The sequence below is a fragment of the Janthinobacterium sp. UMAB-56 genome, from assembly GCF_900095265.1.
Taxonomy (GTDB): Bacteria; Pseudomonadota; Gammaproteobacteria; order Burkholderiales; family Burkholderiaceae_D; genus Janthinobacterium.
The window spans coordinates 87734-140032 of record NZ_LT607661.1 but is presented as its reverse complement, the minus strand read 5'-3'; the positions used below and the strand labels follow the sequence as shown (position 1 = coordinate 140032).

The 52299-nt window shown below is 61.2% G+C and carries 43 protein-coding genes, 1 tRNA gene and 1 pseudogene; 5 read left to right on the top strand and 40 right to left on the bottom strand.

Annotation, left to right across the window (positions count from 1 at the left end; translation table 11 throughout):
* The 4 genes from K0F85_RS19265 to gspG form a co-directional block, all read right to left on the bottom strand.
* On the bottom strand, positions 1-760 hold a 760-nt coding region (locus K0F85_RS19265), incomplete at its 3' end, for a hypothetical protein (protein ID WP_219117561.1).
* The gene (locus K0F85_RS19260; protein WP_219117560.1) at positions 753-2459 is read right to left on the bottom strand and encodes a GspE/PulE family protein; all 1707 of its coding nucleotides are present in this window, start codon (positions 2457-2459) and stop codon (positions 753-755) included. The genes K0F85_RS19265 and K0F85_RS19260, both read right to left, overlap by 8 nt.
* Positions 2456-3661, bottom strand: a complete 1206-nt coding sequence (locus K0F85_RS19255) for a type II secretion system F family protein (protein WP_219117559.1) — start codon at positions 3659-3661, stop codon at positions 2456-2458. The genes K0F85_RS19260 and K0F85_RS19255 overlap by 4 nt, the downstream gene beginning before the upstream one ends.
* A gap of 38 nt (positions 3662-3699) precedes the next feature.
* Positions 3700-4143, bottom strand: coding sequence for a type II secretion system major pseudopilin GspG (gene gspG, locus K0F85_RS19250; protein ID WP_219117558.1), 444 nt, complete (start codon positions 4141-4143; stop codon positions 3700-3702).
* Positions 4144-4609: 466 nt separating this feature from the next.
* Between gspG and K0F85_RS19245 the strand changes: the two genes are divergently transcribed.
* The 3 genes from K0F85_RS19245 (at position 4610) to K0F85_RS19235 (ending at position 9132) form a co-directional block, all read left to right on the top strand.
* The gene (locus K0F85_RS19245; RefSeq protein WP_219117557.1) at positions 4610-5368 is read left to right on the top strand and encodes an NF038120 family PEP-CTERM protein; all 759 of its coding nucleotides are present in this window, start codon (positions 4610-4612) and stop codon (positions 5366-5368) included.
* Positions 5369-5404: 36 nt separating this feature from the next.
* Positions 5405-8557: a S8 family serine peptidase gene (locus tag K0F85_RS19240; protein WP_219117556.1), complete on the top strand. Its 3153-nt coding sequence runs from the start codon at positions 5405-5407 to the stop codon at positions 8555-8557.
* 116 nt (positions 8558-8673) lie between these two features.
* Positions 8674-9132: a protease inhibitor I9 family protein gene (locus tag K0F85_RS19235; protein WP_219117555.1), complete on the top strand. Its 459-nt coding sequence runs from the start codon at positions 8674-8676 to the stop codon at positions 9130-9132.
* On the opposite strand, the gene K0F85_RS19230 is transcribed toward K0F85_RS19235, so the two are convergent.
* The 4 genes from K0F85_RS19230 to K0F85_RS19215 all read right to left on the bottom strand — a co-directional run bounded on the left by K0F85_RS19230 (position 9129) and on the right by K0F85_RS19215 (position 14365).
* Positions 9129-9776 carry a LuxR C-terminal-related transcriptional regulator gene (locus tag K0F85_RS19230; RefSeq protein ID WP_257572888.1) on the bottom strand — a complete coding sequence of 216 codons (648 nt, stop codon included), beginning with the start codon at positions 9774-9776 and terminating at the stop codon, positions 9129-9131. The two genes, K0F85_RS19235 and K0F85_RS19230, sit on opposite strands and share 4 nt — an antisense overlap.
* Before the next feature lie 32 nt (positions 9777-9808).
* Positions 9809-10528, bottom strand: a complete 720-nt coding sequence (locus tag K0F85_RS19225; RefSeq protein WP_219117553.1) for a winged helix-turn-helix domain-containing protein — start codon at positions 10526-10528, stop codon at positions 9809-9811.
* Positions 10529-10717: 189 nt separating this feature from the next.
* Positions 10718-11356 carry an NF038129 family PEP-CTERM protein gene (locus K0F85_RS19220; RefSeq protein WP_219117552.1) on the bottom strand — a complete coding sequence of 213 codons (639 nt, stop codon included), beginning with the start codon at positions 11354-11356 and terminating at the stop codon, positions 10718-10720.
* 9 nt (positions 11357-11365) lie between these two features.
* Entirely contained in the window at positions 11366-14365 is a 3000-nt protein-coding gene (locus K0F85_RS19215; protein WP_219117551.1) for an ExeM/NucH family extracellular endonuclease, read from the bottom strand.
* 468 nt (positions 14366-14833) lie between these two features.
* Between K0F85_RS19215 and K0F85_RS19210 the strand changes: the two genes are divergently transcribed.
* Entirely contained in the window at positions 14834-15592 is a 759-nt protein-coding gene (locus K0F85_RS19210; protein ID WP_257572887.1) for a PEP-CTERM sorting domain-containing protein, read from the top strand.
* A gap of 44 nt (positions 15593-15636) precedes the next feature.
* On the opposite strand, the gene K0F85_RS19205 is transcribed toward K0F85_RS19210, so the two are convergent.
* The 12 genes from K0F85_RS19205 to K0F85_RS19150 all read right to left on the bottom strand — a co-directional run bounded on the left by K0F85_RS19205 (position 15637) and on the right by K0F85_RS19150 (position 31647).
* Positions 15637-16659: a TIGR03790 family protein gene (locus K0F85_RS19205; RefSeq protein ID WP_219117550.1), complete on the bottom strand. Its 1023-nt coding sequence runs from the start codon at positions 16657-16659 to the stop codon at positions 15637-15639.
* Positions 16660-16798: 139 nt separating this feature from the next.
* Entirely contained in the window at positions 16799-17377 is a 579-nt protein-coding gene (locus K0F85_RS19200; RefSeq protein ID WP_219117549.1) for an FxDxF family PEP-CTERM protein, read from the bottom strand.
* Positions 17378-17461: 84 nt separating this feature from the next.
* A complete protein-coding gene (locus K0F85_RS19195; protein ID WP_219117548.1) occupies positions 17462-18019 on the bottom strand; it encodes an FxDxF family PEP-CTERM protein in 558 nt (185 codons plus the stop codon).
* Positions 18020-18200: 181 nt separating this feature from the next.
* A complete protein-coding gene (locus K0F85_RS19190) occupies positions 18201-19655 on the bottom strand; it encodes a mannose-1-phosphate guanylyltransferase/mannose-6-phosphate isomerase (RefSeq protein ID WP_219117547.1) in 1455 nt (484 codons plus the stop codon).
* Between the two features lie 216 nt (positions 19656-19871).
* Positions 19872-21140, bottom strand: a complete 1269-nt coding sequence (locus tag K0F85_RS19185) for a glycosyltransferase family 4 protein (protein WP_219117546.1) — start codon at positions 21138-21140, stop codon at positions 19872-19874.
* Complete coding sequence (locus K0F85_RS19180) at positions 21121-22431, bottom strand: nucleotide sugar dehydrogenase (RefSeq protein WP_219117545.1); 1311 nt, start codon at positions 22429-22431, stop codon at positions 21121-21123. The genes K0F85_RS19185 and K0F85_RS19180 overlap by 20 nt, the downstream gene beginning before the upstream one ends.
* Before the next feature lie 11 nt (positions 22432-22442).
* Positions 22443-24452: an alginate lyase family protein gene (locus K0F85_RS19175; RefSeq protein WP_219117544.1), complete on the bottom strand. Its 2010-nt coding sequence runs from the start codon at positions 24450-24452 to the stop codon at positions 22443-22445.
* Positions 24449-25519: a glycosyltransferase family 4 protein gene (locus K0F85_RS19170; protein ID WP_219117543.1), complete on the bottom strand. Its 1071-nt coding sequence runs from the start codon at positions 25517-25519 to the stop codon at positions 24449-24451. The genes K0F85_RS19175 and K0F85_RS19170 overlap by 4 nt, the downstream gene beginning before the upstream one ends.
* A 70-nt stretch (positions 25520-25589) precedes the next feature.
* On the bottom strand, positions 25590-26939 hold the full coding sequence (locus K0F85_RS19165; protein ID WP_219117542.1) for a phenylacetate--CoA ligase family protein: 1350 nt from the start codon (positions 26937-26939) through the stop codon (positions 25590-25592).
* Positions 26940-26985: 46 nt separating this feature from the next.
* The gene (locus K0F85_RS19160; RefSeq protein WP_219117541.1) at positions 26986-27975 is read right to left on the bottom strand and encodes a glycosyltransferase; all 990 of its coding nucleotides are present in this window, start codon (positions 27973-27975) and stop codon (positions 26986-26988) included.
* An 85-nt stretch (positions 27976-28060) separates the two neighbouring features.
* Positions 28061-29248, bottom strand: a complete 1188-nt coding sequence (locus K0F85_RS19155) for a glycosyltransferase (protein WP_219117540.1) — start codon at positions 29246-29248, stop codon at positions 28061-28063.
* 161 nt (positions 29249-29409) lie between these two features.
* Entirely contained in the window at positions 29410-31647 is a 2238-nt protein-coding gene (locus tag K0F85_RS19150) for a heparinase II/III family protein (RefSeq protein WP_219117539.1), read from the bottom strand.
* Between the two features lie 71 nt (positions 31648-31718).
* On the opposite strand from K0F85_RS19150, the gene K0F85_RS19145 reads away from it, so the two are divergent.
* On the top strand, positions 31719-31937 hold the full coding sequence (locus K0F85_RS19145) for a hypothetical protein (RefSeq protein ID WP_219117538.1): 219 nt from the start codon (positions 31719-31721) through the stop codon (positions 31935-31937).
* A gap of 16 nt (positions 31938-31953) precedes the next feature.
* Here K0F85_RS19145 and K0F85_RS19140 read toward each other — a convergent pair whose 3' ends face one another.
* The 20 genes and pseudogenes from K0F85_RS19140 to K0F85_RS28915 all read right to left on the bottom strand — a co-directional run.
* Positions 31954-33507 carry a hypothetical protein gene (locus K0F85_RS19140; RefSeq protein WP_219117537.1) on the bottom strand — a complete coding sequence of 518 codons (1554 nt, stop codon included), beginning with the start codon at positions 33505-33507 and terminating at the stop codon, positions 31954-31956.
* Positions 33497-35143: a hypothetical protein gene (locus tag K0F85_RS19135; protein ID WP_219117536.1), complete on the bottom strand. Its 1647-nt coding sequence runs from the start codon at positions 35141-35143 to the stop codon at positions 33497-33499. The genes K0F85_RS19140 and K0F85_RS19135 overlap by 11 nt, the downstream gene beginning before the upstream one ends.
* 20 nt (positions 35144-35163) lie before the next feature.
* Positions 35164-35850: an exosortase-associated protein EpsI, B-type gene (epsI, locus tag K0F85_RS19130; protein WP_219117535.1), complete on the bottom strand. Its 687-nt coding sequence runs from the start codon at positions 35848-35850 to the stop codon at positions 35164-35166.
* Complete coding sequence (xrtB, locus tag K0F85_RS19125) at positions 35847-36743, bottom strand: exosortase B (RefSeq protein WP_219117534.1); 897 nt, start codon at positions 36741-36743, stop codon at positions 35847-35849. Before xrtB ends, epsI begins: the two co-directional genes overlap by 4 nt.
* Positions 36744-36754: 11 nt before the next feature.
* Positions 36755-37630 (bottom strand): chain length determinant protein tyrosine kinase EpsG, encoded by an 876-nt coding sequence (gene epsG, locus K0F85_RS19120; protein ID WP_219117533.1) that lies wholly within the window; start codon positions 37628-37630, stop codon positions 36755-36757.
* 20 nt (positions 37631-37650) lie between these two features.
* Positions 37651-39066: a chain length determinant protein EpsF gene (gene epsF, locus K0F85_RS19115; RefSeq protein WP_219117532.1), complete on the bottom strand. Its 1416-nt coding sequence runs from the start codon at positions 39064-39066 to the stop codon at positions 37651-37653.
* 65 nt (positions 39067-39131) lie between these two features.
* Positions 39132-39920: a polysaccharide export protein EpsE gene (gene epsE / locus K0F85_RS19110; RefSeq protein ID WP_219117531.1), complete on the bottom strand. Its 789-nt coding sequence runs from the start codon at positions 39918-39920 to the stop codon at positions 39132-39134.
* A 42-nt stretch (positions 39921-39962) separates the two neighbouring features.
* A complete protein-coding gene (locus tag K0F85_RS19105; protein ID WP_257572886.1) occupies positions 39963-40973 on the bottom strand; it encodes an EpsD family peptidyl-prolyl cis-trans isomerase in 1011 nt (336 codons plus the stop codon).
* Between the two features lie 637 nt (positions 40974-41610).
* Positions 41611-42993, bottom strand: coding sequence for an undecaprenyl-phosphate glucose phosphotransferase (locus K0F85_RS19100; protein ID WP_219117530.1), 1383 nt, complete (start codon positions 42991-42993; stop codon positions 41611-41613).
* Positions 42994-43001: 8 nt separating this feature from the next.
* Positions 43002-44198 (bottom strand): XrtB/PEP-CTERM-associated polysaccharide biosynthesis outer membrane protein EpsL, encoded by a 1197-nt coding sequence (epsL, locus tag K0F85_RS19095; protein WP_257572885.1) that lies wholly within the window; start codon positions 44196-44198, stop codon positions 43002-43004.
* A 115-nt stretch (positions 44199-44313) separates the two neighbouring features.
* Positions 44314-44976 (bottom strand): CAAX prenyl protease-related protein, encoded by a 663-nt coding sequence (locus tag K0F85_RS19090; RefSeq protein ID WP_219117529.1) that lies wholly within the window; start codon positions 44974-44976, stop codon positions 44314-44316.
* A 176-nt stretch (positions 44977-45152) separates the two neighbouring features.
* On the bottom strand, positions 45153-47045 hold the full coding sequence (locus K0F85_RS19085) for an ATP-binding cassette domain-containing protein (RefSeq protein WP_219117528.1): 1893 nt from the start codon (positions 47043-47045) through the stop codon (positions 45153-45155).
* A 172-nt stretch (positions 47046-47217) separates the two neighbouring features.
* Positions 47218-47292: transfer RNA gene (locus K0F85_RS19080), tRNA-Arg, on the bottom strand.
* Between the two features lie 65 nt (positions 47293-47357).
* Positions 47358-48092 (bottom strand): PEP_CTERM-anchored TLD domain-containing protein, encoded by a 735-nt coding sequence (locus K0F85_RS19075; protein ID WP_219117527.1) that lies wholly within the window; start codon positions 48090-48092, stop codon positions 47358-47360.
* 122 nt (positions 48093-48214) lie between these two features.
* Positions 48215-48607, bottom strand: coding sequence for a RidA family protein (locus K0F85_RS19070; RefSeq protein ID WP_219117600.1), 393 nt, complete (start codon positions 48605-48607; stop codon positions 48215-48217).
* 26 nt (positions 48608-48633) lie between these two features.
* Entirely contained in the window at positions 48634-49794 is a 1161-nt protein-coding gene (locus K0F85_RS19065; protein WP_219117526.1) for an acyl-CoA dehydrogenase family protein, read from the bottom strand.
* 1 nt (position 49795) lies between these two features.
* Entirely contained in the window at positions 49796-50650 is an 855-nt protein-coding gene (locus K0F85_RS19060; RefSeq protein WP_219117525.1) for an enoyl-CoA hydratase family protein, read from the bottom strand.
* 2 nt (positions 50651-50652) lie between these two features.
* Positions 50653-51165 (bottom strand): MarR family winged helix-turn-helix transcriptional regulator, encoded by a 513-nt coding sequence (locus K0F85_RS19055; protein ID WP_219117524.1) that lies wholly within the window; start codon positions 51163-51165, stop codon positions 50653-50655.
* Positions 51166-51177: 12 nt separating this feature from the next.
* Positions 51178-51978, bottom strand: coding sequence for an SDR family NAD(P)-dependent oxidoreductase (locus tag K0F85_RS19050; RefSeq protein ID WP_219117523.1), 801 nt, complete (start codon positions 51976-51978; stop codon positions 51178-51180).
* A gap of 1 nt (position 51979) precedes the next feature.
* Positions 51980-52299 (bottom strand): annotated as a pseudogene (locus K0F85_RS28915) (bifunctional salicylyl-CoA 5-hydroxylase/oxidoreductase); the annotation flags it as partial.

The window sequence follows — 52299 nt, the reverse complement described above, 5'->3', positions numbered from 1 at the left end:
CCGGCGTGGCAAATATCTGGCAGTGGAACGCTCCCGCCGGTGCCAGCCAGTCCGCTGGCGGCGCGCCGCACAGCTGCAGCAGCGCCGGTGCGGGCACGCCTTGCAGCAGCGCTTCGCGCGCCAGCGCCTGCTCCAGCCAGCCATGGCCGGCGCCAGGGGGAACGGGCAATGCGCGCACGGCGCGCAGCTGTCCATCGTGCCGCACGCCCAGGGTCAAGGCGTTCTCCTGCAGCTGGCCAAACCAGGCGCCCGGTTTCAGCGCGCCGTGCCAGCGGTTCCAGTGGCGCGCAAATTGCGGCGTAATAAAAATCAAGGCCAGCTTGCCTGCGGCCGCCACGCGCGTCAGCTGCGCCAGCAGCGCATGCGGCACGGCGCAGAAAAATGGCGCGCGCGCATCCCAGGCGCTACTGCTGTGCCACAGGCCGGGCGGATCGCCATACAGCGACTGGAAGCGCAGCGCGGCGGCCGCCTCGATATCGGCCAGGCGCGCGGCGCCCTGCGGCAGGTCGACTTGCCACAGGCGCGCCAGCGCATCGTCGAGCACCACGGACAGTGGCCAGCCCGCATATTCGCCGGCTGGCAGCAATTGCGCCAGCGCCTGCCCCAGGGCGGAAAAATCGCCATGCAGCGTGTCGTCCGGCACATACGCCTGCTCGGCCAGCAGTGTCCAGGCGGGCGCGCGCCAGCGACTGCTGCGCCACAGGCTCAACTTGCCCGCCGCCACGCCCAGGCGCAGCCCTAGTCCGTAAGCTCTACGCATGCAGGGTGACCCTCTTGATTTCCGTGATGGTGGTGGCGCCCCGCCTGACCAGTTCCAGCGCCGCCAGGCGCAGGCTGCGCGTGCCGTTCGCATACGCGGCCGCCTTGATCTGGCGGATCGGTTTTTTATCGACGATCAGTTCGCGGATTTCATCGGTCAGCACGAGAATCTCGGCGATCGAGCGGCGCCCCTTGTAGCCCGTGCCGCGGCAGTCGCCGCAACCCTTGCCCTGCTTGAACTGGTAGCCTGCCACGTCGGCGCGCGCCAGGCCCACGCTGGCCAGTTCAGCATCGTCGGGCGTGTAGTCAGTGGCGCAATGCGGGCAGTTGGTGCGGATCAGCCGCTGCGCCCAGATGCCGTTCAGGGCCGAGACGAATGCATACGGATCGATGCCCATGTGCGTAAAACGGCCAAATACGTCGAAGACATTATTCGCGTGCACGGTGGTGAGCACCAGGTGGCCCGTAAGGGCCGACTGCACGGCGATTTCCGCCGTCTCGCGGTCGCGGATCTCGCCCACCATGATTTTATCGGGGTCGTGGCGCAAAATCGAGCGCAAGCCCTTGGCAAAGGTCAGCCCCTTCTTTTCATTCACGGGGATTTGCAAAATGCCGGGCAACTGGTATTCGACGGGGTCTTCGATGGTGATGATCTTTTCACGTCCGTTATGGATTTCCGTCAGCGCCGCATATAGGGTGGTGGTCTTGCCCGAACCCGTAGGGCCGGTGACGAGCAGCATGCCGTAGGCTTCCTGTGCCAGCGCGCGCAGGGCTTGCAGCGACGGCACGTCAAAGCCCAGCGCTTCGAGCGTCAGTGCGCCGTACGCCTCGATCATGGCGCGCTTGTCGAGGATGCGGATGACGGCATCCTCGCCATGGATGCTGGGCATGATGGAGACGCGCAAATCGATTTCGCGCCCGCCCGCCTCGACGCGGAAGCTGCCGTCCTGCGGCACGCGGCGCTCGGCGATATCGAGTTCGGCCAGCACCTTCAGGCGCGAGATGATGTGCTCGGCCACCTCGATGCCGTTGACGGAGGTGGCATGATCGAGCACGCCGTCGACCCGGTACTTGACGGCCAGGCCGCTGGCCGTGCTTTCCAGGTGGATGTCCGAGGCGCCCGCTTTCAGCGCGTCATACAAGGTCGAGTTGACCAGCTTGACGGCGGGGCTGGCCGCTTCCGACACGCTGGCGAACGACAGCACGGCCGCCGTCTTGCCATCGCGCCGCGCGTCAGTAGCGGCGCCAGGCAGCAGGCTGTCGACGGCGCGCGCCGACTCTTCCTGTTTCGACAGGTAGGCGGCGATGTCGGCCTGCAGCGCCAGGCGCACGCTCAAGGTGCCCTGGCCGGCGCGCGCACTGAGCCAGGTTTGCAGGTCGAGGTCGAACGGGTCGGCGATTACGCCCACCAGCTGGCCGTCGGCGGCGCGCAGCAGCACGCAATGGCGCGCCAGCGCCTGCGACAGGGGCAGCACATCGAAGGCGGGCGAGCAGGCCAGCATGTCGGCCGTTTCCAGCACATCCAGGCCGAAGGGGCGCGCCAGCTCGCGCACCACGGCGCGCGCCTCGATGCCGCTCAATTGCTGCAACTCCTCGACCAGGCTGCGCTTCGATTGCCGGCACAGGGCGCGCGCGTGCTGCAGCAACGCAGAATCGATGGCCACGATGGCCACGGCGGGCGCAGAGTCGGTTTGTATCATGAAATATCGCCGGCAAGGTCGAAGATGGGCATATACAGCAAGATCACGATGGCGCCCACGACCAGGCCGATGGCGGCCATCAGCAACGGCTCGAAGGTGCGCGTGAAACGATCGATCCAGCGGCTGATTTCACCGTCATAGAAAGCCGCCGACTGGGTCAGCATGGGGCCCATGTCGCCCGTGCGCTCGCCTACGCGCAGCATGCGCAGCGAAATGGGCGTCGTCAATTGATGCTGCTCGAAGGCCGATGACAGGGGCTGGCCCGCCTCGATGGCGCCGCGCGCCTGCTGCAACGACGCCTGCATGCCCGGCGAAACCATCGCATGCACGGTGGCAATCGCCTGCACGATGGTGATGCCGCCTTCGGCCAGCATGCCCAGCGTCAGGTACAGGCGCGACAGTTCATAGATACGCACGCGCTCGCCGATGCCGGGCAGCTTCGCCAGCAGGCGCGCCACGCCGCCATGGCGCAGCGCGCGCCGCACGGCCGTCAATACGACGCTGCCGGTGATCAGCAGCCCGAGCAACAGCAGCCAGCCGTGCTGCGTAACGAACTGGCCCCAGCTGAGCATGACTTGCGACATCCACGGCAGGTTGCGCCCCGCCCCTTGGTAAACCTCGGCAAAACGCGGCACCACATAGCTGATCAGGAAGGCGCTGACGCCGCCGCCCACGGCCAGCAGGATGGTGGGATAGATGGCGGCGCTGACAATTTTTCCACGCACCGTATCGATGCGCTGCTGGTAGTCGACGTAGCGCGACAGCGCGCGCGGCAAGTCACTGGTGCCTTCGGCCGCCTTGACGATGCCGATGTACAAAGGGGGAAACAGTTCGGCCTGCTCCGCCAGGGTGGCGGAAAAGCGTTTGCCTTCGCGCAAGCCTTCCAGCAGGCGCGTGAGCACGCTGCGCGTGGCCGGCGACGCTTCCTTTTCCAGCAAGGCTTCCAGCGCCTCGACGATGCCCAGGCCCGCTTGCAACAGCGCCAGCAATTCCTGGCTGAACAACAGCAAGGGCAAGGCCCGCGCGCGCTGGCGCCCTGCCGCACTGAACGGCGTTGCCCGCAAGGGACGGATGGCGCTGACAAACAACCCGCGCGCCTCGGCCTGGCGGCGCGCGTCGGCTTCGTCGCGGCCGTCGATCACGCAGGTATGCAAGGTAGCTACCGCCTGGTCCGTGGAAAGCGCACGTACTTCAAACTGCATGATGGCGTATCCGTAACAAAAGAGTGGGCGCGCTGGCCTTATTGCGAGCTGATGTCGGCATTCTCGCCGCTACCGCCTGGCTGGCCATCCTTGCCCATGGAAACGATGTCATATTCGCCCTTGCTGCCCGGTGCGCGGTATTGATAGGCATGACCCCACGGATCGAGCGGCACGGCTTTTTTCAGGTACGGTCCATTCCAGCGGGTGCCGGCGGCGGGCGGTGCCACCAGCAATGCGGCCAGTCCTTCTTCCGTGCTCGGATAGCGTCCCACATCGAGGCGGTAAGTATCGAGCGATTTTTCGAACGCTTCGATCTGCGCCTTGGCCACCGTCACTTCGGATTTGCCCAACTGGGCGAAATATTTGGGGCCGACATAGGCCGCCAGCAAGCCGATGATTACGATCACGACCAACAATTCGAGCAATGTAAAACCACGCGCTGGGCGCGTTGCCACAAGGTACTGCCTGTGTGCTGCGTGCATCCGGTAACTCCTTATTGCCTACCTTCAATACATTGCGTCGCTGCGCGCGGCTGATGGCCACGCCCGGGGCGACACGCGCTTGCCCGATGCTTATCAGCCTACCATGCCGCTTATGGTTAATACAATCTTTTCTTTGTACTGTGAACAACAAATTGCATGGGAAACCATCCCCTGCGCGCGAAACTGCCACCATGCCGCGCGCACTTGCCAGCCTGGTCAATGATTCAACTATTTTCAATGCGGAAAGCATCTACTCTTGGTTATCAATTCATAGTAAGTGATGAATTTTATTCATTCAAAATTTGTAACTTTCAAATTAAATTTGCAAGAATAGCAAACAATATAATTGCCTCTTTTGCTATAGTAAAAATCAATTTTCTGCGTATTGGTCTTATCCGTCCACGCAGGAAAGAACACCCAAGACGCAAAACATATTGCATCCGACATAATCACCAAGGGAAAATTCATGACTCGTATTGTGCATTCGAAGGCAGCTTCCGCAGCAAGTCCCTTCTCCGTCAAGCAGTTGACTGGTGCCGCCATCCTGGCCCTGTCCGCCGCCTGTGCGCCCGCCGCCATGGCGGACGTGATCAACTTTGATAATCTGGATAGCCAGTTCGTCGGCCATGGCGACGCTCTGGAAATCGGGAAATTCCTGCTGACGGGCGCCTCGAATGTGCCTGGCGCCAATTATGGCGACCTGGTCGGTGCGGTGTTCGACGGCACGGACCCGGCCGCCTGCGGCATGGCCTGCCCGACCAACAATACAAGCAATTACTATGCATCGCTCAACGACGGCATCGTCTACCTCGACCCACTCAACCCGGGCGGCAGCGTCAGCCTGCAAGGCTTCGACGCCAGCTTCATCGGCTACGCCCAGGGCATCACCTACCCGGCAGTGGCCGGCCTGTTGCGCGTGCAAGGCTTTTACGCTGACGGTTCTTCCCTGTACGAAACGTATCAGCTGGGCGGCCCCGTCGGCGGCAGCTTCCAGTTCCAGCGCTACAACACCAGCGCCAGCTTCGGCAGCCAGCAATTCGCTTCGCTGGCCTTCTTCGGTTTCACTTGTAACACGGCCGGCAGTTGCAGCGCCTTCAGTACCAACAAGGGCCAGTTTGCGCTCGACAATATCGTCGCCTCGGTACCTGAACCATCGACCTACGCAATGCTGCTGCTGGGCCTGGCAGGCATCGGTTTCGCGGCACGCCGCCGCCAGCAAGCCTGATTTGCCCCTTTTCGCTACCGTTACAGGAAATCCTACATGACATTCCGTCCCGCTTTGCGTCCCATTTCGCTCGCCGTGCTGAGCCTGTTTGCCAGCCTGAGCTTCCAGGCCCACGCCGACGACCTGCGCCGCCCTTACATCGTGCAACTGACCGATAAACCGATCGCTTCCTACGCCGGCTCGGTGGAAGGCCTGGGCGCAACCCAGCCTGCCGCCGGCGGCCGCCTCGACCTGGCCAGCGCCGAAGTGCAGCTGTACGGCGACTACCTCGAGCAGAAACAAGCCCGGGTACAAGCGCTCGTCGCCGCCGCACCCGTGCAATACCAGTACAAGATCGTCCTCAACGGTTTCTCCGCCCTGCTGACCGACGCCGAAGTGCGCCAGTTGCAGTCAAGCGGCGACGTGGCCAGCATCGCGCCCGACGAGCCGCGCACCCTGCAAACGAACTACACGCCAACCTTCCTCGGCCTGGACCAGCCGGGCGGCCTGTGGAGCCAGTTGGGTGGCAAGCAGCATGCGGGCGAAGACATCATCATCGGCATCGTCGATGGCGGCGTGTGGCCGGAAAACCTGTCGTATGCGGACAAGGTCGATGCCAACGGCACCCCGACCTTCGACCCGAACGCCACCCTGGCATACGGCGCCGCGCCGGCCGCCTGGAAGGGCAGCTGCCAGACGGGCGAAGGCTTTACACAAGACCACTGCAATAACAAGCTGCTCGGTGCGCAATACTTCAACGCCGTACGCCTGACCGAAACGGACAAGATCCAGCACTGGAGCGAATTCACCTCGCCGCGCGACTCCGTTGGCGACCCTAGCGGCGAAGGCGGCCACGGCACGCACACCTCATCGACTGCGGGTGGCAATGCGAGCGTGCCTGTCACGACGAAGGGTACGCCGCTGGGCGCGATTTCCGGCGTGGCGCCACGCGCCCGCCTGTCCGTCTACAAGGTGTGCTGGTCCTACAACCTGGCCACCCAGGCGACGGGCGCGAAAAATAGCTGCTACGGCGGCGACAGCGTGGCGGCGATTGAAAAAGCCGTGCAGGATGGCGTACACGTGATCAACTACTCGATCAGCGGCGGCGGCAGCGTCAACGATCCGGTCGAGCAAGCCTTCCTGCATGCCTCGAATGCCGGCGTGTTCGTTGCCGCTTCGGCTGGCAACTCGGGCCCGGCGAACACCGTGGCCCACGTCAGCCCGTGGATCACCACGGTGGCCGCCTCGACGCACAACCGCGCCAACCAGGCCACCGTGACCTTGGGCAATGGCGCCAAGTACACGGGCGCCTCGCTCAACTACAACCCGCTGCCGGCCACCACCTTGATCCGCGCCCAGGATGCAGGATTGCCAGGCGCCGATGCGCAAAAACTGGCGCTGTGCTACCGTGCCGGCGACAACGGCGGCGTGGCCTTGCTGGACCCGGCCAAGGTCGCAGGCAAGGTCGTCAGCTGCCTGCGCGGCACCACGGCGCGCACCGACAAGGGCGTCGCCGTGCTCGAAGCGGGCGGCGCCGGCATGGTGCTGGTCGACACGGGCCTGGGCCTGGTTTCGGACCAGCACGTGCTGCCAGCCGTGCACGTGAGTGCCGCCGATGGCGCGCTGATCAACGCCCAGGCGCAAACGGGCGTCGCCACGGCGGCCATCTCGCGCTTCGTCACCAATGGCAACGGCCCTGCCGCCCCTGTGGTGGCCGACTTCTCGTCGCGCGGCCCGAACCTGTTCGACGCCAACCTGCTCAAGCCCGACGTCGCGGCGCCTGGCGTCGATATCCTGGCCGGCGGCTCGCCTGCCCTGTCGCGCGCCCAGCGCGACGCCGTGCAGGATGGCAGCCTGGTGCCGGCGCAAGCCTATATCTTCCTGCAAGGCACCTCGATGGCCAGCCCGCACGTGGCCGGCCTGGCCGCCCTGCTGCGCCAGCAGCATCCTGACTGGAGTCCGGCCGCCATCAAATCGGCCCTGATGACCACAGGCAGCACCACCCTGCCCGATACCCAGGCAGGCGATGCGCGCGGCATCCTGCCATGGGCCCAGGGCGCCGGCCACGTGACGCCGAACAAGGCTGCCGATCCTGGCCTCGTGTATGACGCCAGCCTGGCTGACTACAAGAAATACATGTGCGGCGTCGGCATGACGGCTGAATGTACGGGCGGCACCCTGGCCGGCTACAACCTGAACATGCCGTCGATCACCATCGCCAACGTGCTGGGCACGCAAACGGTGACGCGCCGCGTCACCAACGTGAGCAGCAGCAGCGCCACCTATACGGCCAGCGCCTCGGTCAGCGGCTACAGCGTGGTAGTGGCGCCTGCCACCCTGGCGCTGGCGCCCGGCGAAACCAAGTCCTTCAGCGTGACGCTGACGCGCACCACGGCGCCGGACAACGCCTGGCAGTACGGCGCCCTCGTGTGGAGCGACGGCGTGCACACGGTACGCAGCCCCGTCACGGCCCGCTCGGGTCGCGCGGTGCAATCGCCGGCACTGCTGCGGGCCGACAAGGTCAGCGGCTTGCGTTCGCTGACCCTGTCCACCGGCTTTGCCGGCAAGGTCGGCGCAGCGACAGGTGGCCTGAAGGAAGTGACGCGCAGCGAGCAAACCATCACCCAGGCCGCACCGGGCAGCGTCGACACGCTGGAGCAGATGGCTGCCGCGTGCAAGGCGGGCGGCAGCGGCGTGCGGGTGGTCAATGTCAGCATTCCCGCCAGCGCGGTAGTGGCACGCTTCGAGACCTTCGACCGCGACACCACGGAAGGCACAGGCAATGACATCGACTTGCTGCTGCTCAACAGCGCAGGCGCGACCGTCGCCACTTCGGCCTCTGCTGGCTCGAACGAGGCCATCACCTTGACCACCCCGGCGGCCGGCAGCTACAAGTTGTGCGTGATCGGCTACCAAGTGGCGAATGGCGTGTCGACCGGCTTCGGCCTGTCGTCCGCCATCGTCACGACGGCCGACAAGGGCGGCAACCTGAAAGCCACCCTGCCAGGCAAGGTGTATGTGGGCGGCAGCGCCACAGCCGGCGTCAGCTGGTCGGGCCTGGAAACGGGCAAACGCTACCTGGGCGGCGTCGTCTTCCTTGATGGCAACAACGCGGCGGCCTCCACCACCGTGCTGTCGGTGGAAACCAACAACCCGCTGCCGCTGGCAGTACCCAGCATGCGCAGCGTGAAAACGGACGCCAAGCTGTAAGCACATCGTTCGAATGACCACACGACGCGCCCTGCGGGGCGCGTTTTTTTATGTGCCGCCGATACAGGCGTAGAATCGGCATCATAGGTGCCTCCCCAACGCCTGGAAAGCCTGCCATGCCCTCGAAAAACTGGATATTTGCCGCTATCGCCGGTGTCAGTAGCTTGGCCGGCGCCGTGCCAACGGAGCAGCACAAACCGGCGCAGCAGGCGCGCCACACCTACATCGTGCAATTGACGGATGCACCACTGGCCTCGTACACGGGGGGCGTGCCGGGCCTGGCCCCCACCCTCGTTCAGGGCCGGCGCCTGGACACGGGCAGCGAGGCGGCGCGCCGCTATACGGCCTACCTGGAAGAGCGTCAGCGTGCCGTGCTGGCGCTGGTGGCCGAGGCGCCCGTGCAATACCGTTACACGGTCACCCTGAACGGCTTCGCGGCCATGCTGACGCCGGACGAAGTGGCGCGCCTGCGAGCCAGCCCGGACGTGGCGCAGGTATCGCTCAGTACCATCGAATACACGCACACTGGCGGCGGCAATGGCAAGAAACAGGCCCCGCCGCAGGACCAGCGCTAATGGCTGAGCAGGCGCAGCGCGAGGCCGCGCGACACGGCTTGCGTGCGGTTGCTCACGCCGAATAATTTGTAGATGCGCTGCAAATGGCTTTTCACGGTCCCGCCGCTGATGCCGAGGATTTGCCCCACCTCCTCATTGCTCTTGCCGATGCTGACCCAGTGCAGCACTTCCAGCTCGCGCGCGCTGGCCGCACGCGACGCGGCCGGGCCCGCCATGGGCAGGCGCACGCGGTCTTGCAGCGCCAGCCAATGCAGGTGCAGATAAGGCAGCAGCAGTTCCAGCACGTACGCCTGGCGTGCCGGGTCCGGCAGGGAGGTACAGAACAGGGCAAAAAAACTGCCGCCGCCTGCCACCACATTGCCATGCACCAGGACTTGTCCGATGACGACCGCCTTCTGGCCGCCCGCGCGCCAGGCCTGCGCCAGACGCGCCACCTGGCCATCGCGCGTGTCGTTGATGTCGCGCAGCTGCACGGGATCGAGCACGGCACTGTGCCACGCCTCGCTGCGCAGCACACTCCCATCGGCGCCCAGCTGCGCGCAAACGAGTATGGCGTGCGGCAACAAGGCTTGCAGCGGCCCCTGACTCCACAGGAAGAAATCGCTGGACACGCTGATGCCATGCGCGCCGAGTATGGCGTGCAACAGGTATTCCTGTTCCCGCCCCGTCAGCAGCATCATGCGCACATGGCGGCGTCAAACGCCAGGTAACGGTAGCCGCTGCCGCGCACGGTTTCGATGCGGTGGCCACAGCCACCCGGCTGCAAGGCGTGCCGCAAGCGTCCCACGTGGGCGTCGACAGTGCGCTCGTCCAGATAAGCGCCACGCCCCCAGACCTGGTCCAGCAATTGCGCGCGGCTATGCACCCTGCCAGGATGGTCCATGAGGAAATGCAACAGCCTGAATTCCACGCGGCCCAGGTTGACGGGCACGCTGCCGGCGGTCACGCGCTGGGTGTGCGGATCGAGGCGCAAGACGGTGTCGCCGGCCACGCTTGAGCCTGAACTTGCGCGCAAGGCCGAAGGCGCGCGCCGGCGCAGCAGCGCATGCACGCGTGCCAGCATTTCACGTGGACCGAATGGCTTGCAGAGATAATCGTCGGCGCCGCTTTCCAGCGCCAGCACCTTGTCCTGTTCGCTGTCGCGCGCACTGAGCATGATGATGGGCAAGTCGCACAGCACGCCGTCTTGGCGCACCTGGCGCAACAGCCCGATACCTGAGGCATCCGGCAATGCCCATTCCAGCATCAGCAAGTCGGGCGCGGTGGCGGCCAGCAGCGCCAGCGCGCCGCGCGCGTCCACGGCACAGCTGACCCGATAGCCGGCACCGCCGAGATTATGCGCCAGCAGCGCTTGCATGGCGGGCGCTGGGTCCAGCACCAGAATGTGGCCAGGCATCGATGCATCCTCCCGAAAAAGTTGGCGGCAGCCCATGAAAAAACTAGACTGCCCGACAAGTTTTTCACTATGCATCAAGCGCAAAACGCTGACTAATACAATTTAGTTTCCTGATTTATAGCTATTTCAAATAAATAGATGAAAAAAAACACAGCGGGCCATGGGCGCGCTGTGTCCAGACTGGAAAGACTATGCTGGCGTGACCGACTGGCGTCGGCGCAGGGCAAAACCGATCAGTGCCAGGCCGCCCGTCAACATCATCCATTCCGACGCTTCCGGCACGGCCGAGATCGACGCGATGCTGGCGTAGGTGCTGCCGGCTATGCTGGCGGGCAAGCCGCCGTTGAGCGGGGTCAGCTCGAATTGCAGCAAGTTGCCATTGATATTGCCCAGGTAGGACGTAGCCGTGGCGTCGAGCAAGCCTACGCCAAAGGTCGTGCCAGCGTTGCCGGACGTGTTCAGGAAATCGCCGCCAAAGACGATGTTGAAACCGAACTTGCCGCCCAGTGTCACATTGTGAAACCAGTCGTTGTAGGCGCCGCTATTGCCGAAGGTCAAAGTGCCGGGCAAGCTGCCGCTGACGCTGCCTTCCTGCGATTCCAGTGCGCCGAAAGCGCCCGAGAAATTGCTCAGGGTGGCGCTGGCGCCCGGCGCAGGACTATTGCCAGCGATAAAGGCGAAGTCGAGGAAACCGGCGCCAGAGAATGCGCTGGTGTCGATTTCCACGTGGTAGGCGAGCGGGTCCGCCAGGGCCAGACTGCTGCTGGCGGCGAGCAAGGTGGCCAGCACGGCGCGACGCAGGGTCAGATGTAATTTCGTAGTCAACATGATGCTTCCTTAGAAGTTGCCGGCAAAGATGCTGGCGGAATAATGGATCGTCACTTTCGACGGATTGGTAAAACTGACGGCGAACGAGGCTGTAGCACCGGGCGCCAGGCTGGCCGCGTTGACGCTGACGTAAGCGGCACCCGCATGGCTGCCCGTGGCATTGGCCAGGCTGACGGCGGCCGGCAAGCCGCCAAACAGCACCTGGAACGGACCACTGATGGCCGTCGTGCCCGTGTTGGTGAAGGCAAACGTCCCCGTGTACTTTTGCGTCACGCGGTTGAACGTCAGGCCAGAACTGGCTTGCGCGACGCCGGCCGTGATGTCGCGGAAGGCGGGCTGCAAGTCCAGGCTGACAACGACAGGATCATGGTCCGAGGCGCGGTAAGGCAAGGCGTTGTACAAGTCTTGCGGCTTGGCAGAATCGATGTTGTAGTCGATCACTTCCGGCTCGTCCGCGTTCACATGCCATTCGGCCACGCCCGCCACTTGCGGGCTCAGCGAAGCGCTGGCCAAAGCATGGTCGAGGTAGCCGCTCTGGCCGCCGAAGACATACGAATACGGCACGCCCGACGGACGCACGAAACGCTCGAGCTCATTGACGAAGCCGGCGCCCGTGATGACCTGGATCGGGTCTTCCGCGCCATACGAATTCAAGTCGCCGATGACCAGCACGTCGGCGTCGCCGGCGGCGGCAGCCACCTGCGGCACGAAGCTGCCCACCAGGCGCTGCGCCTGTTGCACGCGCGTGGCATTCCAGCAACTCTGGCTATCGTTCTGGTCAGCGTCCAGCCCGCTCGACGGGCAACTGCCCTTCGATTTCAGGTGGTTGACGACCAGCGAGAATTTCTCGCCATTCGCGGCACGGAAGGTCTGCGCCATCGGCGGACGATTGTTGATGGCGTTGGCGTCCGACAGAGCACCGCCCACCAGGCCCAGCTTGGCAGGCTTGTAGATCATGGCCACGCGGATGGCGTCCGTGCCGGTGGCGGCCGGTTTCGGCACCACCGCGTAAGTGACGCCGCCGATGGCCGCGTTGAGCTGCTCGACCAGATAGGTGACGGCCGTTTCGCCATTGTTCTGGATTTCCATCAAGCCCACCACGTCCGCGTCGATGGCTTGCAGTTCGGCCACAATCTTGTCGCGCTGGCGCACGAACTCGGCCAGGTTGTCGGCGCCGCGGCAATTGCTCTTGGTGGTCGAGGTGCCCAAAGTACAACCCTGTCCCGTCTGGCCAAAGACATTGCTGCCATTGGTAAAGGTCGTAAAGAAGTTCAGCACATTGGCACTGGCCACCTTGACGTTGCCGGACGGCAGTTCCGGACTGCCCGTGCGTGGATTGTCGCGCGAAAACTGTGGCGCTTGCGTCGGCTGCAGTTTATATGCGGCGCCACCGCCGCCGATGGCGCCAAAATCCACCACGCCCGTCAGGTCGGACACCGTGTCGCCGCTGCGCACGGTGCCATCCTGGCCGATGTACGGAATGGTGGGCGGCGTGACGAAAATGCCATCATCGAGCACGATCAGGTTGCTCGCATTGGCGGCGATCAAGGCTTGCGCCTCGTTTGATCCGGCTGGATAACGGTTGGTCGGCACTTCGCGCCGCCCCGCCGACAGGCTCAATTCGCCGCGCGCGCCCAGGTAGGCGTTTTGCGACACGGTCAACGGTTGCGTAAAGCGCACCAGCATGCCTTCGACGGCAGCCAGCTTATCGTTCGGCATCGTCACGTTGGCCGGCACGATGCTGTGGCCCGCGCTTTGCGTGAGGATGGCCGTCACGTCCTTCAATTCCGTGTAGGAATTTTTAGCACCCGAAGGCGTGTACTCGAACACCGTGCCCGTCACGCGCACCAGTTCGCCCGGCTGCACGGTGGTGGCCGTCGCGCCCGTGTACACGAAGATGCCGTCCGAGGTCGAAGGGTCGCCATCACCGGCCGCATCCTGGATGAAGAAGCCCGTACCCACTTTCAGGGTCACCACGCCCTCCGTCGTCTGCACGGAATTGGCGTAGGGGCTGGCCGCGCCACTGCCCTGGATTTGCGGAATCGTGTGGCTGATGGCGGCCAGGCCTTGCACGGCGACATCGATCTTGCAGCTGGTGCTTTGCTGCTGGTCATTGCTGAAATTCACGATGACGGGATAATTGCCGACCGGCACGCCAGCGGCCACCAGCAGGCTGACCATGGCACTCTCACCGGCCACGCCGGCGGCACTGAAATTGGCCAGGTTGATGCCGGCCACTGCCGGCGAGCCAAGGCTGGCAGCATTCACGATGCCATCGACGTCGGAAGCGCGCAGCACGGCGCTGCCGCCATTGCCCACGGCCAGCGCCAGACTGGCGGGGCAGCTGGTGATGATCTGGTGCACGACGGGGCCGCCGCACACATTCAGCGGCGAGGCCGTATTGCGCGGCGTCACGCTGCCAGTGGCGAAGTCGCTGCTGTTATCGTCCGTGTCGCCACAGCCGCCATTTGCGCGCGCTATCGACAAGGTATTCGATGGCGCGGGTGCCACATTGCCCTCGAAGCCGTTGGCCGTACCAAAACCGACCAGGTCGACGACGCTGGCACCTGTGGGGTTGACGCCCGTTTGCGCCGTCTTGCTATTGCTCAGTAACACCTTGCCCGCCGTGCCCGACATGGCCACGCTGCCGCTGGCGTCCGGTGTGGGCAGCGCCGCCGTGCCGCCGGCGCCCTTGGCTTGCTGGACCAGCAGATACTGGCCAGGTTGCAAATCGATAGCCGGCAAGGCCGTCACGGACCAGCTCGAACCTGCAGCCGACGCGTATTGCACGCTCCAGTTATTCACATTGACCGGGCTGGCGCCACGGTTGAAAACTTCGATGAAGTCATTGGTATATACAGCGCCGCTATTGCCGCCACCGCCATACACCTGGCTGATGACGATATCGGAAGCAGCCAGGGCCACGGTTGGCAGGGACAGGCTGGCCAGCAGCGTGGCCATGACGGTCAGGCGCAAGGGCGTGCGCAAGGAGGAAAGCGAGGTGTGCATGGAGATCCCGGTCAGTAAAAAAATGGCGCCAGCCCGAGCAGACGGGCCGGCGCACCACAATTAACAAAAGTATTTCAGACTTGTTATTTGCATATTAAAGACCGGGGATGACGACTTGATGACATTTGATTAAGCCGAATGGCGTAAAAGTCTCTTACCTGAAGCACGGGCAACTACGGTTTTTAGGGTCCAATGAGCAACGTCAGGTTCACGATGGCAAGAAAAAAGAGGCGCCGGCTGAAATATATGATATATTTAAGGCAAATAAGTTTTGTTCTTGATAAGCCATTAGCAACCTTGAGAACCTTGCAATACAAATAGATTGAGCAGGCCCCATCCATGCCTGGCTCTTCAGATGCGGTCCTGTCAGTGCACGAACAACGTCGCACAGGCAGCGCACGCACCAATCACATCCTCAGCGCCTGGCGATGCTCGCCGCGCTCAGAATGCATTTTCAAGAGGTAAGTAATGTTAAAACCAGCCACCCCACTCAAGTTCGCTTCGTTGTTCGCCTGCAGTATGTTATTGCTGGCGACTAGCACGGCGCAAGCTCAAAATAGTGCTCAGCGTGCCAGCGGCGACGAGAAACGCTGCCAGGCCACGGGAGCCGCCGGCAACGCAGTCGGCAAGGCGAAGGACGCCGACCTAGACAGCACGTACAGCGCTTGCAGCCTCGTCGATGGATTCATCGGCTTCGGCGCACGCACCAATGATGGCACGAGCCAGACGCCGGAATTCGGCGAAGGCGAATCGAGCCAGGTATTGCGCCATCCGCAATCCGGCAACCAGGGTCACCGCCTGGCCAATCTGCTGGGCCAGCAAGGCGATGGCGGCGGCAGCTCCGGCGCACGCACCGGCAATGCCGGCGGCGAGTACCGCTTTGGCGCGCGCGACTTTATCGCCGTGCAAGACCAGCCAGTGATCGACGATGCCGCTGGTTATCGCGGCGCCGGCCGCGCCTACGTCAGCGCCGATAGCGTCTATGCACCACTGCTGACATCGTCCGGCTTTGAAACGGGCGCCCCCCCAGGAAAAGCCGGTGTGGGCGGTGGCGGCGCAGGCGGCGGTATCGACAGCGGCAGCAATGGCACCGGTGGCACCGGTGGCGGGGCCATCGTGCCGCCCATCACGCCCGCCGTACCGGAACCCGAGACCTGGTCCATGCTGATGGCCGGCCTCGGCTTGCTGGCCGTTGCCGTGCGCCGCAAGGCCGGGCGCCAGACATAAGAAAAAAGCTCGCAAGAGCTTTTTTTTCGTCCAGGTAAACCACCTCAGCGTCGGAATGCCAGATATGGCGCCGCCAGGGGATCGCCGATAAACAAGCCTTGCGCCGGCCACGCGACACTGCCCCAATACGCTTCCAGCGCCGTCATCCCGCCCAGGTAGCGGCGCAGCAAGACTGTCGAATTGGGAAATTTCTGCCAGAAGTTACACGGTTCGCTGACGGTGCCATAACTGGCCGTGGCGCCCGCCTCGAGCCAGCGCTGACTGCTCATCTGCGCCGTACCTTGCAAATCGCCGCCAAACGAGGTCAGGTGATCCGCAAGTGCCCCCGGAAGGAAACGCAGGGTATCGAGCTTGCCTACCTTGGCCATACCCGTCTGGTAAATCATGATGTCTTGCGCTCCCTCAAGCGAATCGGCCTTGATGTTCTTGATGGTGAGCTTGCGCTGGCGCACCACGCCAGCAGGCGGAAAAAAGGGCGCACGGCTATTGCGCGCGCCTTCACTGGTGGTCAGGAAATAGGCGCTGGCGGGCGGCACGGAAAAGCCGCTGACCGTGCCGCGGTCCACGACGGCCTTGGCCTCCGCCACAAAATCCACCGGGAGCAACATCGACAGGCGCATGCCCATCTGCGTGAATGGCTGGTTGACAGTGCTGTTGAAGTAAGGGCTCTGTTTGCCGGCATTGCAGGTCTTGGCGCACTGCGCCGCATCGTAGCCCAGGGTATATGCGGCCGTGATGGAATTGCACTCGACCGCGTACGGCGCGCTCCACACCATCAGTACCGCCTGGATTTCCGGCTTGAGCTGGGCGTCGATGCGCGACTTTAGCTGCGCGAACTGGTCCACGCTGAGTTTTTTGGGCCGGTTCGGTATCGTCACGTGCACGATATTGGCGGCGGGGACGCCATGCGCCTGGCGGTAATATTCCCCCGCTTCCACACTGTTCGGCTCCGCATCGTTGATGACGATGGCCAATTGCGAGGCGTTCAACCCTGGCGTCACGGATGGCGCATCGGCGTGCGCAATGCCGGCGGCCAGCGCCAGCGAAAAGCAGAGAGATGTATGCAATGGTCAGTATCGTCGTGAGGAAATATCCAGGCAGCCATGCCGCAGCCACCTACTGTGCCGGTCGATTATAGTCCCATGTCGGTATGCGGCAAAAAAAAACGGAGGCCGCAGCCTCCGTTTCATGTACAGAATTTTTTCTTCAGGCTTGCAGCTTGCGGCGGCGCGCCATGAAACCGAGCAAACCCAGGCCCACCAGCAACATGCCGTAGGTTTCCGGCTCTGGTACCGGCGTGACGGCCAGGATGCCACTATAACTGCCGCCAGTTGGGGAGGCCACATAACCGTCAATTTGCAGGAAGTAATTGCCAGCAGCCAAAGGCGTGGAGCCTGACTGCAACGACCACGCCTGGTCTTGTGCCGTGAAATTGATCAGGTCAAGCGCGCCATGAAAAAGAATGCCGCTGGCATTGCCCAGGCTCAGACCGGTCAAGGTCAGGCCGGAGTTGGCGCTCGGTTTGAGCGATGTCGCCAGTGCGCTCAGGTCGTTAAAGCCCGTCACACTGAAGGTAAATTTATCGCTGAAAAAGTTATTGCCCGTGCCGGCCAACTGGCCTGGCGCCAGCGAAAACGAGCCCAGCAGTTCGCTACTGGAATAATCAAGCAAGTCTTGCGTCAGATCCACCGTCGCGTGGCTGATGTCAACCGGCGCAGCTTGGGCTGCCAGGCTGCTGCCGGCAAACATGGCGGCCACAAACAGGGATTTCAGGAATTTTTTCATACTTTTCACCAAGATGACTGCAACTGGCTCAGGCCAGCTGCGGGATGGAAACGCAAACGAGGATACCTATCAGCCAGGCAGGGCTCAAGCCGCCTTCTGGCGACGGCGTGCCATGAAACCCAGCAGACCCAAGCCCGCCAGCAACATCGCATACGTGCCTGGCTCAGGCACGGCCGAAATCAGGCTGCCGTTCGCACTGAAGGCTGCGCCCGTGTTCGAGACCACGTTGCCGCTGACTTTCAAGTAATAGGAACCTGCGGCAAGGTTGGCATACGACAGGGTCCACTTGTCATCGATACCGGTCAACAGCTGATCACCGCCCCGCAGCAAGGTATTGCTGACAATGCTGTACAAGCCGAAACCCGTCAGGTTCAAGCCATTCGCCGCACTGCTGCTGCGCGAATTCAGCACCACGCTCAGGTCGCTGGCCTGCGTCACGCTAAAATTGAACAGGTCGTTGAAAAAATTGCTTTTTTGATTATTCTTGAATTTGTCGCCGAAAGTCAGCGAACCGCCCGCTGCCAGATTGACAGCACCAGGCGTGGAACTGATATCGACGGGGGCGGCCATTGTTGCCGACGAAAACAAGGCTGAACCGGCAAAGGCCAGCGCGGCCAGCGTCGAATACGTATTTTTCTTCATGCGATTCCACCGAGCGTGAGTGCGGATGCGCTTGCATCCGCATGAGTTATCTGATCAAAGCAGGCAGAATCATAGCATAAAGCAATTTTTTATGTTAACTATTTTCCAATGGAAAGTTACTTTATAGCATCATTCCTACAGCCAATAGTTTCACACTGCGGATATCGTAAAAAACTGCACATCAGGCGCGCTGGTAGACATCCTCCAGGCGCACGATGTCGTCTTCGCCCAGGTAGCTGCCCGATTGCACCTCGATCAGGTGCAGGGGCAACTTACCCGGATTTTCCAGGCGGTGGGTCATGCCAATGGGAATGTAGGTGGACTCATTTTCCGTCAGCAAGGTCACCTTGTCACCACAAGTCACACTGGCCGTACCGCTCACCACCACCCAGTGTTCGGCGCGGTGGTGGTGCATCTGCAGAGACAGCTTCCCGCCAGGATTGACGGTGATGCGCTTGACCTGGAAGCGCTCGCCGATATCAATGCCTTCATAGCTGCCCCACGGTCGGTACACCTTGCGATGCTGCACGTGTTCGCTGCGCCCCGCCTGCTTCAAGTGATCGACCACCTGTTTCACGCGCTGTACCTGGTCCTTGTGCGCCACCAGGATGGCGTCGTCCGTTTCCACCACGATCAAGTCCTGCACGCCCAGCACGGCCACCATGCGGCGCTCGGCGCGCACCAGGCAATTGCTCACGCCATCGAGATACACATCGCCGCGCACCACGTTACCGTTGACATCTCCCTGCTGTACTTCCCACAATGCCGACCAGGAACCCACATCGCTCCAGCCGATGGCAGCCGGCAGCACCACCGCATGCGCCGTATGCTCCATGACGGCGTAGTCGATCGAATCCGATGGACAAGCGGCGAAGGCCTGCTCTTCCAGGCGGCAGAAATCGAGGTCGCGGTAGCCGTCGCGCACGGCTGCCTCGCAGGAGGCCAGCATGGCTGGCTGAAATTGTCCCAGTTCGCCAAGATAACGCTCAGCGCGGAACATAAACATGCCGCTGTTCCAGAAATAATTACCGGCGGCGAGGAACGACTGCGCCGTGGCGAGATCGGGCTTTTCCACGAAACGCTCGACCCGGCAGCCCGCCCCACCCGGGCTCACGGGCGCGCCACTGCGGATATAGCCATAACCCGTTTCCGGCACCGTCGGCACGATACCGAAAGTGGCCAGGGCGCCATCGGACGCGAGCAGTGCCGCCTTGGCGATGGCCTCGTGAAACGCAGCCACATCGGTAATGACATGGTCGGCTGGCAAGACCAACATCAGGGCCTGCGGGTCGATGGCCAGCAGGTATTGCGCAGCCACGGCCACGGCAGGCGCCGTGTTGCGCCCCACCGGTTCGAGCAGGATGCCAAGTGGCGGCAGGCCGATCTCGCGCAATTGCTCGGCCACCATGAAGCGGTGTTCATTGCCACATACCACCAGCGGCGGCATGACGTCAAAACCAGCCAGTCCGCTATCGCCGGCACGGCGGTTCGGCAGGCTGCTCACGCGCAGGGCAGTTTCCTGCAGCATGGTCTTGTCCGTTACCAGCGGCAACAACTGCTTGGGTAGCACGGCGCGCGACAGCGGCCATAAACGGGTGCCCGAACCGCCGGACAGGATGACTGGATAAATTTTCATGGTTTCACTTCACAAACAGTTTATGGGGAGCATTCACGCTCGACGCTATAATCCTTCAGGCGATCAGCATGCTACCCAGCACGCCGCGCTCCCTAGTGCACTGAACAAAACCTGCTGCGCGCTACCGGTCGAGACCACTGATGCTCAAGGTACCAAAGCACAGCTGCGCTTCTCAGGCAAACGTGCCTCCGCTCGCGGCGGGTTTGTTCGCTGTTATCAGCCGCCGTCCTTGCTCAGCGTCACGGACGCGGCGGGCACCGCGTCAGGGAACAGGCGCGCATAGGCGGCCAGCAGCTTGGGCGCTTCATATTCCCACTCCAGCTCATTGATCACGCGATGGCGGCCAAACGCCCCCATTTGCTCGCGGCGTGCCGGGTCGTCGAGCAATTCGACGATCTTGCGCGCCATATCGATGGGGTCGTTCTTCAAGGCATACAGCGACGCCTGCTGCGCGGACACCTTGCCCTCGACAAGGTCGAACTGCACAATCGGCTTACCCAGGGCCATGTATTCCATGATCTTGTTCATGGTCGACTTATCGTTCATGTCGTTGGCCACGTCCGGATTCACGCACACGTCGGACGTGTTGAGCATTTCCAGCAATTGCTGATCCGGCACGCGCCCCGTGAAGGTCACGTAGTCAGCAATGCCCATGTCCTGCGCCATCTGCTTCATCTGTTCCAGCGAGGTGCCGCCGCCGACCAGGCCGAACTGCACATCCTCGCGCTGCAAGGTCTGCACGATGTATTGCGCCGCCTGCAGCAGCAAATCGATGCCTTCCTGCGCACCCATCACGCCCACGTAACCGACCAGGTAGGCGCGGCCCTTCTTGAGTGCAGGCACGGGCGGCAGTACGCGCAGGCGGTCCAGCTTGGGACCGCTGCGCACCACATATACGTCGTTCGGGTCCATGCCGCCACGCTCGATGGCGATCTTCTTGTACGACTCGTTGGTGGCGATCGACACGTCGGCGCTCTGGAACGACCAGCGCTCGAACAGCACCATCAACTTGTAAAAGAAATCGCGACGGCCAAACTTCGCTTCGTACAGCTCCGGATTGATGTCATGATGATCGAACAGGAAACGCTTGCCCATCGTCAGTTTGAAGAAGCCGCCGATGAGAAACAGCAAGTCGGGCGGATTGCAGGCATGAATCACGTCGAAGCCGCGCGCGAAATGCACTTTCCACGCCAGGCGGAAAGTGTGGAACAGCGCCAACGAATACTCAACCAGGTAGCCCTTGGCGCCCTCCGCTTCCAGCGGCAGGTGATAGCGGTAAATCTGAATGCCGTCGATGGCTTCGTAGCGCGATTCGTAGCCCTTGCCGGTCGGACAGATGATCGACACTTCATAGCCATTCGCATGCAACGTGGTCGCTTCCTGCCACACGCGGCGGTCGAACGGCGAGGGCAGATTTTCCACCAGGATCAGGACGCGCCGCGGCTTGCCGCCGGCGCCGTCCGCCTTACCAGCAGATGCCGTCATATTGCTCTCCACTTTGTTCCTTGCTGATGCGTACCAGGTCGACGATCTGCTGGTGCGGCTGCAGGCTAGCGGGCACAGTCTTGAATTCGGCCGCGCCGTTACCGATGACAATGGTATCGGCAAAATCGAGCACGTCCTGCATATTCGTCACCATCAGCTTGGAGATGTGCGGGATGTGATTGAGGATGTAATCCTGGTTGGCACCGGTCAGGGCGGCCAGGTTGACGTTCTTGTCATACAGCTTCAGCTCGTAGCCCTTGCCCAGCAGATACTCGATGACATCGACCAGCGGCGACTCGCGCAAGTCGTCCGTGCCGGCCTTGAACGAGAAGCCCAGGATGCCCACCTTGCGCGCACCTTTGTCGACGATCATCTTGATGCCCTTTTCCACTTGCCGCTGGTTCGACGGCAGGATGGAATTCAGCAAGGGCAGATCGAGATCCAGGCTGCGCGCCTTGTAAGTGAGCGCGCGCACGTCTTTCGGCAGGCAAGAGCCGCCAAAGGCGAAGCCCGGCTTCATGTAGTACGGCGACAGGTTCAGCTTGGTGTCCTGGCAGAAGATTTCCATGACCTTGTGGCCATCGATGCCGACGGCCTTGCAGATATTGCCGATCTCGTTGGCGAACGCCACCTTCACAGCGTGCCAGGTGTTGTCCGTGTACTTGACCATCTCGGCCGTTTCCACGTCCGTGCGCACCAGCGGCGCGTCCATCTTTTCATACAGCTGCACCAGCAGCGCGCCCGCCTTTTCATCGGATTCGCCGATGACCGTCTTCGGCGGATGGTAGTAATCGTAGACGGCCGTGCCTTCACGCAGGAATTCCGGATTGTTGCACACGCCAAAATCGACTCCGGCCACCTTGCCCGAGGCCTCTTCCAGGGTCGGAATCACCAGCGCCCGCATGGAGCCTGGCAGCATGGTCGAGCGCGCCACGACGACGTGGAAACTATCCTTTTCACGAATGGCGGCGCCGATTTCCTGGCACACCTTGCGCACATGGCTCAGGTCCAGGTTGCCATTGAGCTGCGAGGGCGTACCCACGCAGATGAGCGACATGTCCGAGCCAAAGACGGCGTCACGCACGTCAAACGTGGCGCGCAAATGGCCGCTTTTCACGGTAGCGGCGATCATTTCGCCGATGTCCTTCTCGATGATGGGCGTAGTGCCCTGGTTGATCAGGTCAACCTTGGTCCTGTTCGGATCGACGCCGATTACTTCATGCCCATCCGTTGCCAGGCAACCAGCCGATACTGCACCCACGTAGCCGAGGCCAAAAATACTGATTTTCAAAATATGCTCCTTTAATAATTAGCCGGCGAATTTGCCGACGACGCCTGCGGCATCAGCTCGATGTGCGTCACAATTTCAATTGTTCCCTGCACCCTCATGCGCCAGGCGGCGCTGGTAATCGGTGTTTTCTCGTCGAAGCGGCGCGATATCCAGCCGCCAGGTGGTGTATCGCTGCCGCGCAATAGGTCCAGCGTTCCATGCGAACAGCGCATGCGCAAGCCAGACCGCAGTCCCTGCGCCTGCAATTGCCCCTCGTCGACGGTGACCACGCAGTGGTCGCCGAACTGCCAATGCACGGAAATATCATGTACATTTGTACATTGTAATATGTCTTTTACAACAATGCATTTATTATTAAAGTTGAACTCGATACGGCGCCGGTGCAGCACAGGATCGGCCAGGCGGCCATAGCCATCGTGTTCGCCCTCAAAAACTTGCACTTCGGAATTCGTTTCATGAGCAATCATGCGCGCATTGGCTTTTTTCAGCCACATGAAATTGCCGCCGATTTCAGACTGGTCCAGACCATCGACGGATACGGTGTTATGCGCGGGTGTGCTGCGGAAGTAGTCGCGCCATTTTTTTTGCGTGTGATAGGCGTAGGTACCGGGATCGGTGAGCAACTCTTCCCCGCTCACGGAAAGGGTAAATGCCAGCGCATCGGCATGCCCGTGCGCGGCAATCGACAGGTAGCCGAGCGGCGCGCAATCGATGACCATGCGCACTTCCTCGGACGTGCCAAAGTCGCTGCCAAGCAGGAAGTAGCCGCCGTCGGGAAACGCCATCACGGGCGCCTCCGGCAAGCCGCCATCGAGCGCCTGCCACTGTTGCAAGCCAGCCACACCAAACAGCCAGCGATTCTTGTCGTCAAAATGCCTGACCTTGCGCTTGAAGTCGGCGCGGCCAAACAACACGGCGCAGCTGGCCAGCAGCGAGCGGTAGCGATGCCAGCCATCCTCGTGCGCCAGGCGCACCATCTGCGCATCGTCGGCATCGCCCGTCATCGGCACGTTGCCCTCCACGTCCATCAGCGCGGCGATGAAATCGGCCAGACGCTCCAGGCGCTGCAGGTACGCCGTGGAAAAGCCCGCGCCGTTGGCTTGCCCGATCCTCTGGCACAGCAGCATCATGTCCATCACTTCATGCTGATAATAGACGGCTTGCTCGCGGTTCACGCCGTCGGGCGTATTTTGCTTGAGCGCCTCCTCTTCCAGCCCCTTGCGCGCCAGCGCCTGCCATTTCGCACTTTCCGGCCAGCAAGGCCATACGCTACTGGCCACAAACAAGCCCATGTATTCGCCGAACAGATGGTTGTTCGCCGACGAGTGGCGCGAAAAATAGCCGGCGATAAAGTGCGCATGCTGGTAGATGGCGGCAAGCCACTGTTGCAGGAAACGCTGGCCCGCCTCGCCCTGGAACAACGGCGACGCCAGGCCGCCCAGCAATTCCCAGGCGCAGGCCCAGTTCAGCAGGCGCAGCGCGAGCTCAAGCGAACTGGTCCAGTGCACGCCCATGGGATACGGGCACTGCTCGAACCACGATTGCAGCAAGGTCAGTGCGCCATCGGCGTAGCGTCGCTCGCCCGTCACTTTCCAAGCCTGCGCTAGCGCCACCAGTTCCAGGTGCCGGTTCGGTTCCCACAAGTATTTGATATCACCCACCACTTTTTCGCTGCGGTAATCAATCTGCTTGCCCAAGGTCAATGGCGCCACGGTACCCGTCTTCGGATCGCGGTTCCATTGCGGCGGGAAACCCAGTTCGGCTCCACGCAGGGCAAACACATTCCAGCGGCCCGCCAGCACGGCATCGGCCGCAGCGCGCAGGGAGGCGATATCCGTGTCGCGGCCGTCACCGACCAGGAAAGGCCGGCCCAGACGTCCCAATTGCGGCGCCGGCACGCTGCGCAGCAAACCGATGCCGAACTTGCTGGCCTTCTTTTGCAGCAACTGTTGCACGCGCCACGCAATTTCAGGTGCGCCCATCAATTTCAAGCGGTTGATTTTCCATGCTAACGATGTCATACAGCACTCAACCCCAAGTCGTTATAAATTTGCTCCAGGCGCGGCATGACCGCCGCCGTGGAAAACTGACGTTCCACCTTGCTGCGCCCCGCAGCGCCCATGCTTTGCGCCAGCGCGTCATCGGACAGCAAGCGCGCGATCCGCTCAGCAAGCCCATTGACGTCGCCGGGGGCGAGCAGATATCCCTCCACGCCATCTTGTATTGCCTCGGGAATGCCACCGATCGCCGTGGCAATCACGGGTACGCCACAGGCCATCGCCTCGAGTATGCTCATCGGCAAGCCTTCAAAATACGAAGGCAAGACGTAGATGCGGCAACTATTGAGCAGGCGCGTCTTTTGCTCGCCTTGTACCCAGCCCAGCAAGTCGACGTGCCGCGCGACCCCCAGCGCATCGGCTTGTTGCTGCAAGGCGCTACGGTCGCCATCGCCACCTAACGCCAAGTGCAGTGAGGGACAACGTTGCGTCAGTTCGGCACATGCCTGCAGCAGGTCATATACTCCCTTTGCCTGGCCTAGTTTACCCAGGAACAACACGGTTCCCGCTTGTCGTGCAGACCATGGTGTGGCAATAGGCGGCAACGGCACCGGATTGAACATGATCTCGACATGCGCATTGCGGCTCATGCCGCGCACCCAGGCCTGCCAGCCGCTCGACAAGACCAGCACGCGCGAGGCCTGATTGAAAATGTAGCGGATATATGCGCGCCGCAACGGACCGCACTGCCGCTCATAAAAAACGGCAAAGCCGCCGCCATGCAAGTGCAGGATGCTGGGAACGCGGCACAGGAAGGCAAGCAGGAAAAAGCCCGACTTGCGCCAGAAGCTCGCACGCGAGGCGACATGCACGTGAATCAGGCCTACCTGCCCGGTCAGCAGCATGCCGAGGAAGCGCGCATAGGCGCAGAACATGATGCGCAGCTTGGCCACGGGCCCGCCATCGCAATGCGTGGCCAGGTAATGCACGCGATAGCGCTCGAACAGGCCCGCGCTCTCGTACACGCGCGCCACGGCAGCAATGCCGCCCATGGTGTTCAGGCTGGTGCCGACCATCAGGATTTTTTTCATGTCGAATCCGGTAAATTATCATTGTCCGCCAGTCGGCGGGCCCTGCCGCACATGGCCATGCCGCGCGGCACTAGCTAGTTGCGCGGGCACTCGTCTCATTGACCACCCAACGGAATTTCCCCGCCGCCGTATTGGGCAAGTCCGCCTTCAGCACCACCTCCACGCTGACGCCGGAATCGACCATGGTGTGGATATTGTCGAGCAACTTGCGCTTGTCGCTATCGGAAAAGGCGGGGCCAGGCAGCAGACGCACTTCCCAGCGCGCAGTACCCACTTGCGCCACTTGCGACTTGAGGATGTTATCGACACCCTTGAAGGCGAACGTCAGCACCGATGGACTGATCACCGCACCGCCGCTGCCGGTGATGCTGTCCTCAAATTTGCCGGTCACGGGCTCGATCATGGGAAAGGGCCGGCCGCAATCGCAGCGGCCGGGCTTCCAGCGGGTCCGGTCACTGAGCCGGTAACGCAGCAGCGGCATGGCCAGATTATGATAGGTCGTTCCCACCACGAAGCCTTCCCCGTCGGTCGGCTCGCCATTCTCGTCCAGGATTTCAACATGAGAATAATCACTGTTCAAGTGCATGTTTCCGTGTTCGCATTCGGTGGCGAACGCCACGCGCTCCGCCATGCCATACATATCCATGATGGTGGCGCCCAGGCGCTCGACGATCAATGCGCGCTGATGCGGATACAGCGGCTCCGATGCCGTAAACACATACGGAATGGATAGCCGGCGCCCCCGCCGCTGCAAGAAACCGGCCAGCGTGTAGGCAGTCGATGGATAGGCTTGCAACATGGCCGGCGCCGCCTGCTCCAGGCGGTCGATGATCGCATCGGCATGCGCCTCGGTCAGGTGCCGCGACGACAGCAGCAACTGTCGGTTATAGCGGTTCCAGAACCAGAATGGCGGTCTGGTCTGGTTGATCCCTGCCACCATGTCGCCACGCAGGGTGGCGCGCGTCACCTGGGGCGTGTAGCCGGACCAGCTCCAGTGGCGCTGGATGAAGGCGTTTTCCATCAATACCGACTGCATGCTGCGAAAAATCGTCAACGGCGTGCCTGTCGTACCACTGGTCTGCCCTGCCGCCTGCCACGGCCGTTTGCGGCCCTGATGCGGATACAGCACAGCACGGTGCGCCAGCAGGGCCGCCTTATCGATCACGGGAAAATGCTCGCGCAACACCTGTGCCGCCTGGACTGGCGTAAAACCGCGCGGCATGGCCGCGTAATGGGGCAGCGTACGTATGGCGTGCTGCATGCTCGCATGCAAGTGCAACTGGGAATAGTGCGCCAGTTCGTCGGCACTCATGCGTTCATGTGCAGCGAGGCGGTGCATGGCACGCCGCAACAAAAAATTATCACGTAGCATGGCTCGCATGCCGAAACGCAGTTCGTTCTTGATTGAAGACATATTCACAGTGGCTCCCGCAACGGGACTTCCGATAGGAGTGGGATGGAAGGCATCAGAGCAGCAGGAAACGATGGATTTCTTCGCCTGGACTGCCGACCTTGGCCAGGCGCGACTCCGCCTGCGCGATCGAATCGCTCAATGCTTTCCGAAATGTAGCATCTTCGACGGCACGCTCGAGGGCCGCGCGCATGGCTTCGGCATCATCATGCGGCACGAAGCCCGGATAATCGCTGCCCAGATAGGCCTCGATCGCCTCATGGCGGGTCGCCACCAGCGGTTTGCGGTTGCGTAATACCCGCAACAGCACGCTTTGCCCGCATGCCTCGCCCTGGCTTTTCAAGGGCATGGCAACTACACGGCTGGCGGCAAGCAGACTCTCGAACTGCGCCTCCGGCAAATCCAGGTGCAGGCTGACGCGCGATTGCGCCGGCACCACGACGTGATTGCGCTCCGCCGCCACCACCACCAGCGGGGCGCTGACGCCCGCCATAGCCTGCAACAGCAAATCATAGTCGCGGTTGGAATAACCGCCGGCGAACACATAGTCGCCCTCGACCGCCGCTGCGGCGCCGCCAAAACCATAGAGTTCCTGCCGCCACAGGTGGAAATGCACGTCCTGCGGCGCCATGCCGACGGACTGGATCAGATTCTCGCCCTCCCCTTTCGAGAAGGCGATGAAGCCAATCCCGGGGAAGCGCAGGGCGCGCCAGAGCAGGTTGAGACAGCGGCGCGCCCGCACCGAATGGACGAAACACGCCATCACCAGCAGCTTGCGCGGGCGGGTCACCAGGCCGCAACGTATCATCGCCAGGATAGGGAGCGCCTGCCAGCCAATCAGCAGCACGGTATCGTCGCTGCCCCACAGCTTGCGCACGCCCCACAGCTTGGGCGACACCATGGCTGCCAGGATCGACAGTTTTCCGCGAAACGACGAGCCACGGCCACGCTCCGGCCCCATGTTACTGACCTGGGCTCCCTGCTGTTGCAGGTAGGCGACGACGTCCTGGTAGCCGCCAGCTTGAGAAAGGATTATTTGAATCATTAGAAAACATTTTCAAAAAAACATTATCACATAGCATAGCGACATCGTCCACCGTTTTGCTGCAACGCACAGAATTGTTACAAAATTATGGCTTTTGAGCAAAGCCTTCCCGATAAACGGCGGCTAGCCGGCTGGCCAGCACGCGGTAGCTGCGTCGTTCCTCAATAAAGGCCGGCCCGGTGGCGGCAAGCAAACGGGCGGCAGGCAGATCGGCAAGAATGGCGCCGATCTGTTCGGCGATCGCCTCGGGATTGCTGGCAGTCAAGCGACCCGCACCGCTGGCGCGCAACACGTTTTCCTGGTCGGGGCTGTCATTGCCCACGCAAGGCATGCCCAGCGCCAGGTACTCGAGCAGCTTGGTCGGCGAGCTGTAATCGAACAGCGCACCGCGCGGCACATAGGAAAGCGCCACATCGGCGCCGCATAGCAGGGCCAGCGCCTGCAGCGATGGCAGCCAGCCCGTCACATGAATCGCATCGGCAATACCCAGACGCGCCGCATAGGCCATCAAGGCAGGCACATCGGATACCGTCGGCGAATCGCCGATGAACAGCAAGCGTGCCGAGGGCTGGCGGCGGCGCAAAAGCAACAGCGCTTCGAGCAGCATCGTCAGTTCGCGCGAGCTATCGAGCGTACCCAGATAAGCGAGCACAGGGACGTCTTCCCAGCCGGGCAGGCGGCGCGGCGCCAACGCTTCCCCGTGCAGAATTTCCATGTCGACGCCCATCGGCACGGCCGTCAGCCTGTCCGCCGGGATCCCGCGCTCCACCATCAACGCCTTCATCGCTTCGCTCTGCACAAAGACATGGTCTGCGCCCTTGAGCACGACTTTATACAACAGGAAGCGCTCGATCAATCCTTTGAGCAATACCACATGGTAGCGGCGGCCGCCTCCCGCCGCGATTTCCGCGCGCGCGCGCGCGATGCGACCCTCGCTCATCAGGAAAGAGACCCAATAGGCAAAAGGAATGCCTTTCCAGCGCGCGAGCAGCATGGCGAACAAGCCGGTCGACACCATGTCGCGCACCTGTATCAAGTCGCACTGCTCTTTCTTGGCAGCAAAAAGCCGACGCATGCAAAGCTTGAAGAAGGCCCACTCCTGACGCACGCGGCTGGACTGAACGGCTGGCCGCCACTGGCTCGCATAGGCACCATCAACGAGTTCACCCTTGCCGGCCTTGCCGACGATATCGCACACCACGCCGTGACGGGGCAGATACTTTCCAAACAGGGTAACAACGTCGGCACGGAAGGTCGGCAAAGGTTCTGGCACCAATTGCAATAAACGAAATACGCTGTGTGGTTTCAAAGTAAGACACCGTGACTGGCCCGTAAAAGCGGGCGCGCAAAAGAAAAAGCGATGGCTGAAAATCAGCCATCGCTCGCGAGGAGCACGCATATGATAACCGCGGCTCCGTTTTCTGTTAATAGAAATTAGTTATTTGGAATCACAATTGACTGTCCGTCAATCGTCAGCGTCCGTCCGGTAGCGCTCGGCGCACTAAGCGTGTAAGGCAGATTCTTGCATCCAACGTCGAGCAATACGAGGAACTCGCCGCTCGTCGCGGCCGGCTTGACGAAGGCACCATGCGCTTCGAACTTGCCCGCTTGCGGCGGCGGACCGCTGCGCGTTTCATAGCTGGCTGGCTCGTTTGAAATCGAGCGGGCGCACAGCTTGCGATCCACGTTGAGGATGGAAACGGAGCCATCGGCCTGTGGCACGATAGGCGCGGCCGCGTGCAGATTCCATTCGAACTTGTGCCGCGCCGGCGCGGCCAGCAGATCTTGCACCACCACCACATTCTTCGGCCGGAAATACCATACCTTGCGCACCGCTTTGCTCAGCACGCTGCCATAGGCATTGATCGCGTCACCGGCCGTATAGTCGAGGGCCGGCGTCGTGGCGAAACTGAGAATCTTGCCATTCCGGCCCAGATTGACCGTGTTGCCATCAACCAACTGGCCAATGCCGGCATCATACGTAATCGCATTATGCGAGCGGGTTTGACGGTACCAGGAATTGAACAGCGGCGAACCATACCAGTCCATATAGCCGGCCTCGATCAACAAGGGACGCCCGCCACTGCTCAGGATCAGGCTGTTCTGATCGCCGTGGCTATGATTGTACGAGCCAAACGGGCTGGACTTGAAATACACCGACGTCCGGGCGCGATCAGTCAGATCACTATGCATGGCAACCCAGCCGATGCTCTGATACAGGGCGGCGTTAGGTGGCGCAACGAGGGCGGTGGCCTTGGTGTAAGGCAATGGATAAGGAGCCTGCAGCAAAGTGAGGAAATCTTCATCACCCACGATGTTGCGCGCATACCAGGCGGCGGCGGGCGTCGAGAAGCGCGAGGCATACGCCTTCATGTAGCGGAAATCCGGTTTCAGCTCGCTTTCATCGCCAAATACATGGGAACCGGCGCCAGGCGGCACGAAATGGGCAAAAAAGTTCAGGAAGCCATTCGACCAAGGCTTGGCAAAGATATTCACGCCCGTCGCCTCGGACAATGGCTGCCAGATTTGCAATGCATAATCCGCCGTATATTGTCCGTACGCCGTGCCATTGGCAAAACCGCCTTCAGGGCCGCTCCATGCATACACCGTATTGACATAGGAACGGAAGGCAAAATAGAACCAGGCATCCGCCTGCGGTATCTCCCCGATGGCCAGGGTCGATATCAGCGCCAGGAAACCGAGGTTGGTCCCGCCGTGCGAATCGTAGGGATACTGGTCAAGCCGATTGTTATTCCCGCTTAAGTCCTTATAAATATCCGTGGTGCGCAGGGCGATCACATTCAGCCAGGCAGCACGGCGCCGGGCATCGATTTCGGCGGACAGAAAATCGATCGCCTTGATCATCGACAGGGCAATCACGCGCGTTCCCTGGTCCTGATTGGCATAGCTGGTGGGACCGGTCGGGCTGAGCTGGGCAAACTGATCGCCGCGCACGAATGCTTCGTTCAGGTAGCGCGCCTCTCCCGTCAATCGATACAACAAGGCCGCCGATTCGAGCTGGCGTCCGATGGTATTGATGCGCGTGCGGATGTCGGCGTTCTGGGCACTCAGGGCCGCCGTCGCCACGCCGGTATTCACCAGCGGCCAGTCGCTATCTTTCACCGCCGGCGTGTAAGCCATCTTGTATGTCACCTCGCTCACCATGCTGGCCAACGGCGCGGCGCGCTCGGCGCGCATGGCCCTCGTCCATTGGGACGAGGTGAGGAAACCCGGCGGCAGCATGCGCGGACGCGCATGCTTCTTGACGTTGGCGCTCACGACGCTGGTATCGGGGACGACAAACACGGCGGAGGCACTATCGATCGTGAAGTAACGCGGGTTCGACCATTCCGTCGTGGTGGATGGCCGCACGCGCCAGGAGTAGTTGCCGGGAGCATACGCCGCGGTCGGCAAGAACCAGTTGCGCGCCGTCGTGTATGTATAGGCGACCGCACCATTCAGACTCACTTCCAGCACATATGCCGGTGGCTGCGTTTTATGCTGGGACCACGAGAAGGCAGGAGGATTCTGTGCCTGTCGCTGATTATCGCTAGGGAAGGGCTTGACCGCCTCGATGTCAGGCGCAATCACCCAATCTGCGCGGCTGCCACCGCTGACACACAAGCTGGCGAGGATGAGCAAGCGAACGAGCGTCGTTGTGGGAAACTTCATGAAAGTAGCTCCAAATAAGGAAAACCAAAAGCGCACCAGGCGGCGCGCCGCACCATACCTGAATTATTGCCGTGCAAATCAGTCAAAGATGGAAAGCGGGAAAGCGGGAAAAGGTTGTCCAGCATGCCCTGCGCGGACGATGCAGCACAAATCTCCCTGCGTTGAAGCAACTATACAGGAAAGGGAATGATCATCAAAAGCAAAAAACAAAAACTCTTACGTTTTGTTGCGCAACGACATTAGCCGCCACTTTTGAAGAAGTTGGCAATATTATCGAAGAAATTACATGAACTTAGGATAATGTTATTATGATGAAATTGGTTCCAACAGGCGTGCAAAACGGGGCGAGATGCGCGCCAGAGCGGGGAGTTCCGTGCGCTTGAACAACCCGACAAAACGCAGGGCCAGCAGGTAGGCCGTCACGCAGACCAGCAGCGCGGCGACGATGACAAAATTACCACCAGGGATGAACAACACCAGGCGGGCGACCAGTGCCGCACCAGCGATGGCTACTACAAGGCGCAACAAGACTGGCAAACCGATACCCAGTCCCTGTTGCAGGCTAGGCTCCTTGTTCACCCAACGCAGCCAGCCATAGATGATGTAGTACGGCATCGTACTCACCAGCACCAGCAGCAGTGGACTGCGCAGATAGGCGCACAAGCCGAGCAAGCCCAGGAAGGGAAAGGAAAACCACAGCCACAGACGGTTATGGTGGGAGATGCGGCCAATCGGGTTCAAACTGAGAAACAGCGATTCGCCCAGGCTCATCCCTGCCAACTGCAGCACGATCAATACTGCCAGCAGCATCTCGCTGCCATAGCGGCCGTGGGTCACCCAGTTGATCAAGGGTTCGCCGCAACCGATCAGGCTGGCAATGCCAAGTCCGATGATCACGTAATTGAAACGCAGCAGCAGCGACACGGCGGAGCGGATGCGCTCGATATCGTGGTACTTGCTGTAATCGCTGGCCAGCGACGGCTCGACTATGCCCTTGGCCAGGAAGATGGGCATGAACTGGTAGGCGCGGTCCGACAAGGTCTGGAAGAAGCCGAACGACGCCGTGACCAGGGGCGTGGCCACCGCACCGACGATCAGCTTGAGCAGCGCGCCACGGAACGGCAGCCCCAGCATGTATGCCGCCTGCGTTCCCAGGCTGTCGCGCCATAGGGCGCGGAACGAAAAACCAAAACTGAGCGGCAGGGGCGGCGGCGCGTTGTGCCGCAAATGCGCAAATTCGCGAGCCAGTACCAGCAGCAAGGCCAGCGACAGCACGCATTCGGTGACGGCAAAGACATTGGCCACATCGACCACGCCGAGATCGTGGATGAATACCAGGCTGGACAAGCCGGCCAGGCGCACGCAACCGGCCAGCATGAACAGCATGGCCTGGCGCTTCTGCAAACCCAGGCTGTTACAAAAGATCAACAAGCTATCGTTACAGGCCGAGCTGAGCCCATAGGCAATATATTGCAGGGGAATCGAGGATGACTGTTCGATGATCTGCTTCGGCAATAGCAGCGATGAAAAGAAATACAGGCCCAGCAGCAATAACAGCATGAGCGCCAGCCGCGCCGATATCAGACCCAGCATCAGCAGCAGCAATTCACGCCATTTGACGGCTTCGCGCAGGGGCGGCATGAAGCGGTACACCACGCGGTCCATGCCGAACATGGTGACGAACACCAGCACGGCCGTGCCGGCGACAAAAATCGTATATGCCGCGTAATCGTCCACGCCCAGGCTACGCACCAGCACGAACTGGGTCAGCAGCGAGGCAATGGCCACCCCAACCTTTGCCAAGGCGAACCATTTTGCTTGCGAAACCATACGGGAGGCAACGTATGGATTATTTCCCATGCGTGCTCCAGCGCATTGCCCCGGCCGGGGTAGCCGCACGCCAGCGCGGGCGCACAGGCACCTCCGCTTCCACTGGCCCGGCCGTCGCCGCCACCTGGCCGTAGCGGCAAACCTGGACCACGCTGCCCATACAGAACAGGTACAGCAGTTGCACGGTCGGCTCGTCCAGCATGGTGCGGTTGTAGATCAGCAGCGAGACATAAATCAGCAGCACCGCCACGCTGGCCTCAACGATCGCCATTTGCGCCGCGCTTCCCTGCCCACGCCGCATGTAGCGCCAGCCCAGGATGACGCCGCCCACGGCCATCAGGCTATACGCAGCCGCCCCCAGCACGCCCACATCCCATAGCAACACCGCCAGGGCGGTGGCATCCACGTTCAGCGGCGCGAATCGGCGGGCAATGACGCCGCTGCCGCCGATGGAACTGCTGGACTTGCTAGCCCCCGGCCCATAGCCCAGCAGGCGCTTGGGTATGCTTGCCGTGGCATCCTTGGCCCACAGCGCCAGCGAAGCGCCGCGGCTGATTTCCCCCGTCAGATAATTGACGTTGTGGGTATCGAAAAAGTAGCCGCCGCCCGCATCGAGCTTGCCTTCCAGCCCCTTGCTGTGGTTCAGGGTCTGGCCCCAGTACAGCGCGTTATACACAAAATAAATACTGCCGAGCATGGCGACGGCCAGGATGCCGTAGGCAATCACGGAAAACAGGTTTTTCATGATCCGCTGGCGCAAGACAATGAACACGCCCAGCGGCAGCCAGATGAACGCCGCCTTTACCTCTCCCAGCAGAATCACGGCCAGGCCGATCGCAAATACCAGCAACGCCAGCGGGCGCGACATCAGTCCCCTGTTCCAGCGCGCCAGCGCGTACACGCTGACAGCAACGACGAACAGCACCAGCATCGAGCTGAGTCCGCCACCGAGGGGCGTCCCGCCGAATGTTCCCACGACCGAGTCGAAACCGTTGTCGCGCTTGGTGGAGACGAAAAAATGCTGATACAGCACGACGGGCAACTGCAGCACGCCGATCCAGATCAACGACTGCCACAGCCGCTCCAGCGTCGCCGGGCGCCAGGCAAACCAGTAGAAGGACAGCAGCACGCCAAACACCGGCAAGTTCGACTTCAAGGCCGACATCAGCTGGCCGGCCGATGGACGGTTCAGGATGATCGACACCATGTAGCACAGCAGGTAGGCAAAGAACGGCAGCATGATCAGCGTTACCGGCCGCCCCTCCGGCGCCCCGCCCCGTCGCTGCTGGCGGCTCTTGACGACCAGGTCCATGAAGGTCCGCATGCCGAACAGGCCCGCCATCCCCACGGCGATCCAGGTGGCCGAGCGCAAGCCGAAGAAATACAGCGCGGAACCCTGTATTACAAAGGTAACCACAAACAGCAGGTGCAGCAGGATATTGGCATTGACCAGGAAAAACGCCAGCATGGCAAAGATGGCGCCGCTGACGATCACCAGCAGTACCGGCGAGTCGAGGCCGGCAACGGCGCCCACCAGCAAGGCCAAGAACAGCAAGGGGAACAGCAACAGCAGCGACAGGCGCGTATTGTTTGCCTTGCGCCGGGTCATAGGCGCAGGCGCGGCGCCTACGCGGGAGCGGCCAGCGAAAAATGGCATCTTCATCATTACTCTCTTTTACGCAGCCACTAGCCGCTGAACACGCCAACCAGTTTGGTGCGGGATGCCGGTGATAAGCTACTCAACATTTCCTTGACGAATAAATCCTGCATTTGATAGGCAGCGCTGCGGTCCGTATCGATGCTGGACACGCGCACCAGCATGCCGTCAGGCACGGTACCGCTCAAGCCATAGCGCAATTGCTGCAGGCGCTGCTCCATGCCGGGCTTGGTGGCCTTGTCGCCGATCGTGATCCAGTACGTGATCGGCTCGTTGCGGCTGCCATTGACAGCCATCAGGCGCTTGATCGGCAAGCTGCCATACGCGGTCTGCAGGCGCTCGTTGCTTTCCTTCGTGATTTCAAAACCCTGCGCACCGTAGCAGATCTCGGGCTTGTGCACGCCCATGTTATCGCCCTGGTCGCCGCCATAGGCCATCGACAGCATCACGCGCCGTCCCTGGCTGTCGATATACGTGCGCGACAAGGTCTGGTTGTAGATCTTGTCCAGTTTGGCCTGCACCTCGGGATCGATCTGCAGCGGCGCGATGGAACGGTCGACTTGCCAGTCGCCGAAGCGCTCGGGAATCATCGTCTCAAGATTGAACTTTGCTTGCAGGTCGGCAATCTTGACAGTGGGCGTGACGGCCTTGGTCAGGATTGCCGAACTGGCCATCAGGACACCCAGTATCAAACTCGTCAGCAGTGGCTTTTTCATGGTGTATCCTCGCTCGATGGGGTGGCGCGGCGTGCGCGGCGGCGGACGATCCACTGCAACAGGCTATCGGTCGCCAGGATCAGCGACAGGGCCGTCAGGAACAGCACCATGCCGGCGAAGCCGTGCAGGAACCCTTGTCCGGCAGCATCGCCAAAGTGATAGGTGATGAGCGTCAGCACGATCACGCGGATGACGTTGGCCGTAAACGAAATCGGGATGATCAGCAGTGCCAGCACGACATTGCGCAGCACAGCCGTATGGCGCACGACGTTCAGATAAAACAGGCCCAGCGCCTCAAGCGTTAGCAAGGTCTGCAGCCCGGCGCAGGCATCGGCCACCAGCAGCTGATATTGCCCCACTTGCAGGATGACGCCGGTGCGCGCGATCGGATAACCGACCCAGAACAGGATGTGCTCGGTCACGTAGGACACGGCCATCTTCATCGGCATCGTCAGCAAGCTCACTACCTGGCCTGGCAATGGCACCATGAACAGCATGAAGAAAAACGGAAACCACACCTTGGCAAAGCCGCGCCAGCCAAAATTGAGCAGCACGATGGCCGCCAGCAGGACGATGAAGGAGGAAATCTCGAACGCCAGCACCTGCTGTGAGCGGCCCAGGACGTACAGCAGCAGGCCGATGGCGACGAAGACCCAGCCCGAGGCGCTCTTCACGCGGACAGGGTCCTGCGTCATGCGCGGCCACTGGCGATACAGCAGCCACAACGACAACGCCAGGATGATCGGGCCGTGCGCCTGCTCTTCCGTTGCCCAGATACCATGCATCAGGTCATAGAATGTCGGCAGGAACAGGATCGCCATGCCCAGCGCGATCGGCCACCATTCCTCCACTTTATGCAAAGCGGAGATTTTTTGCAGCGTCGCCGAATTCATGGAGCTGACCATCAAAAGTCGACCAGCACGGAACCCACTACTTCGGCACCCGCGTGGGTGACCTGGTCACACATGGTCATGATATCGTCCAGATGGGTCTTGTTCTTGCGCACCACCAGCAAGACGCCGCCCACCCGACCGGCGATGGCCAGGGCATCGGCCGCCGTGGCAAACGCCGCGGTGTCGTACAGCACCACGTCGTAGCGCGATTCGAGCTGCGCATTCAGGTTGCCAAACGAGCTGCGGCTGAGCAACTCTTGCGGATTTGGCGGCAAGGTGCCGGACGACAACACGGACAGGTCGACAAACGAGTCGATCTTGGTGGTCGCGGACAGGTCGGCACGGCCTGCCAGCACATCGGACAGGCCCTGGCGGCTTTTCAAGTCGAAAATATCCTGCTGGTGCGGCTGGCGCAAATTGGCGTCGACCAGCAAGGTCTGTTCGCCAAGCTGCGAAAACACCACGGCCAGATTGGCCGCGAACAGGCTGGCGCCATCGCCGGAATCGACCGCAACGACGGCCAGGGACTTGCGACCGCGCGCGAACCAGCGCAGCATCAGTTGGCTACGCACGGCGCGCAGCGTTTCCACTTGCGGGCTGAACGGATCGAAGGCGGCCACCAGGCGCGGCGAAAAACCGGACTCGCCCGGCTGCAGGTACGGGTACTCGAACTGTTGCGCCAGCACCTGCTGAATATCGGCTTCGGTAATCAGCCCCAGGCGCAGGGCCGCCTCGCCAAAGCGGATACCGAGCTCCTTTTGCATGCGCAGCACGCGCTCGGCATTTTCTGCCGTGATCTTGCCTGACTCAAGCAGCAGGCCACCGATGCTCGAATCGCCACGCTTCGGCAAGCCGGCCGGCGGGATGGGGAGTGCGGGATGATTCATCGTCAGATCCATAATAAAGATTAGTTCAACCGCAGGCGGCGGGGAAGAATGGCACGCAACAGGCGCGAACGTGACCGCGGACGTTTCGTCGCATTCCAGGCGATCGAGCCGAGGACGGGAATCTGCACCGAATCGGACAAATCGCTTTCGGAGCGCACGCGGCGATCCAGCATTTCCGCCAGCATGGCCAGGCCAAGACCCAGCAGCATGCCCAGGAAGACGGACAGGACCGTGTTGAGCAACACTTTCGGGCCAGCCGGCTCGATCGGCGGCACGGCCGGATTCAGCACGGCAATATCAGACTGGTCCGACTGCCCTTCGATCTTTGTCTGCGAGAAGCGTTGCGAGGCGACATCGAAGGCGCGCTGCGCGCTTTCCACGTCCTTGTTAAGCACATTCATCTCGTCGCGGGTCCGGTTCAGTTCCAGCACTTTGGCTTTCTGGGCCGCCAGGGCCGACTTGATCGACGCTTCGCGCTGGGCAAATATCTGCGCATTGCCACCCACGCTGCGCGACGCCACTTGCAGCTGGTCGCGCAGGTCAGCGCGCAGCTTGTCCACTTCCGCTTTTGCACTCTGATATTGCGGGTGATTCGGGCTCAGGCGCTGCGAGACTTCGGCAAATTTCGATTCCGCCGCGCCCAGGCCGATTTTCAGGTTTTGAATCAGGGGATTGGACGCCACGTCCGGCGACTCCGCGCCGTTGATGCTCTGCGCCATGCGTTGGCGCGATGACGCTTCCATCAACTGCCCCTGCGCCGCCACCAATTGCGCCGACAGGTCGTTGAGGCGGTTGGACTCCACGTCCAGTCGGTTGTCGAGGCTGACGATGCCATTGTCCTGCTGGTACTTCGACAGGCGGCTCTGCGCCGTCTCGACGTTATCGCGCAGCAACTTGGTCTGCTCGCTGAAGTAGGCCGCAGCCTTCTTCATGGGCTCGACTTTCAATTGTACATTGATCTTTTGGTACTCATCGGCAAAGGCATTCGCGACGGCCGCCACGAATTGCGGGTCCGCGCCCTTGAAGCTGATGTCGACGACGCTGCTCTCGCGCGATGGCACGATTTCCAGCTTCTTCAGCAACAGGTCGGCCAGCCAGTCGCGGATCGTGCCGCGGCCGTCGGCCGCTTCGCGAAACTGCGCCATGACGGCCGGGCTGTCGGCCAGGTGCAGTTGGTCGACCACGCGCAGCGCCACATTCTTGCTGCTGATGATGTCGATCTGCGTCGCCATATAGCCAGGCAACAGCTGACCCGGCATGGTCAGCCCGGTCAGCGGATCGACACCCTTGTAGTTCAACACCAGCGAACTGGTGGCTTTATACGTCTTCGGCAAGATCAGGCTGACGATCAACGTGGTGGCCACCGTCAGCAAGAGCGTAATAAAGACGATCCGCTGGCGCGCTCTCAGGACAAGCAGAAATTGTGAAAAATTCATCTTTAAACTCTCATTTTATTAAATAGCCTTACAAGCTGACGGCAACGCTGGCAAACAGGCGCTGCTTAAAACAAGCTTTCCTGAACATATACAACGTCATCCACTTGCAGCAAATCATCATGCTTCGCGGTAATTACCTGGATCTTGCCATCGGCGTCGCGGCGCTTGATGCGCATGGCGCGCTCCGTGCCGCGCGCCGTCAGGCCGCCGCCCACGGACAGAGCCTGCAATACCGTCATCGAGCGCTCGAGGCGGAAGGCGCCAGGACGCTGCACTTCGCCATAAATATAGAAGCGCGGCGCGCGCTCGACATAAATCACGTCGTTGCCAGCCAAATCGAAATCGCGATTCAGGTTTGCATCGCGCACCATAGCAACGATGTCGATCTCTTCCTTGGTGGACTGGCCGTTGCGTTTGCGGATAAGGCTGACAGTCTCGCTACCGTCGCCGGCGATGCCGCCTGCCATGGCCAGGATATCCATCACGCTACGCTTGCCTTCCAGCGGGTAGCGCCCGGGCCGGTTCACCTGACCCAGCACCGACACCTGCTGGCTCTGCAGCGAGGTCACGATGATGTTGACCTGCGCCTTGCGCAGAAAGCCGCCGCCCTCCAGCAAGCCGCCCAGTTTCTTTTCTGCCGCGGAGACAGACAAGCCACCCAGTGCCACGTTGCCCACCAGCGGGAAGGTGATCTCTCCCGCTTCGCTGACGCGCGTTTCCAGCGCCAGGTCTGGACTGCCATACACGGAAATTTTCAGCACGTCGCCAGCGCCCAGCAGCACATCGGCAGCACCGGCAAAGCCGGCGCTCAGTGTCAGCAGGAGAGCCATGCACCACATTGACAGTCGTTTCATGATTGGTTCATTTTCAAAAGAGTACTCAGTAAAAGCTGCGGCTTACTTCAAGCCTGCAACACCACGATCATTGGCTTCCGAAGAGCCGGACGCTGCCGGCGCAGCCGCGGCAGGTGCCGGCGTATTGACCGGCGCCGCTACGCTCGCCGCTGCTGCTGCCGCTGCCGGCGCGCTGGCGGCAGCTTTGCCGCCGGCGTCCTTGTTCAGGTAGTCGATCTTGGCGGTGGCACGCAGCCGCTTCAGCTCAGCATCAGCACTATCCTTGGTTTTCTTATTGAACAGGAACTGCTCGATCTGCGGCGCCGCCTGGGCCAGGCTGGCCGGATTGTCACGAATGTCCGCCAGCGAAATCAGCAAGGTGCGGTCGCCTTCGCGAATGATGAACAACTGCCCCTTGGGCATAGCCAGCAATTTCGCGCTCAATTCCGGCGCCAGGTCGGCGCTGGTACGCGACAATTGCGTACGCGCATACTTGACCTTGTTGTTGTCGAGCCAGGCGGCCACATCATCCAGCGACTTGGCGGCGTCCATCGCAGCCTTCAGCTGGTCATTCATGTCGGCGCCGGCGATCACCAGCTCGCGCATGTCGAACTGCTTGCGCTGGCTGAAGAATGGCGGATTCTTGTTGTAGTAGTCTTCCACCTCCGCTTTCGTCGGCCGCGTGATGGTGCCGATGCGTTTTTGCATGTACGCCTGCGCAATGATCAGCGCCTTCGCGCGCTCGACGGCCTGCACCACTTTCGGATCGCGGTCCACTTTTTCCTTGACGGCTTCATTCAGCAGCAACTGACGGTCGATCAGCGATTCCAGCAACTGCTTGCTGGCCGCTTCCTGCTGGGCAGCTTGAACATTGGCGCGCTGCAATTCTTCATTTAACTGCAACACGGTAATTTCCTCACCGTTCACACTGGCCAGGGCCTGGCCTGGCTTTTTTTCCTTGCCGCCACAAGCAGACAAGCTGACGGCCGTCAGCAAGACCAGGCCCGCACACAGCAAACGTGGCGAGAATACGGAGATGGGCGCGATCAGACGGGCGATGTGCGAATGGTTCAAAATTACTCCTTGAGTTCAGGTAAGGAAATCGGTTGCTGCCAACGATAAACATTGAAACAATATTTACGTACAAAACATTAGCAAAAAACACAAATTTCCTGCGAAATTATGCTGCTTGACCATACAATTGTCAATATTATAAATATGATACACAATGTACAAGACTAGCCGGAAAGTATTTGCTTAAAAATCCATTAAGAAGGTTTAAAAACAACTGTTTCCAAGAAAACTGACAGCCAACATCATGAATCACCTATGCGCATCTTAATAAAATAGCACTTTTTGTGCTTGATGCGAATGAAGTTTTCATGCGGGCACGCTATCGTAACGCGTACCCGCGCAGGATCGGCGAGGATGGGGCCGTAGTCTGAAGCACGGCATGGGTAAGCACAGGAGCGCGGGGAAGGCAAGGATGGACAAGCCAGACTGGCCCGCAGCCTGGCTGGCTCCGGGTGCAAGACACGCGTCGCCACCCGCCGTTACATGATGTTGTCGCGCCTGTCTCATATGGCTCTTTGCATTACCGCCTGGTTTGCCCGGTACGGGCCATCGGCCCTACTTCGAATGCTTGCTTCATTTTAACGCGTATTAATCTGACGCAAAACAAATTCCCTACAATGTTGCTTCGCCACTGCGCTCAATGCGCGTTGTCGCGCTTCAGCACCACCTTGACGGTGCGCAAAATGATCCACAAGTCCAGCCACAGCGACCAGTTGCGCAGGTAGTCGAGGTCGAAATGGATGCGTGCTTCCATCTTGTCCAGGGTTTCCGTCTCGCCGCGCAAGCCATTCACCTGGGCCCAGCCAGTAATGCCGGGCTTGACCTTGTGGCGTAGCATGTAGCCTTTGATCAGCTTGCGGTACTGCTCGTTGTGCGCCACCGCATGGGGACGGGGACCGACGATGCTCATGCGCCCCTGCAACACATTGATAAATTGCGGCAACTCATCGAGCGAGCTCCGGCGCAGGAAGGCACCGATGCGCGTTACGCGCTGATCATCCTTGGTTGCCTGCACCACCTTGTCGCCATCCTCGCTGACCGTCATCGAGCGGAATTTATAGACGATGATTTCCTCGCCATACAGGCCGTAGCGGCGCTGGCGGAAGATCACGGGACCTTTCGAGGTCATCTTCACAGCGATGGCGATGATCAACATCACTGGCAACAGCATGATCTGGATCAACACGCCCAGCACGATGTCGCTGCCGCGCTTGACCATGCTGTTAAAACCGGTAAATGGCGACTCACGGATGGCGATCACCGGCATGCCGCCCACATTGTCGAAGCGCGCCTGCATCAAATCGAAGATATAGATATCCGGCAAGAAATACACGGATGCCGTCGTATCCTGCAATTCATCGAGCATCTTGCGGATGCGCGGCTGGGCCGAAATGGGCTGGCTGATGAATATCATCTTGATATTGTGTTCGCGCACGTAGGCAGCGATATCGGCCATCTTGCCCAGCATGGGCTCGCGCATCGTCTCCGGCCAGCGGTCATCGGTGCGGTCGTCAAAAAAGCCGTGCACGCTCATGAACAGGTTCGGGTGACGCTCGACGGTGGCGGCAAATTTCAGGCTGGCATCGTTCGCGCCTATGATGACGACGGAGCGCACTTCACTGCCGCGCCCGGGATCGGCCACCATGCGCCGCGCGGCCAGATGACTGAGCAGCAACACAAACGGCGTCAACAGGAACCAGGCCAGCACCAAATCGTGGTCGTATTGAAACGCCAGCCCTGTCGCCGAGCCCAGGAAGACCAGGATCAGGGCCGTGATGCCCCAGCTGACGAAGACATCGCGGGCATACGCCAGCATGCGGCCGCTGCGCCAGGTACGATAGGGATCGACATACTGGAATACGGATGACGAAATAAAGAACGCAAGGATCATCAATACCAGCGAGTAACCGGTAAATGGCGAACCAGACAGGGCAGACAGCAAATACAGCGTGCCCATGATGATCAAGGGATCGAGGATTCGCTGGAAAAACGAAATCAGGGGTATATCATTGACCGTCATAATACTCTTCAGAACTGGATGCTGGCGCTAAGCGATGCGCCTTTGGCACGGTAGCTGCCAGTATTGATAATAGGGGCGCCCTTGCGCGTATCCTGGAAGGCATTGATGCCCAACTGGATATTCGGCCGCGGCGCATAGGTCAGGCCGATCGACGACGTGCGCGTCGTATCGTTCACGTCGTTTGGCAGCACAAGGCCACTGGCGGCGGAAAAATCGCGTTTTTCACGCCGGACCTGGGCATCCATGCGCACCTTGGCCGAGATATCCCAGGCGGCGGCCAGGCTGGCGCCATTGTTCAAGCTGCTGGTGATCAGAGAATTTTCCACGGCAGCAAATTCATGCCACACGCTGCCCGTAAAACGCACCTTGCCGAGCGGCGCCCAGTACACGGTGACCCGGCCATTGGCGCCGCTGGAGTCGCGCCCTGAAAAGAGATCGTTCTTGCGTTTCACCCAGCCGCCAAGCAGCTGCACTTGCGTCACGCCGCTGAAACGCCAATAGATGTTCGCCTTGACCTCGTCCTGCTCGTATCCTTGCTCAATGCCAAACGCGGCCAGGTTCGCCCGGTTCGGATAAGTACCTTTCAGATGGCGCAGTTGTATGCCGATCCGACTATTGCTGGCCGGCAGATAGTCGAGGCCCAGTTCGGTGGCGTCTTCTTGCCTGTCAGAAATTTTTTGCACAATCGAATCATAGGTATATTTGTCGCGCGAGAACCCGCCCCGCACGCGCCAGCTGGGATGAAAGCGCCACCCCCCATTCACATATTCGCGGCGTATCGTGCGCAAGTTACGGTCCGAGCTTTGCAAATCGCTGAACGGCGTCAGGGTCTGCGAATAACTGGCGCCCACGTGGCCTTCGAGGTGATTGGCAATATGCCACTCGAGGTCGGCCAGATAGTCCTTGCCCGTGTAGTCGAGCTGGTCAAAATGATCAAAGTAAACGCGCGACCACTTTACCTGGCCCGTCAGCAATTGCCGGCCGATGGGACGATTGATCAGGAATCCCGCCTGTACCTGGCGCGAGGTATCGGAGCGCTGCCCGTCAAAACCAGGCGCCTTGTCGTCGATCCGGAACAGATTGTCGTCATAGGAGTACGAGGTAGAGATGAAAGGCGAGATCGTATCGCTGATGGCGGCGCTGGCCGGCAAGCAGCAGGCGGCACCGCCAGCAAGCAAGAGCGACGTGGGCAATATGCGCGCCAAGGCCCAGTCCAAGCGGTTGCGCTGCATTCCTGGTTGGCCGGTACGGGCTTGGCGATGATACGGTGAATTCAACATGGGCATTGTCTTTGAGAGAGCAAACAGTTGATTGGCAATATTACCAGTAAGTCCAGTGTCCACCGGAAACAATCCAGAGGCCCAGCACGCCATTTGTCACGCCATGGGCGAGGATGGGCGACCACAGCGACTGGCTGCGCATGTACAGCAAGCTATACGCGGCGCCGGCAACAATACCGGCCAGCCACAAATTGTGTTCGAAACCAAACAGTACCACGCTGACAACAAAAGCCTTGGCACTAGCCAAGCGTGGCTCGTATTTCAGGAAATCAGGGGCGTCGATCCAGCGCAGCAGGAAAGAGCGCCAGAACAGTTCTTCCATCACGGGCACCACGAGAGCGGCGCCAGCGATGCGCAAGACCACCAGGCTCCATTCGATGCGCCCCTCATTGCGGGGATCGAAGCCATCGGCACTGCCGATCGTCATCCAAGCTGCATCGAGGTTGATCCACAACAGAAAAACAACAATTCCGGTCGCCAGCGCAACGGCCAGCGCACGCGCGCCCAGCGGCGTCCACCGCAATTCCGTGTAATGGCGGCGCCAGTACAACAGCATGCCCAGCACGACGCCGATCTTGACGGCATACAACCAGCGCATATCCTGCGCGGCAACGCCCAGCCGGCCAAGCATGTCGGCAATGAAAATGAAGGAGAGATAGGCCAGAAATGGTACTACCCGGGGCAAGGCGGCACGATCAAACATGGCGCAGCGCAACCGGGATGGACTGACGCGCCGGACGCGTTGGCCCGGATCGCGTGTTTTTGATAACAAACATGCATCTCCCGATGTAAAAAATATAATTATATAATTATATCAAGCTGGACGGTTGCCGTGGCAAGTAATCCTAACTTAATTACAACAGGAGATGGGAAAAACAATCAACCGTTGGCGCGTGCCTCGATCAGCTCCCACTTTTCCAGCGCTTCCAGCAGTTCGCCTTCGATCTCTGCCACGCGTGCATTCAGGCGCTTGCCTTCGGCCGGCGTCTTCTTGTAGAAGTCAGGGTGCGACAATTGGGCTGCCAGCACCGATTGCTCGTCTTCCAGCTTGGCTATCAGTTTGGGCAACTCTTCCAACTCGCGCTGTTCCTTGTAGCTGAGCTTTTTCTGCTTCGCGGCCGGTGCGGCTGCCTCGACCTTGACGGCCGGCTTGCTGGCGGGCGCCGTGGCGATCGGCAAGGTACGCACGCGCTCCCAGTCCGTGTAGCCGCCGACGAATTCGCGCCACTTGCCCTCGCCTTCGGCGACGATCACCTGCGTGACCACGTTGTCGAGGAAGGTGCGGTCATGGCTGACGAGGAAGACGGTGCCGGTGTATTCTTCCAGCAACTCTTCCAGCAATTCCAGGGTATCGATATCCAGGTCATTGGTCGGCTCATCGAGCACCAGCACGTTGGCCGGCTTGGCGAACAAACGCGCCAGGAGCAAACGGTTGCGCTCGCCACCGGACAGCGACTTGACGGGCGAACGCGCGCGTTCCGGCGCGAACAGGAAGTCGTTCAGGTAAGTCATCACGTGACGGCGCTGGCCATTGATCTCGACCCAGTCGCTACCCGGCGCGATGGTTTCCATCAGGTTCGCCTCTTCGTTCAGCTGCGTGCGCATCTGGTCGAAATACGCCACTTGCAGCTTGGTGCCCAGGCGGATAGTGCCCGTATCCGACTCTTCCTGGCCCAGGATCATCTTCAGCAAAGTGGTCTTGCCGGCGCCGTTGGCACCGATCAGGCCAACTTTGTCGCCGCGCAAGATGGTGGCACTGAAATCCTTGACGATGACCTTGTCGCCGTAAATCTTGGAGACGTTTTCCAGGTCAGCCACGATCTTGCCCGAGCGTTCGCCTGCCGACACGTCCAGTTTCACTTGTCCCTGCTGATCGCGGCGCGCATTGCGCGTCAGGCGCAGCGCTTCCAGGCGGCGCACGCGGCCTTCGTCGCGCACGCGGCGGGCCTTGACGCCCTTGCGTATCCACACTTCTTCCTGCGCCAGGAACTTGTCGAACTTGGCGTTTTCCACTTCTTCGATTTCCAGCTGCTCCGCCTTGCGGGTCTGGTAAGCCGTGAAGTTGCCCGGGTACGACAGCAAGCGGCCGCGGTCGAGTTCGATGATGCGCGTGGCAACGTTGTCGAGGAAGGAGCGGTCATGGGTAATGAACAGCACGCTGCCCTTGAAATCGCGCAACAGGCCTTCCAGCCACAGGATGGAGCTGAAATCCAGATGGTTGGTCGGCTCATCGAGCAGCAGCACATCGGGCGCCGACACCAGCGCGCGCGCCAGCGCCACGCGCTTTTGCATCCCGCCGGACAGGGTTTTCATCAGCATGTCGCCCGTCAGGTTCAAACGGTCGAGCACAGTTTCCACCTTGTTTGGCAAGCTCCATGCATCGGCCGCATCGAGTTTGACCTGGATGTCGTGCATGCGTTCCATCAGTTCGTCATCATTGCCCTGACCAAACTGGCCCGTCAGCGCATCGTATTCCTTCAACCACGCCTGCGATTCGCCCATGCCGGAAGCGACGGCGTCGAACACGGACATGTCCGGATCGAATTGCGGCTCCTGCTCCACATACGCAATCTTGATGCCTTGTTGCATCACCAACAAGCCGTCATCGAGCTTGAACTTGCCCGAAATAACCTTCAACAGCGAGGATTTACCCGTACCGTTGCGGCCGATCAAGCCGACCCGCTCCGTGGTTTCCAGTGAAAATTCCGCGTGATCGAGCAGCGCGACGTGACCGAACGCAAGTTGCGCCGATGAAAGAGAAATGACAGCCATAATGAGTAAGAGTGCTCGGGCGCCGTCTCGCGCACACCGCGTGGTGTGCAAAACAGCCGCCGATTGGATGAATGAAGCACGCATTGTACCGATAACTCGGACTTCAATCGCCATCGACCAGTAACTACCGCCTGGATGAACACAGGCTGCCGACACGCGTTGCGTGGAAACGTGGTGTCGCCAGCAGGAATCGAACCTGCATTTAAGTCTTAGGAGGACCTTGTACTATCCATTGTACGATGGCGACACGCGCAGCGGCATTATACAGGCAAGCGCTGACCATTGACAGCCTGGCAAACGGGCCGCGCCACTTCAGACGGAGCGTGCCGCAACCCTGCCACGCCTGCGCGCCACTATCAGCAGCAATCCTGCCATGAGCATTCCATATGTTCCCGGCTCCGGCACGGCGCTGATGGCAAATACCTGGATGGCGCCGAAGGTTACATCGTTACCATGCCAGACTGAACCGTCGAGCAGACTGACCCCGCTCGATGGCTGGCCCAGATAATTATAGGTATAGAGAAAAGAACTGCCGCCATGCGTGAGGTCCTGCGGTACATACAAATCATGTCCGTAGCCAAAAGTGGGGCCATAATTGGCATGATTGTAGGTCTGGTCCTTGCCAACACCGTCACCGTTGAAATATTGCTTCAATTGCGGCAGCACGAAACCCGCAGTCAGGTTGAACAGAAAGGCGGTACGCTCGCTGTCATCCATGGTCACATGCATGCCATCGGTGGAACTCCAGCTTTGCGGGTTGTAACCACCGACGAGCCAGGTTTGCCCCGATGCGTTGGTCGCTTCCATGATGGAAAAGGTCCGCCCTTTGCCATCGGCTGCCTTGTGAAAGTCCAGCGAGGTGTCGCCCGTCGCCTTGCTGTAGATATTCGTCAATGCCAAGGGACCTTCACCGAGCCAGGTTTCCAGCTGCGTCTGATAGCCGGGAGAGAGTAGTGACGTGCCAGATCCGGCCTGCGCACCCAGACAAAAACCCATGCCGGCCACGGCCAGCACCAGACTACTTGCTGCTCTAAAATTGTTTCGCATCCCTTGCCTCGACTGTCAGTATTTAAAACCGGCGCATTTTCCGGTTGCCAAATATAACATGAGAGATAATGTTTTTATATTTATTATTTGGATGCCAATGTGCAATATTTCATATCGGAAATTCAGTCAGGCAGCACCGCCGTCACCTCGATCTCGACCTTCGCTCTATCCTCGATCAATCCGGCCACCTGCACGGCCGTCATGGCCGGGAAATGCTTGCCGATGATTTCCCTGTAAGCAACACCAATTTGTGGATATGCCGCCACATACTCCTTCTTGTCCAGCACATACCAGTTCATGCGCACGATGTGCTCGGGCATGGCGCCCGCTTCGGCCAGCACGGCGACGATATTCTGCAAGGCCTGGCGCACCTGTCCCGCAAAATCGTCCGTATAGAACTGTCCCTGGGCATCCCAGCCTATCATGCCGCTGACATACACCGTGCGCCCGCTGGCGGCGATGCCATTCGCATAGCCGCGCGGCCTGGCCCATCCTGCGGGTTGCAGCACTTGCATCACGTTCTCCTGATTATTCATGCGGTTCATGCGTCCACCGCCTCGCGCAGCAGTTCGCGCGCGATGATCAACTGCTGTACCTCGCTGGCGCCCTCGTAGATGCGCAAGGCGCGAATTTCCCGGTACAGGCGCTCGACCGGATGGTCGCTCACCACGCCCATGCCGCCGAACAGTTGCACGGCCGCGTCGATCACCTGCTGCGCCGTCTCTGTCGCCGTCAGCTTGGCCATCGCCGCCTCCTTCGTCACCTTGCGGCCCTGGTCGCGCTGCCAGGCGGCGCGGTAGGTCAGCAGCGCTGCCGCGTCGATGCCGGTGGCCATCTGCGCTAATTTTGCCTGCGTCAGCTGGAAGTCTGCCAGGGTCTGGCCGAACATCTGGCGCTTTGTCGCGTGGCGCAGCGCTTCATCGAAGGCGCGCCGCGCAAAGCCCAGGGCGGCGGCGGCCACCGAAGTGCGGAACACGTCGAGTGTCGCCATGGCCACCTTGAAACCCTGCCCCGCCTCGCCCAGGCGCTGCGCGACAGGCACGCGGCAGTTGTTGAACCGCAGGCGCGCCAGCGGATGCGGCGCGATGACGGCGATGCGCTCGGCGATTTCCAGGCCGGGATTGTCGGCGTCGACGATGAAGGCGCTGATGCCGCGCGCGCCGGGTGCCTCGCCCGTGCGGGCGAACACCACGTAGAAGTCGGCGATGCCACCGTTCGAGATCCACGTCTTTTCGCCGTCGAGCACATACTCTTCGCCGTCGCGGCGCGCCGCGCACGCCATGGCCGCCACGTCGGAGCCGGCCTGCGGCTCGGACAGGGCAAAGGCGGCGATGCGCTTGCCGCTGGCCACGTCCGGCAGATAGCGCGCCTTGTTCTGCGCGCTGCCGAACAGGCCGATGGCGCCCGAACCCAGGCCCTGCATGGCAAAGGCAAAATCGGCCAAGCCGTTATGGCGCGCCAGGGTTTCGCGCATCAGGCAAATGGCGCGCGTGTCGATTTTTCCATCGATGCCGGTAGCATGCGCGAGCCAGCCGCCCTGTCCCAATTGGGCCACCAGCGCGCGGCAAGCCGCATCGACATCGGCGCCATGCACGTCGTCCAGGTGCTGCGTCGCCCAGGCATCGAGGTCACGTTCAAGTTCGGCGTGGCGCGCTTCGAAAAACGGCCAGTCCAGGTAAGTCGTATCGCGTGTGCTGCTCATCTCAATCGCCCTCGAATTGCGGTTTTTCTTTCGCCACGAAGGCGTGATAGGCGCGGTGAAAATCGTTGGTGGCCATGCAAATGGCCTGTGCCTGCGCTTCCGCCTCGATGGCTTCATCGACGCCCATATTCCACTCCTGCTGCAGCATTTTCTTCGTCATGCCATGCGCAAACGTGGGGCCGCTGGCCAGGCCGGCGGCGAACAGCTGCGCCGCCTCCGCCAGTTCTTCCGGCTCGACCAGGCGGTTGAGCCAGCCCCAGCGTTCAGCCTCGGCTCCGGCCAAGGAGCGGCCCGTGTACAGCAGTTCGGCGGCGCGCCCCTGGCCGATCACGCGCGGCAGCAAGGCGCAGGCGCCCATGTCGCAGCCGGCCAGGCCCACGCGCGTAAATAGAAAAGCCGTCTTGCTGCGCGCCGTGCCGATGCGGATATCGGAGGCCAGCGCCAGCATGGCGCCGGCGCCCGCGCAAATGCCGTCGATGGCGGCGATGATCGGTTGCGGGCAGGCGCGCATGGCTTTCACCACGTCACCGGTCATGCGCGTAAAGGCCAGCAAGCCGGGCATGTCGAGCTGGGTCAGGGGGCCGATGATGTCGTGCACGTCGCCGCCCGAACAGAAATTGTCGCCGCTGCCAGTGATGACGACCGCCTTGACATCGTCGGCGTAGGCGAGTGCGCGAAACAGTTCGCGCAATTCCGCATAGGAATCGAAGGTGAGCGGATTCTTGCGCTCGGGGCGGTGCAAGGTCAAGGTGGCAACGCCGCCTTCAACGGAAAACAGAAAATGCCGCGCAGCGTAGCCAGCCAGGCTGGCGCGGTTGCCTGGCAGGTCTTGCGGCTGGCCCGATAAATGGCGCATGGTCAGTCCTTGAGGGAAGTGTTATTCAGCTGCTGTTTCATGTGCGACAGCAGGTCGATCAATTGGGTTTTATCATCCGGCGCCACGCCGTGCAGCAGTTCGGCGATCCAGCCTTCGTGCACGCGCGCCATCTCGTCGAAGGCGCGCCGGCCGGCTGGCGTCAGCTTGACGCTGTAGGAGCGGCGGTCCTTCGGATCGACCACGCGCACCACCAGTTTTTCCTGCTCCAGCTGGTCGGTGATGCCCGTGATATTGCCGCCCGTGACCATCATGCGCTTGGACAGTTCGCCCATGCGCAAGCCATCGGGAAAGCGTTCGAGCTGCGCCATCAAATCGAAGCGGGGCAAGGTGATGCCGAAGCTGGCGCGCAAGCGCGTACGCACCTCGTTTTCGATTTTTACCGTGCACGAGAGCATGCGCAGCCACAGCTTGAGCGACTGGTGGTGGTCCTGCGTCAGGCGGCTGGCCAGATCCAGCACCGGTTCGGCCTGCGGGAGGTCGCGTTCATTGTCCATTTTATCCATTGTCTACATGACTTCACCGCCGGCGACGGCGATCGATTGTCCATTCATGGCGGCCGACGCGGGCAGGCATAGCCAGGCCACCGCATCGGCCACTTCGCGCGCCTGCACCAGTCGCTGTTGCGGATTGGCGGCGGCCAGCTCCGCGCGCGCGGCGTCTTCTCCGCGCCCTGTCTTGCGCACGATGTTCTGCACGGCCTGCTCCACCATCTGCGTTTCCGTGTAGCCGGGGCAGACGGCGTTGACGGTGACGCCGCGTGGCGCCACTTCCAGCGCCAGCGCGCGCGTCAGGCCGATCACCCCATGCTTGGCGGCGACATAGGCGCTGACGTAACGATAGCCTTTCAAGCCCGCCGTCGACGCCACGTTGACGATGCGCCCCCAGCCCGAATCCAGCATGGCCGGCATGGCCGCCTGGCAGCAGTGGAACACGCCCGTCAGGTTCACGGCCAGCATCTGCTGCCAGATGGCGGCATCCGTCTTGCCGAAGGGCGCAGCATGCGCCTGGCCCGCGTTATTGATCAATATGTCGATGCGGCCGAAATGCGTCCCCGCCTGCGCGAAGCCCGCTTGCACGGATGCTTCCACGCTCACGTCGAGCATGCAGGTGGCCACCCTGCCCGCATGGCCCTCTTCCTCCAGTTGCATGCGCGCGCGCGCCAGCCGCGCGCCATCGCGCCCGGCCAGGGTGACCCGGGCGCCCGCGTCCAGCAAGGCGCGGGCACAGGCCAGGCCTATGCCGCTGCCGGCGCCCGTCACCAGCGCGTGCTTGTCGGCCAATGCGCCGGCCAGTTGTTCCTTGTTCATGTCATCCTTCCAGCAGCCGCGCGGCCACCTGTTGCGGGGTGAGGCCCGTATTGGCGGCGGCCAGCTGCCGCTCGCGCTGCAGATTGCGTTCCAGCTGCTGCTGGCCCGGCCGGTACTGTTTCGGCCACGCTGCGCCTGCCCCGGCGCCGCTGTAGCCGATGCGCGCCATTTCCGTCAGGGTCCAGGCCGGGTTGGCCAGGTGCGGCCGGCCCACGGCGCACAGGTCGGCGCGCCCGGCGGCAATGATGCTGTTGGCGTGGTCGGCCTCAAAAATCGAGCCGACGGCCATGCTGGCGATGCCCGCCTCGTTGCGCACGCGGT

What these genes read in the sequence shown, in the direction of transcription:
- K0F85_RS19140 (WP_219117537.1), bottom strand. Translation starts at nt 33,507, where the DNA reads ATGGGAAATAATCCATACGTTGCCTCCCGTATGGTTTCGCAAGCAAAA.
- K0F85_RS19210 (WP_257572887.1), top strand. Translation starts at nt 14,834, where the DNA reads ATGTTAAAACCAGCCACCCCACTCAAGTTCGCTTCGTTGTTCGCCTGC.
- K0F85_RS19055 (WP_219117524.1), bottom strand. Translation starts at nt 51,165, where the DNA reads ATGGACAATGAACGCGACCTCCCGCAGGCCGAACCGGTGCTGGATCTG.
- K0F85_RS19215 (WP_219117551.1), bottom strand. Translation starts at nt 14,365, where the DNA reads ATGCACACCTCGCTTTCCTCCTTGCGCACGCCCTTGCGCCTGACCGTC.
- epsF (WP_219117532.1), bottom strand. Translation starts at nt 39,066, where the DNA reads ATGAATTTTTCACAATTTCTGCTTGTCCTGAGAGCGCGCCAGCGGATC.
- epsG (WP_219117533.1), bottom strand. Translation starts at nt 37,630, where the DNA reads ATGAATCATCCCGCACTCCCCATCCCGCCGGCCGGCTTGCCGAAGCGT.
- K0F85_RS19065 (WP_219117526.1), bottom strand. Translation starts at nt 49,794, where the DNA reads ATGAGCAGCACACGCGATACGACTTACCTGGACTGGCCGTTTTTCGAA.
- K0F85_RS19190 (WP_219117547.1), bottom strand. Translation starts at nt 19,655, where the DNA reads ATGAAAATTTATCCAGTCATCCTGTCCGGCGGTTCGGGCACCCGTTTA.
- K0F85_RS19245 (WP_219117557.1), top strand. Translation starts at nt 4,610, where the DNA reads ATGACTCGTATTGTGCATTCGAAGGCAGCTTCCGCAGCAAGTCCCTTC.
- K0F85_RS19075 (WP_219117527.1), bottom strand. Translation starts at nt 48,092, where the DNA reads ATGCGAAACAATTTTAGAGCAGCAAGTAGTCTGGTGCTGGCCGTGGCC.
- K0F85_RS19170 (WP_219117543.1), bottom strand. Translation starts at nt 25,519, where the DNA reads ATGAAAAAAATCCTGATGGTCGGCACCAGCCTGAACACCATGGGCGGC.
- K0F85_RS19100 (WP_219117530.1), bottom strand. Translation starts at nt 42,993, where the DNA reads ATGACGGTCAATGATATACCCCTGATTTCGTTTTTCCAGCGAATCCTC.
- K0F85_RS19240 (WP_219117556.1), top strand. Translation starts at nt 5,405, where the DNA reads ATGACATTCCGTCCCGCTTTGCGTCCCATTTCGCTCGCCGTGCTGAGC.
- K0F85_RS19150 (WP_219117539.1), bottom strand. Translation starts at nt 31,647, where the DNA reads ATGAAGTTTCCCACAACGACGCTCGTTCGCTTGCTCATCCTCGCCAGC.
- K0F85_RS19195 (WP_219117548.1), bottom strand. Translation starts at nt 18,019, where the DNA reads ATGAAGAAAAATACGTATTCGACGCTGGCCGCGCTGGCCTTTGCCGGT.
- K0F85_RS19050 (WP_219117523.1), bottom strand. Translation starts at nt 51,978, where the DNA reads ATGAACAAGGAACAACTGGCCGGCGCATTGGCCGACAAGCACGCGCTG.
- K0F85_RS19160 (WP_219117541.1), bottom strand. Translation starts at nt 27,975, where the DNA reads ATGATTCAAATAATCCTTTCTCAAGCTGGCGGCTACCAGGACGTCGTC.
- K0F85_RS19070 (WP_219117600.1), bottom strand. Translation starts at nt 48,607, where the DNA reads ATGCAAGTGCTGCAACCCGCAGGATGGGCCAGGCCGCGCGGCTATGCG.
- K0F85_RS19255 (WP_219117559.1), bottom strand. Translation starts at nt 3,661, where the DNA reads ATGCAGTTTGAAGTACGTGCGCTTTCCACGGACCAGGCGGTAGCTACC.
- K0F85_RS19185 (WP_219117546.1), bottom strand. Translation starts at nt 21,140, where the DNA reads ATGACGGCATCTGCTGGTAAGGCGGACGGCGCCGGCGGCAAGCCGCGG.
- gspG (WP_219117558.1), bottom strand. Translation starts at nt 4,143, where the DNA reads ATGCACGCAGCACACAGGCAGTACCTTGTGGCAACGCGCCCAGCGCGT.
- K0F85_RS19135 (WP_219117536.1), bottom strand. Translation starts at nt 35,143, where the DNA reads ATGATGAAGATGCCATTTTTCGCTGGCCGCTCCCGCGTAGGCGCCGCG.
- K0F85_RS19225 (WP_219117553.1), bottom strand. Translation starts at nt 10,528, where the DNA reads ATGCCTGGCCACATTCTGGTGCTGGACCCAGCGCCCGCCATGCAAGCG.
- K0F85_RS19200 (WP_219117549.1), bottom strand. Translation starts at nt 17,377, where the DNA reads ATGAAAAAATTCCTGAAATCCCTGTTTGTGGCCGCCATGTTTGCCGGC.
- epsE (WP_219117531.1), bottom strand. Translation starts at nt 39,920, where the DNA reads ATGAAACGACTGTCAATGTGGTGCATGGCTCTCCTGCTGACACTGAGC.
- K0F85_RS19220 (WP_219117552.1), bottom strand. Translation starts at nt 11,356, where the DNA reads ATGTTGACTACGAAATTACATCTGACCCTGCGTCGCGCCGTGCTGGCC.
- K0F85_RS19260 (WP_219117560.1), bottom strand. Translation starts at nt 2,459, where the DNA reads ATGATACAAACCGACTCTGCGCCCGCCGTGGCCATCGTGGCCATCGAT.
- epsI (WP_219117535.1), bottom strand. Translation starts at nt 35,850, where the DNA reads ATGAAAAAGCCACTGCTGACGAGTTTGATACTGGGTGTCCTGATGGCC.
- K0F85_RS19085 (WP_219117528.1), bottom strand. Translation starts at nt 47,045, where the DNA reads ATGGCTGTCATTTCTCTTTCATCGGCGCAACTTGCGTTCGGTCACGTC.
- K0F85_RS19090 (WP_219117529.1), bottom strand. Translation starts at nt 44,976, where the DNA reads ATGTTTGATCGTGCCGCCTTGCCCCGGGTAGTACCATTTCTGGCCTAT.
- K0F85_RS19175 (WP_219117544.1), bottom strand. Translation starts at nt 24,452, where the DNA reads ATGACATCGTTAGCATGGAAAATCAACCGCTTGAAATTGATGGGCGCA.
- K0F85_RS19060 (WP_219117525.1), bottom strand. Translation starts at nt 50,650, where the DNA reads ATGCGCCATTTATCGGGCCAGCCGCAAGACCTGCCAGGCAACCGCGCC.
- xrtB (WP_219117534.1), bottom strand. Translation starts at nt 36,743, where the DNA reads ATGAATTCGGCGACGCTGCAAAAAATCTCCGCTTTGCATAAAGTGGAG.
- K0F85_RS19235 (WP_219117555.1), top strand. Translation starts at nt 8,674, where the DNA reads ATGCCCTCGAAAAACTGGATATTTGCCGCTATCGCCGGTGTCAGTAGC.